A 54838-nucleotide genomic window follows, 5' to 3' on the forward strand; every position below is an offset into this window, starting at 1 on the left:
ACCGCCCACGATGAAGCCAAAAGCCACGACCAGGGGCGAGAACAACACGCTTTTGATCACATCGATGAACAAAAACCCGGCCAGCGCTGCTGGAAAAAACCCGATCAACACATTGGCCGTGAAGCGCCGCGCCTGCGGCTGCGTAGGCAAGCCCACCACCGTTTGCCACAAACGCTGCGCATACAGCGACACGATGGCCAAAATCGCCCCGGTCTGAATCACCACCTCAAACAGCTTGGTCTTCTCGCCCGGCATGTCCAGCAGCGAGGCCGCCAAAATCAAATGCCCCGTGGACGACACCGGTAAAAACTCGGTCAAACCCTCCACCACGCCCATCACGGCGGCTTTCAGCAATAACATCAGATCCACAAGCGTTCCCCAAAAATCTGGGGGGATTATCGTCGCTGAGCGGGTGGGGACTGTTCACCCCATCGATCGAAACTCACGCCAAGAGTTGGCGAAAGCGCCCCACAAAGCGCTTGTCAGCCTCGCCACTCGCGACCGCCCAAGGCCTTTCACGCGCCCCGCGTGCAGTTCGTCGCAAACCCGTTGATCCCGCCTGATGCAGCTGCCACAGTGCAGCCACCACAAGAAGTCAGGAGGAAAACCGTGCAACTCACACCCACCATCGCCGTCCACCTGAGCCTGGCGCTCAGCGCCGTCGCCATCGGCCCCTGGGTCCTCTGGGCCCGCATGGGCGCAACCCTTCGCCCACAACTGCACCGTGCCCTGGGCTACGCCTGGGTCACCTGCATGCTGGGGGTCGCGCTCACGGGCTTGTTCATCCGCGACTTCAGGCTGCCCAACCTCTGGGGCTACACGCCCATCCATTTGCTCATTCCGCTGAGCCTGTACAGCCTGTTCCGGGCCTTTAGGTTTTTGGCCCAAGGCAACATCACAGGCCACCGCAAAACCATGCAACAGCTTTATTTCTGGGCTTGCATCGTCACAGGCAGCCTCACCCTGCTGCCCGGGCGCTTTCTGGGCCAACTGATTTGGGGTCGATGGCTGGGTTGATTGAGCCAGGGACTTTGAGACGTGCACCACAAACATAGCCAACGCTCACCAAGCGCGAAGTTGGATGTTTTTGTCGGAGCACAACTCAACCACAACAAAACGCATGAAAGAAACGGCATGAATACACCTCTCCAAACCTTTACCCGCCTGGCTTGCGCCTTCGGCTTGCTGGCCGCCAGCGCCAGCCAGGCGCAAGTCACCTCCGTGGGCATGCGCCAAATCCAGTCGAACGGCATGCCCATCACCTTGGTCTACCCCACAGCGGCAGCGGCCCAAGACGTCACTTACGGCGCGTTCACCGTCCAAATCGCCAGCAACGCAGCGCTTTTGCCCGCCCCTTCATCGGCGGCAAAGGCGAAGCGGGCGCTGATCGTCTTGTCGCACGGCACCGCAGGCAGCGCCCTGCCCGACCACACCCTGGCCGCCACGCTGGCCCGCGCCGGTTTTGTGGTGGCCCAGCCCGAGCACCGGGGGGACAACTGGCAAGACTTCAGCCGCGCTGGCCCCGAGAGCTGGAAAACCCGCCCGCAAGACGTGAGCGAGACCATCGACGCCGTGGCGCGTGACCCGGCGCTGGCCGAGTTGGTGGACACCCGAAGCGTGGGCGTGCACGGCATGTCGGCGGGCGGCGTGACCGGCCTGGTGCTGGCCGGGGCGCAATGGCGCATGCTCGACTTGGTGCAGCACTGCGCACAGCACCAAAGCGAGGACATCGGCTTTTGTCTGAACGGTCTGGGTGGAAAGACCTGGCTCCAACTTCAGCGCAAAACGCAGTTTTTCATGGCGAAGGTTTTGACCGAAAACAACGCCCCCGACAACTTGAAAGTGGTGCACGGCGGCAATGCCAAGACAAACGGCCAAGGCCATGACCCGCGCCCCGACCCCCGTGTGGTAGCCGTCAGCCTGGCCGTACCCATCGGGGCCATCTTCACCCCAGAAAGCCTGGCGCGCATCCGCATCCCCGTCGCTTTGAGCACCGCAGGCAGTGACAGCGTACTGCTGCCCCGCTTTCACAGTCAGCATGTGCTGAAACATTGCACAAGCTGCACCACCCTGTCGGACCACCCGCAATCGGGCCACTTTGACTGGCTCTCGCCCTGGCCTGCCAGCGTGGCCCAAACCGTGGCCGCCACCCAAATGCGCGGGGGCATGCCCAAGCCCGAATTCACCGACGCAGACCGCCAACAAGCCTTCGACCAGATCGCGGTATTCTTCATACAAAAGCTCTGAATCAGCCATGAACACCAACACCCTGCTTGCTTGGCTCCCAGCCCATCACCGCCGCCCTTTGCTGCAGCGCTTGCTGATCGTCTGGGCCGTGGCATTTTTGATCGGCTTGAGCACCTGGATCAGCAGCCGGGCCAGCGGGCACCCCAGCGCCTTCGATGTGTCGCTGGTTTATTCCTACGCCATCTCAACCTTCATTTGGCTGCTGACCGATGTGCCGCGTTTTGCCTTCAAGCGCCTGTTGTGCTCACCCGCGCCCTACTACTGGCCGCCTGCCCTGCCCGCCACGCTCATGCTGTTGGTGGGCATTCCGCTGGGCTTTGTACTGGGCAGTCTGTTAGGCGATGCGTATTCGGGCAATTCCACTTGGGATTTACTTGAACACAACCAAAACCGCTTTTTGGGCCTGATGTTCATCTCACTGGCCATCAGCGTCGCCTTCGTCGCGTATTTCAGCCAACGCGGCAAAGCCGAATCGCTGGCCAACGAGGTTACTCAAGCGCAGCTCATGCTGCTGCAGTCGCAGCTGGAGCCGCACATGCTGTTCAACACCCTGGCGCATTTGCGGGCCTTGATCGGGCAAGACACCGCCCGTGCCCATGCCATGCTTGATCACCTGAACGACTACCTGCGAACCACGCTGCAGGCCACGCGACTGCCGGTGCACCAAGCGCTGCACCCGCTGGGCGACGAATTCTCTCGACTGGGCGATTACCTGAGCCTGATGGCGATCCGCATGGGGCCGCGCATGACGTTTGAGCTGGACTTGCCGCCCAAACTCGAAACCGCAACCGTTCCGCGCTTCATCCTGCAGCCGCTGTTAGAAAACGCCATTCACCACGGGTTGGAGCCCCAAGTCAGCGGCGGCCGCATCGAGGTGCTGGCCCGCGCCGAGGGTGCGCAGCTGCTGCTGACGGTGCGCGACAACGGCAGCGGCATCAGCGAACTGGCGCTGGCCGATGCAGCACGCCCGCTGCAGGCAGACGGCGCACAAGCCGGAACCTCTTGGGGCCTGAGCCATGTGCGCCAGCGCCTGCACACCCTTTATGGCCCACGCGCGGGCATGCACATCAGCCCCTTGCCCATGGGCGGCACCTGTGTGGTGCTGACATTGCCTTTCACAACACACAACCCATGAACATCCCCTACACCGCCCTGATTGCCGAAGACGAGCCCCTACTGGCGCAAACCCTGGCGAATGAACTGCGCGCCTTGTGGCCCAACATCCACATCGCGGCCACCGCAGGCGACGGCCTGAGCGCCGTGCAGCTCGCGCTGCAACACCGACCCGATGTGCTGTTTTTTGACATCCGCATGCCCGGCCAAAGCGGGCTCGAAGCCGCTGCCGAACTGGCAGAAGAGTGGCCCAGCGATACGCCCTTTCCGCTGCTGGTGTTTGTGACCGCCTACGACCAATACGCCATTCAGGCCTTTGAGGCGCAGGCCGTGGACTATGTGCTCAAACCCGTGCGAGCCGAACGACTGCGGCAAACCGTGTCGCGGCTGCAAAACGCCCTGCAGCAACGCGCCCAACACACCCCCACCGCTGACCTGCAACAAGACCCGGTTCTGGCACAACTGCGCGCCCTGCTGAACTTGCGCACCGAAACCACCCACCCCCAGCCCCCCGAGGCCATCTTGCCCCCGTTGCAACTGCTGCAAGCGAGTGTGGGCAAAGCGCTGCGCATGGTGCCTGTGGCAGAGGTGCTGCGCCTGGAAGCCGCCGACAAATACGTGCGCGTGTTCACGCTGGGCGGCAGCGAAGTGCTGCTGCGCACCCCACTCAAAGAACTCATGCAACGGCTCGATGCGCAAATATTCTGGCAAATCCACCGGGGCTCTGTGGTGCGCGCCAGCGCCATCGACAGCGTCACCCGCGACGACACGGGCCGCTTGAGCCTGCGCCTCAAAGGCCATGCCGACACCCTGGCCGTGAGCCGCCTGTACGCCCATTTGTTCAAAGCCATGTGAAGGTGCCGGAGCCCGTGGGCGAAAGGGCATCTGATAGGTCGCTGATCGCAGATCACCTCTGAACAGGTTACGCTCATGCTGTCTGAAAGAGCCTTCAGAAACAGCCATCAACCAACAAGCTCTCCCGCACCGCCCATGCCCACCCCTTCGATCCAAAAAACCGCCCGCCTCGGCGCACTCGCCATCGCCGCCGTGTGGCTGGCCGTGGCTGGGGTGTTGTACCTGGTGTTTGACCAGATCGAGCAAAAGCGCCAGGCCAGCCTCAAGCCCTATGCGCTCAGCTCGGGCGATCTGGTCATTCCGCGCCAGCGCGACGGGCATTTTCATGTCGAGGGCGAAGTCAACCGCCAGCCCGTGCGCTTTTTGGTGGACACCGGGGCCAGCCATGTGAGCGTGAGCCAGGCGCTGGCTACACAAGCTGGGCTGCCTGCGGGCCAGAGCATCACCTTGCACACCGCCAACGGCCAGCGCCCGGGGCAACTGGTGCGCAGCGTGCCCGTGCGGGCGGGGCACCTGGTGCTCAACGACACCAGCGTCACCGTGGGCCTGAGCGGCATGGCACCCGAACAAGCGCTGCTGGGCCAGGCGTTTTTGAAGCACTTTGACGTGGAAATCCGCCGCGACGAGATGGTGCTGCGCCAGCGGCCCTGAAAGCTGTGGAGCTGGGCGCAGGGCTGCGCCCGCTTGTTGATGCCGTCTATGGACAACGGCCTTTTACAACAGCGCCCTCAGGTCTGACCGCTTTCCCATCTCGGCAAATGCTTATGTCGCGGGCAAAGTCGCCAATCTGACCCCTTACCCACCTCGGTAAATGCTTATGCCCCGGGCAAAGCCGCCCAACTGTGAAACGCGGGCTTACTGGGGCGGGTTATGGCGGCGGCGGTGCCTGCGCAAATGCATCACCGCCAAGGCCAACGAAGCCACCTGCAACACCGCACAAAAGAAGAATGGCGCACCAATGCGCCAGTCGCCTTGCGGCAGGTGCGACACCATGGCCAGCAAAGGTGCGCCCATCATGGGGGCCAGCACCGCCATCAGGCTGCTGAGCGCGCTGACCGCACCCATGGTCTGGCCCTGGCTTTTGCTGTCAGCGGCCGAAGAAATCATGCTTTGCACCGAAGCGGTCACTGTGCCACCCAGCAAATTAAAGGCGATCACGGCGTACATCATCCAGCCCTCGGTGGCCGCACCCCACAAGGTGTAGGCGATGACCGAGGACACCAAACCCATGATGGCCAACTTGGGCGGGGCGTAGCGTTTGAGCAAACGGCCCATCAAAACGCCTTGCACCAGCACCGCCACAATGCCCACCACCGCCAAGGACCAGCCATTTTCTTGAGGCCCCCAGCCAAACTTGAAGCTGTTGTAGAGCACCCAAACCGTGTACAGCACAAACTGCGCCAAAGCACTGAAAGCGACCACGCCCACCAGCGGCCCCACCCCCTTCAACTGGCCCAGCTTGCGCAACGAAGTGGCCGGGTTGGCCGAGCGCCAGCTGAAGGCTTTGCGCTGCGCAGGCGGCAGCGACTCGGGCAGCACAAAGTAGCCGTACAAACAGTTCAGCAAAGTCAAACCGCCCGCCACATAAAAAGGCAAATGCAGGTCAATCGCACCCAGCAAACCGCCCATCACCGGCCCCACGATGAAGCCCAGCCCCATCATCGCGCCCAAAAGGCCAAAGCGCTTGGCGCGCTCTTCGGGGGCAGAAATATCGGCCACATAGGCATTGGCAATGGCCGCATTGGCCTGCATCACGCCGCCCAGCGTGCGCACCGCAATCAGGCCCCACAGCGAAGTGCTCAGGGCAGTGCCAAAGAAACTCACCCCCAAACCCATAAAGCCCAGCAGCAAAACGGGCCTGCGGCCATAACGGTCAGACAAAGCCCCCAGCACAGGGGCCGCCAAAAAGTTGGCCAAACCAAAGGCCACGGCCGCCACGCCATACCAATAGGCCTGATCGGCTTGGTTGTCTGAAAAACTGCCCACCAGCGCAGGCAGCACCGGAATGATCACCCCAATGGCCGCCATGTCCAGGAGCACGGCCAACATGATGAAAGGCATGGCAGCCTCTCGGGAACGAAACTTTTCACGCATGGGGTCACTCCGAATGGGATGCTTCACTGGGCTTCAAAGCAGCCCCTGCCAGTTGCTGCAAATGGGCCTGAATGTCGGTAGGCCAGGGCGCGATCAGCGCCTCAAACCGCGAGCGGTCTGCGGCAAACAAGGCGCGAGCCGCTTCTTCAAAACCATCCAGACTGCCCGCCATGGCCGACATGAAACGGTAACTGGCCTCTTGCGACAAACGCCGTTCGTCTTGCGTCTGGCTGTCTTTGCGGGCTTGATCAACCAGCTTGCGCAGCGCCACCGATGCCCCGCCCGGCTGGCCCGACAGCCAAGCCCAGTGGCGCGGCAGCAAAGTCACCTCTCGCGCCACCACACCCAATTTAGGGCGGCCCGGGCCCGACCTGGGTGGTGTGTCCTCTGGCGTGTCGTCTTGTGAGCGGGTGCCCACATCGGTAACCGGGGCCAAAGAATGCGCTTGGGCCAAGAGCTGCAAGACCTCCTCGGCGCTGCCCCGATGGTCAAAGTCAATGGCTTCGCTGGTCTGGGCGTTGAACACCAATATGCGGGCCAATGGCCGCGCTTCGGTGGCCGCCTTGACTTGTAAAGCCACCTCGGCCAATGGGCCTTGTGCCAAACAACGCGGCCCTTCAAAGGCGATGAATTGGCCACTCAACAGGGGCTTGGAAGGATCGGTCAAAAAAGGCTTTCGAAAAATAAGGCCTTATTTTACCCTGATTAAATAAAAATACCCGGATTAAATTAAACCTCAGCCGCTGGCGACAGAACGGCTTGGGGGCGGATGAAAGCGGGCCCAGCAAGAGCCCTGGTCTTGTGCACCGCCCACTTGACCCGCCCTCAGCGGTGGGCTTGGCCCCGCTCAACACGCTCAACACGCTCAACACGCTCCCCGCGTTCCCCGCGCTCGTCACGGTCCTTTCGACCATCCCGGCGGTCATCGCGTCGTTCATCGCGTCGGTCAGCATGGCTGTTTTCGCGGCGATCATGACCCCAACCGTGACGACTTTGTGGGCCAGAGCTCCAAACGGGTGCAGCGCGGTAAACCGGCGGGGCGTAAATCACGCGTGGCGGCGGTGGCGGGGCGTTGATGATCTGAGGATGGGCATGGATCACACGGGGCTGGTGCTGAAACACAGGCACCGGAAAGCCAATTTGCGCCTGCACTGGCCAATGGCCCATTTGCGAAGAAACCACCACCGAGGGCGACACCGCAACCGGATGGGCACAGCCCACCTGCGACAGACCCAACACCAGCCCCCCGAGCACCAAAGCCTTGTGACCCCAAGTTTTGAACATCCGCATTGACATGAGCTTTCCTCGTGAAAAAAGTGGCGAACCTCAGGCCCGCCTGCATCTGTAGCGCGCCAGCCCCATGTTTGGTGGACACACATTGCGTTACTGCTGCGTAAAGACGCAAGCCGACGCAGTCCAAAAAGCAAGCGCCCAACCCCTAAAATCAAACGCTATGAACGCCCCCACCCCCAAAGCCCCCGAATCCAACAACGCTGCTGACACCAAAGTCAGCAACTTCCTGCGCCAAATCATCGAAAAAGACATCGAGCAAGGCACCTACGCCAGCCGCCGCTGGGCGGGCAGCCCCGGCGACGCCGCGCACCACGCCAAGGGCGAGCCCGACCCGGCCAAGATCCGCACCCGCTTTCCGCCCGAGCCCAACGGCTACCTGCATGTGGGCCACGCCAAAAGCATCTGCATCAACTTTGGGCTGGCCAAGGAGTACGGCGGCGTGTGCCACCTGCGCTTTGACGACACCAACCCCGAAAAAGAAGACACCGAATACGTCAACAGCATCATCGACGCCGTGAAGTGGCTCGGCTTTGACTGGGCCCAGCTCGGCCAAGCCGCAGACTCTGCCGCACCCTACCAAGCCAGCGACTACTTCGACTTCATGTACCGCGCAGCCGAAGCGCTGATCGAAGCCGGCCACGCCTATTTGGACGAACAAAGCGCCGAAGACATGCGTGCCAACCGGGGCGACTTTGGCAAACCCGGCGTGGACAGCCTCTTCCGCAACCGCACCGTGGCAGAAAACCTGGCGCGATTCCGTGAGATGCGCGACGGCCAGCTGGCCGACGGTGCCGCCGTGCTGCGCGCCAAGATCGACATGGCATCGCCCAACATCAACCTGCGCGACCCGGCCATCTACCGCATCCGCCGCGCCACCCACCACCACACGGGCGACAAATGGTGCATCTACCCGATGTACACCTTTGCCCACCCCATCGAAGACGCGCTGGAGCAAATCACCCACAGCATCTGCACGCTGGAGTTTGAAGACCAGCGCCCGTTTTACGACTGGCTGATGGAGCGCCTGTGCGAGTGCAAGCTGCTGGCCGCGCCCAGCCCCAAACAATACGAATTTGCCCGCCTGAACCTGACCTATGTGATCACCAGCAAACGCAAGCTGGCGCAACTGGTCAATGAAGGCAAAGTCAGCGGCTGGGACGACCCGCGCATGCCAACCATCGTGGGCCTGCGCCGCCGGGGCTACACACCCGAGAGCCTGCGCCTGTTTGCCGACCGCATTGGCGTGACCAAGAGCGACAGTTGGATCGACTACAGCACGCTAGAGGGCTGCCTGCGCGAAGACCTGGAAAACAAAGCCCACCGCGGCATGGCCGTGCTCGACCCCGTCAAGCTCGTGCTGACCAACTGGGCCGAGGCCTTTGGCAGCGACGGCTACACAGAAGATTGCACCCAACCCGCCCTGCCCCACAGCGCGATTGCCGAAGGCCAAACGCCCCCAGCCGACCGCACGTTCCTGATCGGCAAAGAAGTATGGATCGAGCGCGAAGACTTTGAAGAAATGCCGCCCAAGGGCTACAAACGCTTGTTCCCCGGCAACGTGGTGCGCCTGAAAGGCGGCTACGTGATCGAATGCACCGGCTGCGCACGCGACGCGGTAGGCAACGTCACCGAGGTGCACGCCAAAGTGATCCCCGGCACCAAGAGCGGCACGCCCGGCGCCGACAGCGTCAAAGCCAAAGCCGCCATCACCTGGGTGAGCGTGGCCGACAGCGTGCAAGCCGAGGTTCGCCTGTACGACCGCCTGTTTGCCGAAGCACACCCCGATGCGGGCGGCAAAGACTTCTTGCAATCGCTGAACCCCGACAGCCTGAAGGTCGTCACCGCTTATGTGGAGCCATCATTGGCCGGGGCGCAGCCGGACCAGAAGTTTCAGTTTGAGCGCTTTGGGTACTTTGTGGCGGACCGCCTAGATCATGTGGCGGGAGCCAAGCCGGTGTTCAACCGGGTGACGGGGTTGAAGGACAGCTGGGGCAAGTGAGGCCACAGCCGGTGTTGGGCCAGATCACGGCTCAGCACCTGATAGGGTCAGGCCAGCGCGACGCCTGACCATCTCCAAAGAATCCAATAAGATATTTGTGGGTTAATTTTTATTCTTTAATGGTTTAAAAAAGTTAACAAAAGGTTAGTATTCTGCGCACACGACATCGCTAAACGGCGCTGCGCAATGGACCCGAACAATTGACTGCATCTCTCATACCTTGGGCGCTCAAGCCCCTTAGCCAGAACTCAGATCTGAGCCTGTTCGACCGTCTATTTGCAGAAACGCAACCTGACGCGAGCGGTAAAGACTTCTTTCAAATCCTCAACCCGAACAGCCTGAAAGTGGTGACGGCGTATGCGGAGCATTCACTGGCTCAGTCATAGCCGGGCCAAAATTTCAGTTTGAGCGGTTTGGGTACTTTGTGGCGGACCGCCTGGATCATGTGGCGGAAGGTAAGCCGGTGTTTAACCGGGTGACGGGGTTGAAGGATTCGTTGGGGAAGTAATTCGCATCCACATAGAAAAGGGAAGAATATGGAAATATCAGACAGTGAAGTTCGAACAACCATCGCAAACCTTGCAGATGTTGTGAGGGCCGAAAATATTCAATCAACCGGCTATCTTGACTTATATGTCGGGCATGACGCGCTAGACAGCTTAAATAATGTAAATAATCAAGTTGTTTATGGTCGCCGAGGCTCCGGAAAGACTCACCTGCTAAAAGCCCTCCAGGAAAGAGTAAATGGAGAATTCTCAGAATCACGACGAATTGCAGTCTATATCGACTCAAGAAAAATACTTCCACACTCAGAAGCCAACAGCCTCACCCCTGAGCAAACTGCACTTGTAGTATTTCGAAATATAATACAAAAATTAATCGACGCTTTTTCTGAAAATGTTCGCCCAATCTTCGGAAGAGCAGATGTTATATCTATTCGAACTGACCCTCTTGACGAAGATGCAAAGGAAAATCTTAACAGAATTCTAAAGATAATCAATTTAGAGCTTCAGGGTAAGTCCATACTGCGTCTTGCCGAAGTTCCAGTCACTCGAGAAGAGATATCCAAAACAAACAAAGGACTAACACTCTCATCCAGTCCTGGAGTCGCTTATGACAAGAAGAACGAATTCCGAAATCAAACGACAGTAAATGAGACCTCATTCATCAGCATCTTTGATATTGCAGAAAATCTTGAAAAATTAGTTGAATGGCTAGACCTAAATCGAGTTATTTGTCTTGTTGATGAATGGTCAGAGGTCCCTGTCTCTGCACAAAGACATTTGGCAGAAATGATAAAAAAGGCCTTCATAGCCAGCAAGTTTTCTTTCAAAGTTGCAGCGATTCCAAATAGAACCGATCTTGGAATTAAAACTGGGGAAAAGTTCTATGGCCTTGAAGATGGCGGCGACATTTTTGGGTATCAATTAGATAATCGTTATGTGTTTGAGATAGACAAAATCAAGACGCGGCATTTCTTCAATCAGCTTCTTCACAAACACATAGAAGCCACAACACCTGAATTAACCTCCAAACTGCTTGGAAAAAAGAGAACCGAAAACTTCATCAATCTATTTCTAACCAATAAGGCACTTGGCGAACTTCTTATAGCATCAGCAGGAATTCCAAGAGACTTCATCAACCTCTTTATACATTCTTACGAACAATTTAAAGACTCAAATGCAAAGCATATTTCGGTAAAAAATATCAGACTTGCAACTTCAGGATGGTACGAAACTGATAAAAAGAAACAGGTCGATGATAACCCCACTGAAAAAGCGCTACTTCAAGCGATAGTTCAAGAAATAGTGGTAAATAAAAACTCCAGCCACTTCATGATCGGTGAGCAATATTCCACAAATCCTCACATTCAATCGTTGATTGATTTTCGCGTGCTACACCTCAGAAAAAAAGGTTATTCACACAAAGACTTGGCTAAAGAGACCTTCAACGTCTACTCTATCGACTACGGTTGTTACAATCATCTAAACATAACAAGAACCAATTTAGATAACGATTTTCTTGCAAACATAGCGGTACATGAAGACATTCGAGATATCCGACGCATTTATTTAAATGATTCATTTATGCAAAAGTTTCAGCTTAATATTGGGGAAGCCTTTTACTGTCCTCTCTGCAAAAAAGCGGTTGATATCAATCACCCTGCATACGTTAAACAAAAAATCTGTAATCATTGCTACGAAAAGATTTAAGTAAAATAATTCTTTCGACCTACATAACCATAAGCTCCCCAAAACTGTGAACAAGTTGAAAATAGAGATTTCCATTTCTTTGAGGGTGAGAGATGGGGAAGCTCAGATTTACGGAAAGCCAGATTGTTGGAATCTTGCGTGAAGGTGAGGCGGGCCTATCCAATGGCCCCACCAACCCCCTTAAATTTCTCCACAAACGCAGCCACCTTTTGAAACACGGTCTGCTTTTTGGTCAGGTACAGCGGGTTCAGGGGGCTCATTTTGGGGAGCATGGCGTTGAGTTCGGTGCCGTTGTCGCTGGCGTATTCGCGTTTGAGTGAGTGGACGATGTAGCGCTTGGCGGCTTCGGCGTTCAGGTTTTCTGAGCTGATCAGCTCTTGCGCTTCGCGCAGCTGTTCGGCTTGCGCGAAGGTGAAGAAGGCTTCGATCACGCTGGCTTTGTCGTCGAACTGGCTCAGGTCCGTCTGGTTGATGAAGTCCACCAACAAACTCTCTTTGGCACGGTTGTCCAAGCTGGCGCGAATGGCGCGGCGCACCTCTTCCACCAAGGCGGCTTTGGTCTTGACCTTTTTGTTGTTGTCAAAAATCAGCTCAAGGATGTAGTCCAGGTTGATCTCTTGCGACTTGAGCAAGTCCACCTCAAACACCACATCGTCCCAATCGACGTTCGACTGCTCTGGTGCCCCGCCCTCACGCTGGCGGCGCAGCCAATCGCGAATGTCGTTGTAGGCCGATCGGTAGTCTTGTGCTGGAGTTTTAGCTAAAACAGAGTTCAGATAAAACGAACTTTACGAAATAAACCAATCAACCCAAAATAACGGGGCCAGCATGTTGTTTGCTGGCCCCGTTTCATTTGGAAATCCCATGATTGTTCTCAAATGCTCACAAGACAAATTGCTGTCTGTCTTGCAATCAATGTCAAACATCATTGAACGTCGATGGACACTACCATCGATAGTTGAGTGCTGCACCTCGTCGGATCAAATTGTGACAACGTCTGTGCCAATGCCCCCCGGGCTGATTGGGCTGCTAAGGCACTTGATAGCTTCAAAAACTTCAAATCTCAAATCGCACGGTCACAAGCCCACAACGGCTGAGGGGCCCAATCACCGCACGGGGTTTTTCAGCGCCCAAAAGCTGAACATGCGCAACGCGCCATGAGCGTGGACCTTTGCAGAAACACACCATGAACACCCTCACCTTCCCTCTCTCTGCCATCCCAGATTTGCCCCGTGACAAAGCCAGCCGCCAAGACCCTTACGCATCAGAAGCGCAAACCAATGCGCTGCTGCGCTTTGGCGCGCAGTACCGGCTGCAACGCATTCAGGCAGCTGACATGATCACCACCGACGAAGCTGCCACCCTGTCGGGCACTACCCGCGTGACCATGAACGCCTGGATCAAAAGCCGCCGCTGCATTGGCGTGTCGCACCTGCGCCGGGGCAACAAGCTGCCCCGCTGGCAGTTCGAGCCGTTCATCTTTCCGGTCATCGCGCCCATGGCTGCCGCTTTGGGTTCGACCGACGGCTGGCAATTGCTGGCTTTCCTGGAAAGCCCGCACCCGGCACTGGACGGCCAGTCACCCCGCACCGCGCTGGAGCAAGGCACACCCGCCCAGCGCGTGATCGATCTGGCGACGGCAGAGGGGCATTGAACGCCTATTTTCTTCAACTCCCGCAGCTTGCGTGCATTACGCTGCTGGACTTCCCAGACGCCGATTGAAACGACGTCAATCGTTAATTTTCCGAGTCGATGCAACCCCAATTCATACTCCACTTCTGGTTCACCGAACTCACCCCCAAGGACCACTTCGCCAAAGACGCTGCCTTGGACGAAGCCATCCGCACCCGCTTCGGGGCCACGCTGGCGGCGGCGGCGCAGTGTGAGTTGTTTGGCTGGCGCACCACGCCCGAGGAGTTGGCGTTTTGAGTGAGCCGGGGTCGGGCTTTTAGCCATGCCTAGCCTTGTGTTGTCATTCTTGACAACATTTAAATTATGTTGGCAAAATAGCCAACATGTCTGCCGAACTGATTACCCGCTTCAAGAACATCACACCCGATGGTGGCGTGATCGAGTTGGTGGTCTGGAAGGTGCCCACCCCGGTTCCACCCACCGAACACGGCTTCAAATACCGAGCGGTTTATGCCATGGATGGCGTGCGCATCGTTGGCTTTGACAACGAGCGGGGCAATGGCGACCACTGCCATTTGGACGGGCAAGAGCTGCCTTACACAATCACAGGCGTGGACCAACTGGTGGAAGACTTCATTGCCGCCGTAGCGGCCAGGAGAGCAACATGACTGAGCGATTTTTGACGATTACCCTGCAACCCGACTGGCAAGCCGGTTTGCGTGCCGCATCCCATGCGGCACAGCAAGACACTTACCAAGGCGAAGTGCTCAACTTTGAAAGCCCCGGCCACTTCTTTGGCCAGCTGACAGAAAAGCGCTGGGCGCTGGTGCGTACGGCGCAAGGCAAAGGCGAGCTTTCGGTGCGCGAGCTGGCACGATTGGTGGACCGCGATGTCAAGCGCGTGCACGAAGACGTGGTGGTGCTGGCCGAACTGGGACTGCTTGAGCGCACCGAGTCTGGCGGTGTGCTCTGCCCTTACTCCTCTATGCACATTGACATGTACCTCAAGGCGGCATGAGCCCAGCTGTCATGCAGCCTCCTTTTCTGGTTCAGCGAACTCACCCCCAAGGACCACTTCGCCAAAGACGCCGTCTTGGACGAAACCATCCGCACCCGCTTCGGGGACACGCTGGCGGCCGCGGCGCGGTGTGAGTTGTTTGCCTGACGCACCACGCCCGAGGGGCGTTTGGCCGAGGTCTAGGTGCTCGACCAGTTATCGCGGAAGGTTTATCGCGAAACCGCATCAACTGGAACCGACCATCAGCAACCATAAGGAGCGCCTGTTTAATGAAACCCGGTACTTGGCCGACCGCCACGACCCATTATTGAGGCGTTGCGAGACCCGGTTTATTTGTCGAGATGCTTTGTAGATACCGGTGCGCTCTGCTGGCCCAACGGGCTGGAACTTTCAGCCGCTCGACTGTATGAGCTGTCTCATGCCCTCAAAGCCGCTGCTTGATCAGAAACGATCTCAACAAGATAACGAAATTTACGAATTTTCCTAAAATCACGGGGTCAGTATCTTGGGTGCTGGCCCTGTTTCGTTGGTCAAGCGGGTACACCTGGAAGAACACCACGAACACCTGGATCAAATTGACCGCCGCATGGGCGTGTCGGAAGATCTTCGAGGCCTGCAACCGCCTCGATCAACATTCACCGACTCTGCCTGAGGGTCCGACTCAGCAAGATCACCGGGATCAAACCCACCAGCACCAGCGCCAGCGAGGGCAAAGCCGCCTCACCCAAGCGCTCGTCGCGCGCCAGCTGGTAGGCCACCACGGCCAGGGTATCGCTGTTGAAGGGGCGCAGCACCATGGTGGCGGGCAGCTCCTTCATCACGTCCACAAACACCAGCAAGGCGGCGGCGATGGTGGTGCGCTGCAACAGGGGCGCGTGCACACGGCGCATCAAGCCCCAGCCCGTCACGCCCAGCATGCGGGCCGAGTCGTCCAGGCTGGCCGGAATGCGCGCATAGCCGCTTTGTACCGACTGCAGCGCCACAGCGCAAAAACGCACCAAGTAGGCCCAAACCAGGCCGAGTGATGTGGCCGTGATCCAGGCCCCCGCCGACGAGGCGGGCCAGGTTTGTTGAATCCAGCCCACAGGCAAGAGCAAACCGACCACCACCACCGCACCGGGTATGGCATACCCCAAGCCCACCAGCTGGATCGCGCCCTGGCTGATGCGGTCGGCCCGGGTGCGCACGCTGAAAGCCAGCGCCAGCGCCACACCCACCGCCAGCACCGCCGTGATGGCGCCCAAGCGCAAGCTGGTCCAGGCCCACTGGCCAAAGCGCTCCCAAGGCATCTCCGTCGTTTCGCCCATAAAAGCCCGCAGCATGATCAGCACCGGCAGCACAAAGCCCAGCAGCACGGGCAAGCTGCAGACCGTCCACGCCAACACGCGGAGCGTGCCATGCAGCTGCACCGGCTGCGCTTCTGCCGATCCTTGGCGCGAACCACGCCCTTGGTTGAAGCGCATGCGCTTTTGGGCGCGTTGCTCCAGCTGCAGCAAGACCACCACCACGCCCAACAGCACCGTGGCCAGTTGGGCCGCCGCGATGCGGTTGTCCATGGACAGCCAGGCTTTGTAAATGCCGGCCGTGAAGGTCTGGATGCCGAAATAGCTCGACACACCAAAGTCAGCCAGGGTTTCCATGAGCGCCAGCGCCACCCCTGCCGCCACGGCGGGGCGTGCCAGCGGCAAGGCGATTTCACGGATGCGGCGGGACAAAGGGGCGCCCAGCAGGCGGGCCGCTTCCATCAAACCCGAAGCCCGCTCCACCAAAGCAGTGCGGGCCAGCAAATAAACGTAGGGGTACAAAGACAAAGTGAACACCAGCGCCGCGCCCCAGACGCTGCGCACATCGGGCCACAAACGGCCTTGCAAACCCAGCGCCTCACGCAGGGCCACCTGCAGCGGCCCGCTGAACTGCAAAAAGTCGGTGTAGGCGTAGGCCACCACATAGGCCGGCATGGCCAGCGGCAAGAGCAGCAGCCATTCAAAAACGCCGCGCCCCGGAAAATCAAACAAGGTCACCAGGGCGGCTGTGGCCAAGCCCAGCACCGTCACACCCACCGCCACCATCAGGCACAGGCCCAACGTGGTCAGCGCGTAATCGGGCAGCACGGTGGCCGCCATTTCGCGCAAGATGCTGGCGCTCTCGCCACTCCACTGCAGCCACGAGCCGAGCACGGCCAACACCGGCAAGGCCAAAGCCAGCGCCAGCAGCGCAAACAGCAAAGAGGGGAGACCCGATAAACGGCGGGCCAAGGTGGTCAGCATAGCCATCGATTGTAGGAGCGCCAAACAACCTGCCTACAATCCAGAGCATGTTTCTAGAACTGCGCCAACTCGACATCCAATACCCCGGCAGCACCACACCAGCCGTGCAGCGGGTGAACTTGGGCCTGCGCTCGGGTGACATTGGCGTGCTGATCGGCCCATCCGGTTGCGGCAAGACCACCTTACTGCGCGCGGTGGCAGGTCTGGAGCCGCTGTCGGGCGGGCAAATTTTGCTGTCCAACCGGGTCGTCAGTGAAAAAGGCCACACCGAACCGGCCGAGCGCCGACGCATTGGGATGGTGTTTCAGGACTACGCACTGTTTCCGCACATGGACGTGGGCCGCAACGTGGGCTTTGGGCTGGAACACCTGTCCAAAGCCGAACGCCAAAAACGGGTGACCGAGGTGCTGGAGCTGGTCGGGCTGGCCGGCTCGGACAAACGCTTCCCGCACGAACTCTCGGGCGGCCAGCAGCAACGCGTGGCCTTGGCCCGTGCGCTGGCGCCTAAACCCGACTTGCTGCTGCTCGATGAGCCGTTTTCCAACCTGGACATCGACCTGCGCGAGCGACTTGCGCACGAGGTGCGCAACATCCTCAAAGCCGCCCAGGCCACCGCGCTGCTGGTCACACACGACCAGCTCGAAGCCTTTGCGATTGGGGACGTGATCGGCGTGATGAACGAAGGCCAGTTGCACCAGTGGGACGACGCCTACAGCCTCTACCACCGCCCAGCCACCCGCTTTGTGGCCGACTTCATTGGCCACGGCGTCTTCACGCCCGCCACGCTGCGCGAGGTGGACGGGCACATTCTGGTCAGCACCCCGGTGGGCGAGCTGCGCGATGTGGCCGAATGCCCCCTGCCCTGCGCTTTTGAGGGCGGCGAGTGCGACGTGTTGCTGCGGGCCGACGACATCGTGCACGACGACGATGCCCCAGTGAAGGCTGAAATCATCCGAAAGGCTTTTCGCGGCTCGGAATTTCTCTACACACTGCGCCTGGCCAGCGGCGATCTGCTGATGGCCCATGTGCCCAGCCACCACGACCACAAGCTGGGCGAATGGATCGGTATCCGGGCCGAAGTGGACCATGTGGTCACGTTCAACCGCGCTTGCCCCGTGAACGACCGCGACCTTTGCCAGATGCCCTGCGCCAAAGCAGATGCCTGTGAGCATACGGACCCCAAGTACCAAACGATCAAATTCACGTCGTTGTAAATTTTGATAGCGGCGACCTTGTCACAAGCTCAGGGTCTGTTGCTGACCCCATCCCTTCAACAGCCATGCAGCAGCCTGACGGCTCTTTCCATTTGATGTTTTTATGAATTTCAACATTTTTTAAAAGTTATTTGCAATATTTCTATAAATACATAAAATATGTCGAGTTTCTTGCAAAATTTTCTTATTAATGTTTTCAGAATCTTTTAACCGCAACGCAAACGCCTTAACACCAGACGCTGGTGAGCGAAGCAGCTTCTTCAATTTCAAACAGGTGGTGTTGTCCTCGCCCAAGCTCACCCCTGCTAACACATTATTTGGGCCACAAGATCGACTGGTCATCAAGACCAGGTCTGTCTTGGCCATCCGCCCATGCAGGCCCCGGGTACAAGCCAGTTGCCTTGAAAAATTGCTGCGTCAAGCCACGAAGCCATAAATTTCGGCCTGGAGCCGACAAGCCAGCACTCCTGATATGGCGCAATTGATACGCTGGCTTAGGCCTAGAGTGGCCTGGCTGCTGGCGCTTCTGGGCCATGGGCATGGATGAAGGACCGGTACAGCCCCTATCAGGACACCAAAGAGCGACTCAAGCCGCATCCCTCAAAGTCATGATGTCCTGGCGCAGGTCCTGCGCCCAAGCACGGCGATCCCGGCCGTTGGCGACTTGGGGCTCGCCAAAGTGAACCACCGCCTCGATGCGGCTGGATTTCAGGGTCCGCCACATGGACCCAATGAGGGTGTCGTCACCGATGTAACAAGGCGCAAAGCTGAGTTCACCCGTTTGGGCGTCGGTGAATTTCAGCGACATGGGCTGCACCGGGGCCTCGGCCTGGATGGCGGCCTGGATCAGGTTGGCGTGAAAGGGCAGCAACTCGCGCCCATCACTGGTCGTGCCTTCCGGAAACACCGCCACCACATCGCCATTGCGCATGGCATCGGCCATGTCATGGACCATGCGCAGCGCGTCTTTGCGGCTGGTGCGCTCGATGTAGAGCGTGCCTGCGCCCGTGGCCAGCATGCCCACCAGCGGCCAGTCACGGATATCGGATTTGGAGACGAAACGGCAGTGCCTGGCCGCGTGAATGACCAGAATGTCGAGCCAGGAGATGTGGTTGGCGACCATGAGCGCCGGACCATTGGCCACCGGCTGGCCCAGTACCCGCAAATGAACACCCCACAACGCCAGAAACTGCAGCGCCCAAGCTTGCACCCGCATCTCGCGCTGCTCGGGCGTGAGTTGGGGAAAGCGCGCATAAATCGTCCACATGCCCACCAGCACGTGCCACAAGCCGCGCAAAAATTTCCAGAGGGCTTTTAGAGAGCGCATACCGCTGCTGCGCCATGATGAGCCGCATTGACACCTTGCCCTGTACGGCAATGGCCAGTGCCCCATCGCGCCCCGCATCGCCCACAGAGGTGGGCTCCTACGTAGACTGGCATCTCGTGGGTTTTGCTCATTGCGCCTCGAAAGCCACTTGCCCGCCCACCACCGTGGCCAGCACGCGGCCGGGCAACTCGTAACCAGAAAACGGCGTGCTCTTGCCTTGGCTGCGCAATGCGGCGTCGCGCACCAACCAATGGCCTTCGGTGGACAGCACGCACACATCGGCCACACCACCCACAGCCAGATGACCGATCGAGTCTTGCAGGCTGCCCAGGGTTCTGCCCAGCACGCGAGAGGGGTCGGCGGTGATGCGCGAGAGCACTTGCGGCACGGGCAGACCGGCCTCTTGTCCCCACTTGAGGGCCAGGCTCCACAGCAGCTCCATGCCCGTGGCGCCGGGTTCGGCTTCGGCAAACGGCAAGTCTTTGGCGTCGGCATCGACCGGGGTGTGGTCGGACACCAGCACGTCCAGCGTGCCATCGGCCAGGCCCGCACGCAGCGCATCGCGGTCGCGCTGCTGGCGCAGCACCGGCGTCAGACGCGCACGGCTGTCAAAGTAGCCCATGTCGGCGTCGGTCAGGTGCAGCGAGTTGATGCTCACATCTGCGGTGATGGGCAGGCCCTCGGCCTTGGCCTGGCGGATCAGCTCCACCCCGGCGGCGCTGCTGATGCGGCACAGGTGCACGCGGGCCCGGGTGCTGCGCACCAGCTCAAAAATCGTGTGCAAGGCGATGGTTTCGGCCGACACCGGCACACCCGACAGGCCCATGCGCGTGGCCAGTGCCCCACTGGCGGCCACACCTTTGCCCAGATAAAAGTCTTGCGGACGCAGCCAGACAGCAAAGCCAAACGTGCTGGCGTATTGCAAAGCACGCTGCACCACCTGGGTGTTGGCCAGCGCCACTTCGGCCTGGCTAAAGCCCACGCAACCGGCTGCCGTCAACTGCCCCATTTCGGTCAGCACATCGCCTTTCAGGCCCACGGTCAGTGCGCCCAGCGGCAGCACGCGGGCTTGGTGCAGTTTTTCGGCGCGGTAACGCAGCATCTCGACCAGACCGGGTTCGTCCAGCACCGGCTCGGTGTCGGGCGGGCAAACCAGGCTGGTCACGCCACCGGCCACGGCGGCGGCCATTTCGCTCTCCAGCATGCCGGCGTGTTCTTGGCCGGGCTCGCGCAGGCGCGCTGCCAAATCGACCAAGCCCGGGGCCACGATGCAGCCTTGGGCATCGATCACGCGATCAGGGCCGAAGTCGGCAGGCGCTTGGCCCAGCGCCACGATGCGCCCCCCAGCCATCGCCAGATCGGCAATTTGGTCAAAGCCGCTGGCGGGGTCGATCACGTGGCCGTTTTGGATGAGAAGTTTCATCTGGTTTTCCTTGTCCGCTGGTGTTTACGCGACGTTGCCCGCGACGATGCTCATGACGGCCATGCGCACGGCGATGCCGAAGGTCACCTGCGGCAGGATCACGCTTTGCTGGCCGTCGACCACGGCGGAATCGATCTCCACGCCCCGATTGATCGGGCCGGGGTGCATGACGATGGCGTCGGGCTTGGCCAGTTGCAGTTTTTCGGGGGTGAGGCCAAAGCTCTCGAAATACTCCTGGCTAGAAGGCAGCAGCGCGCCGCTCATTCGCTCGTTTTGCAGGCGCAGCATGATCACCACGTCGCAGCCCTTGATGCCTTCTTCCAGGTTGTTGAACACGCGCACGCCCATCTGCGCCATGTCGGCGGGCACCAGGGTTTTGGGGCCGACCACACGCACTTCGGCGCAGCCCAATGTGGTGAGCGCGTGGATGTCAGACCGCGCCACGCGCGAGTGCAACACATCGCCCACGATGGCCACGGTGAGGTTGGTGAAGTCTTTTTTGTAGTGCCGGATGGTGTACATGTCCAGCAAGCCCTGGGTGGGGTGCGCATGGCGACCATCTCCTGCGTTGACCACATGCACATGGGGCGCGACGTGTTGGGCAATCAAATAGGGGGCGCCCGATTCGCTGTGGCGCACCACGAAGATGTCGGCGGCCATGGCGCTCAGGTTGGCAATGGTGTCGAGCAAGGACTCGCCTTTGCTGGCCGAAGAGCGCGCAATGTCGAGTGTGTACACATCTGCCGACAGGCGGGTCGCTGCGATGTCAAAGGTGGTGCGGGTGCGGGTGCTGTTTTCAAAAAACAGGTTGAACACGCTTTTGCCGCGCAAAAGGGGCACCTTTTTCACTTCGCGGTCGCTCACGCTGACGAAGCTGGCCGCCGTGTCCAGGATGTGGGTCAGGATGTCCTTGGACAGGCCTTCGGTGGAGAGCAGGTGGATCAGCTCGCCGTTTTTGTTGAGTTGGGGGTTGTTGCGTTTGTAAAGCATGGTGTCCTTGTCGGGTTCAGGCCTTGTTCTTCACTTCAAAACTGAATGCGCCAGCCGGGTCGCGGGCCAGCGCCAGCGATTGGGTCTCGGGCAGGGCCACGCGGGCCGCGGCAAAGTCGGCTTGCACCGGCAGTTGGCGGCCACCCCGGTCCACCAGCACCGCCAGCTGCACCCGGGAGGGGCGACCATAGTCAAAGATTTCGTTGAGCACGGCGCGAATGGTGCGCCCTGTGTAGAGCACATCGTCGAGCACCAGAATGTCGGCGCCATCGACCTCAAAAGGCAGGTGGGTCTGCCCGCCCGCCGACAAGCCGCGCTGGGCAAAGTCGTCCCGGTGCATGACCGAAGACACCTGGCCCGACTCGCCGCTCAGGCCCAGGTCGCGCTGCAGCCGCTCGGCCAGCCAGGCGCCGCCCGAGGTGATGCCCACCAGGCGGGTGTTGGCCGTGCACAGGCTGCGCACACCGCGCAGCAACTCCAGGTACAGGGCCTCGGCGTTCAGGGCCAGTGCGCTCATGGGATGCTCCTTAAAAATTGGTCCAGGATGATCGCCGCCGCCGCCGCATCGGCGTCTTTGGCCCCATAAGAATGGGCTTCGGTGGTGGTGTAGCGCTCGTCCACCTCGTACACCACCAAGCCAAACCTGCCGCGCAATTGGCGACCGAACTTGCGGGCGCGCAAGGTGTTTTCGTGTTCGCCGCCATCGGGGTGGGTGGGCACCCCGATCACCAGCGCGTCGGGCTGCCATTCCTTGATGCGTTTGGCAATGTGCTCAAACCGGGCATCGCCCTCTGCGGCGATGGTGCCTTGCGGGGTGGCCGACTTCATCAGGCGGTTGCCTACAGCCACGCCAGTGCGCTTGAGACCGTAGTCAAAGGCCAGAAAACTCTGGTGGTTGGCGGGAACGGTGTTCTCGGGGGCGCTGCTCATGCGTGCCCCGCGTCTGGCGAGAGCATCCAGCTTTTGAGACCCAGCAGGTCCAGGGCGCGGTCGTAGCGCTCGGCCATGGGCACCTCAAAAATCACATCGGCCGAGGCGGGCACGGTGAGCCAGGTGTTTTCGCCCAGCTCGGATTCGAGCTGACCTTCGCCCCAGGACGAATACCCCAGCGTGACCAACACGCGGCGCGGGCCAGCGCCAGAAGACAGGGCTTCAAGCACGTCGCGCGAAGTGGTCATCTCCAGCCCACCCGGCACGGTGAGGGTGGAGGCGTAGACCGAGCCTTCTTGTTCGGGTTTGTTCATGCGCAGCGGATCTTGCAAGGGGTCGTGCAAGACAAAGCCGCGCTCGGTTTGCACCGGGCCGCCGTGGCCCACCGGGTTTTGCATCAGATCTTCACGGCGCAGGGGCAACTCCACCTTGTCAAACAAGAGGCGCATGCTGATGTCAGAGGGTTTGTTGATGATCAGGCCCATGGCCCCGCGCGCGCTGTGCTCGCACATGTAGATGACGCTGCGGGCAAATGTCTCATCCTCCAACCCGGGCATGGCGATCAGGAAATGATGCTTGAGGTCAATGGAGGCAGAATCGGCGGTCATGCACCGATTTTAGCGGCCCCGTTTCTGCGAACGGGACCACAGGTGCATTGTTTGACTCAAACCGGCATACCCCGATGGAAACCCCTTTTTCTTGTGGCCTGGTCTGGCTGCGGCGCGACCTGCGCGTGAGTGACCACGCCGCTCTGCACCAGGCCCTGAAGCACTGCCAGCGGGTGCATGTGGTGTTTGTGTTCGACACCGAAATTTTGGACGCCTTGCCCCGCGCCGACCGCCGGGTCGAGTTCATCCGCGAGTCGCTGGTCGAGGTCGATGCCCGTTTGCGCGAACTCTCACGCCACCCCCAAGCCGGCCTGATCGTGCGCCACGGCGTGGCCAAAGACAAAATTGTCAAACTGGCCCAGCACCTGCAGGCGCAGGTGGTGTTTGCCAACCACGACGACGAGCCGCTGGCGCTGGCCCGTGACATCCAGGTGCGCGGCCACTTGGCCGACCACGGCATCGTGCTGCACACTTTCAGGGACCATGTGGTGTTTGAGCGCAACGAGGTGCTGACCCAGATGGCCAAGCCCTTCAGCGTGTTCACGCCCTACAAAAACGCCTGGCTGAAAAAAATCACGCAGGAGGACCTGCAGGCTTTCGATGTGGCCCCGCTGGTCCAACGTCTGGCCCCCCGCCCCGACGATCTGGCGCATCCGGTGCCCAGCCTGGCCGACATCGGCTTTGAGCCCACCAACCTAAAGGCCCTGAAAATCCCCACCGGCGAGTCGGGCGCGCAGGCCTTGCTGCAAGACTTTTTGACCCGCATTGACCAGTACGAAGACACACGCAACTTCCCCGCTGTCAAAGGCCCCAGTTATTTGAGTGTGCATTTGCGCTTTGGCACGGTGTCGATTCGCCAGCTGGCCCGCGAGGCGCACCCGCGCATGTTGGCCGGCAGCGTGGGGGCCAGCGTGTGGCTGTCGGAGCTGATTTGGCGCGACTTTTATGTGCAGGTGCTGCACAACTTTGCCCATGTGGGGCGCGGCCAAAGCTTCAAGCCCGAGTACGACGCGATTGAATGGGAGCAAGGCCCACACGCCCACAAGCTGTTTGACGCCTGGTGCGAGGCGCGCACCGGCTACCCGCTGGTGGACGCGGCCATGCGCCAGATCAACCAGACGGGCTACATGCACAACCGCCTGCGCATGGTGGTGGCGAGCTTTTTGGTCAAGGATTTGGGTATCGACTGGCGCTGGGGGGAAAAGTACTTCGCCACCCACCTGAACGACTTTGACCTGTCGGCCAACAACGGCGGCTGGCAATGGGCCAGCTCCAGCGGATGTGACGCGCAGCCCTACTTTCGCATCTTCAACCCGATCAGCCAAAGCGAAAAGTTCGACCCCGAGGGCAAGTTCATCCGCCGCTATGTGCCGGAATTGGCCGACTTGCCGACGGCCGCATTGCACGCGCCGTGGCTGGCCAAACCCATGGAATTGCAAGCGGCGGGGGTGGTGATTGGTAAAAACTACCCGGCCCCCATCGTGGACCACGCCCAAGCCCGAGAGAAAACGCTGGCCCGCTATGCGGTGGTCAAGAAAAAAGCAGACTGATCAGATGGCGACCATCTCGAAGTCTTCCTTGCGGGCCGCGCATTCGGGGCAAGTCCAGTTCATGGGCACATCTTCCCATTTGGTGCCGGGGGCAATGCCGTGCTCGGGGTCACCCGCGGCTTCGTCGTAAATCCAGCCGCAAATCAAGCACATCCAAGTTTTGTGTTCCATCACAGTGTCGCAATCAGAGAGTCGAATAGAATGATTTGATTGTATCGGCCCATTCCATCCATGCCCTGAGCGGCCTGTCTTGGCCCTGACATTTGACCTTCAATGACCGATCCCAAGCCCGCCATCACCGCCATCGAACAACTTCTGGATGACGAAGAGTCGGCCTCTTTGGCCTGTGTGCTGTCGTTTAACGCCAACGACCCCAGCGGCGCCGGCGGCTTGGGTTGCGATGCGGTGGCCATGGCTTCGGTCGGTGCGCATTGCATGCCCGTGTGCACAGGCACTTATGTGCGTGACACCAGCAGCATCACCGATTTTTACCCCCTCGACGACGAAGCGGTGCACGACCAGGCCCGCGCCGTGGCCGAAGACGTACCGGTTCAGGTCATCAAAGTGGGCTTTGTCGGCACGCCCGAGAGCCTGGCAGTGATTGCTGAGCTGTCGGACGACTACGACGGCGTGCCGGTTGTGGCCTACATGCCCAACCTGTCCTGGTGGGAAGACGACAAGATCGACGCTTATCTGGACGCATTCCGTGAATTGCTGTTGCCGCAAACCAGCGTCCTGGTCGGCCACCACAGCACGCTGCGCCGCTGGTTGTTGCCCGACTGGAGCGGTGAACGCAACCCCGGGCCCCGGGACATCGCCAAAGCCGCCGCCGAGCTGGGCGTGCCCTACACCCTGGTGACGGGGATGCCTTTGCCCGAGCAACACATCGACAACGTGCTGGCCTCGCCCGAAACCGTGTTGGCCCACGAAAAGTTTGAACGCATCGAAGCGGTGTTTGCCGGGGCAGGTGACACGCTCACCGCAGCTTTGGCCGCCTTGCTGGCCACTGGCATGGACCTGCCCGAAGCCACCCGCGAAGCCCTGCATTACTTGGACCGGTGCCTGGACGAAGGCTTTCGGCCCGGCATGGGCCAGGTCATCCCTGACCGCCTGTTCTGGGCACTGCCCGAAGGCGAAGAAACCGAAGACGATGGCCCCGAAGTGCACCCTGGGGCGGATTATTTTGAAGTGCCTTTCAACGAAACCAAACATTGAGACTCGACATGACCGACCGCAACCAAACCCTTTTTGACCGCGCAGCCCAAGTGATCCCCGGTGGGGTCAACTCCCCTGTGCGTGCTTTCCGCGCCGTGGGCGGCACACCCCGCTTTGTGCAGCGCGCACAAGGCGCTTATTTTTGGGACGCCAACGGCCAAAAATACATCGACTACATCGGCTCCTGGGGCCCGATGATCCTGGGCCATGGCCACCCCGCCGTGCTCGAAGCGGTGCAAAAAGCGGCTCTCGACGGCTTTTCATTTGGTGCACCCACCGAGCGTGAGATCGAGCTGGCCGAAGAAATCCTCAAGCATGTGCCGTCCATGGAAATGGTGCGCCTGGTCAGCTCGGGCACCGAAGCAGGCATGAGCGCCCTGCGCTTGGCACGCGGGGCCACTGGCCGCACCAAGTTCATCAAGTTCGAAGGCTGCTACCACGGCCATGCCGACGCCCTGCTGGTCAAGGCCGGCTCGGGCCTGGCCACCTTTGGCAACCCCACCAGCGCGGGCGTACCGCCTGAAGTGGTGCGCGACACCTTGGTGCTCGAATACAACAACATCCAGCAGCTCGAAGAAGCCTTTGCCCTGCACGGCAAGGAGTTGGCCTGCGTGATGATCGAGCCGATTGCGGGCAACATGAACTTTGTGCGCGCCAGCGTGCCCTTCATGACGCGCTGCCGCGAGCTGTGCTCCGAGCACGGTGCCTTGTTGGTGTTTGACGAAGTGATGTCGGGTTTTCGCGTGGCCCTGGGCAGTGCACAAAGCGTTTACGCCAAATTGATCCCCGGCTTCAAGCCAGACATGACGGTGCTGGGCAAAGTGATTGGCGGCGGCATGCCGCTGGCAGCCTTTGGCGGCCCGCGCGAGATCATGCGCCAATTGGCCCCGACCGGCCCGGTCTACCAGGCGGGCACCCTCAGCGGCAACCCGGTGGCCACGGCTTGCGGCTTGGCCACCCTGCGCGAGATCGCCAAACCCGGCTTCTGGGATGCTTTGAGTGCCCGCACCCAAAGCCTGGTCGACGGACTCAAAGGCGCAGCCGCCAACGCAGGCGTGCCTTTCAGCGCCGATTGCCAAGGCGGCATGTTTGGCTTCTTCTTGTTGCCCGAGTTGGCCCAAAACTACGCCCAAGTCATGACCAGTGACAGCCCCAAGTTCAACAAGCTGTTCCATGGTTTGCTGGGCGGCGGTGTCTACATCGCCCCCGCTTTGTACGAAGCTGGTTTTGTGAGTGCTGCGCACACCGAAGCCGACATTGCCGAGACGGTGCGGGTGGCCGGCGACGTGTTCAAAACCCTGTGACTTTGCAGGAGCCCACCCCGAGGGCGATGGGCGTGGCACACGCCCCAAAACATATCGCCCGCAGCGTGGGCTTCTTGGGAGTGACGCTTGTGAAATTCCCGGTTTCATCTGATCTGGTCTTGGGCTCTTCCCTCAAAGCCGTCAGCTTGGCTGTGCTGTGCACAATAGGCGGCGCAGCAAAAGCCGAGTTCGATGCCAGCCGCCTGTGGGTCAACGCCGGGTTTTATTCGGCGCACTTTGACACGAACAAAGGGCTGCGCAACGCCAACCCCGGCATCGGCGTCGAATACCGCATCGACGACACCTGGTCGGCCACAGCCGGGCGTTTTCTCAACAGCAACAACGCCCACTCCAACTATGTGGGTGCTTATTACCAGCCCTGGACTTGGGCTGGCGTGAAGATGGGCGTGGTGGCCGGGGCTTTCAACGGCTATCCCAACGCTTATGAGGGCGGCTGGTTTCCCGCCCTCATCCCCACCGCCAGCCTGGAAGGCCAGCACTGGGGCCTGAACGTGGCGCTGGTGCCGCCGCTCAAAGACCGGCTCTATGGTGCGGTCAGTTTTCAGCTGAAATTTCGGTTTCAGTCAGGTCACTGACTGGGCAGAACCCAGCAGCGTTCCAGTCCAAATCGCTCGAAGTCTCGATCAAAAGTGACCATGCGCAGGCCTGCGCTTTGGGCTGTGGCCGCCAGGCACATGTCGGTCCACAAGCGAATGGGCTGGGGCTCACCGCGACGCCCCAGCAACTGCGCAATGGCGTCATCCAAACCGGGCGGGTCGGCCAGCAAACCCACAGCCGGCGTTTCCAACCATTGGCGGTACATGGCCATGGCCTGCGTCAGACTCAAAACATTGGGGCCCATCGCCCGGGGCTGCGAGAGCAAGCGCACCAAACCCATCATGGTGCTGCGGCAAAACCACAAAGGCGTTTCTGCTTCGCATGCCGATTGCCAATAGCGCATGGCCTCAGCGTGAAACGGGTGAGCGGCACTGCACAGCCCCACCCACACATTGACATCGAGCAAATCGCCCGCTGCCAATCGCCAGTTGGCCGAGGCCTCAGCCACGCCCCAAGAGCTGGATGGTTCGCTCATCGTCTTCCTCGTTGATCAAGTCGTACAGGTCGGCGTTGGTCATTTGGCTCTCCGGCAGGGCCATGGGGCCTTGGCTTGGAATCACCGGCGGGCGCGCGAGAAATCGCTTTTGCGGGTCCACCACTTCGCGGGCGGTCAAGCCCCGCTCCACCAGCTCAATGACCAGGTCGCGCAGGGTCCGGCCCTCTTGGGCGGCCCGGGTTTTGAGGTGCTTGAACAGCGCGTCAGGAAAATCAAGTGAAGTACGCATGTCTGCATTTTTGCATGAACGCATAAAAATGCGCAAGACAGACCACCCAAGAGCCAAGGTGCACCCGGCAAAACGGCGATAATTCGCCCCTGCATTCACGTCCGGACCGGGCGCTTGCCCATCCCTCAGGACCCCCCATGAAAAAGAATTTCCCCCTGCAAGCCGAAGGCAAGCACCCCGACCGCGTGCTCGAAGCCGTCAAACACGAAATCCGCAAATACTTCAAGCGCGAGCGCAACCGCGCCCTGCCCAAGGGCGTGGACTTTTGGGACTTTGACTGCAAGGTGGGCCTGAGCGCCGACAGCGCGGAAGTGGTGCGTGTGGGTGCCGTGATCGAAGCGGTAGATGCTGCGGCCAAAACAGGCGCTTCATCGGTGTATGTGGAGATTTTGAGCAAGCACGGCGTGCGCGTGATCAAGGCACAAGGCCTTGATGATCTGGATCAACCGGTCGATGACCACGGATATTGAGTCGAAAAGCGACAGATCTTGCATGGGTGAACGTCAGGTCTGCCATACATCGCCTGCCATACATCGCCATTCACCCTTGAGAAATCGGCATCAAAACAGCGTTTGTTTGCACGTCAATTGCGCGTGAACAGCCGCTCGATCACGCCCCGCATCCACTGCTGATCCGAGTCCTGCTCGGTACTGCTGTGCCAAACCAGGTTGACCTCGTACACAGGCGCGTCTTCGATGGTCCACATCTGCAACTGAACGCGCTGGCTCAGTTCGCGGGCGTACATCTCGGGCACGATGCACAGCAAATCGGTGTTTTGCGCCAGCTCGGCGATCGCGCCAAAGTGGCGGGGACGCACCAGAATGCGGTCTTGCAGTTTCATGCCGGCCAGCATTTTTTCCACACTCCCATGGAAGGTCGCTGTGGGCGAGACCACCACAAAATTCGCTTGCGCCAATTGCGCAGGGCTGAGCGTGCGCCCGCGCCCCCGGGGTGTGGGTGACCAGTCTTTGGAAGAGATGGCCATGTAGCGTTCTTTGAACAGCAACTGGCTGCGTATGCCCCGGTGTTGCGGCTTGAGGATGCCGATGGCCATGTCGATGTCTCGCGACTCCAGGGAAGCCGCCACTTGGGATGCGTCCACCGACACATTGGACAAACTCGCATGCGGGGATTCGTGGCGCAGCGCCGAGGTCAGGCGCGGCAAAAACAAAATTTCACCCAAGTCGGACAAAGACAAACGCCAATGGCGCTGGCTGCTTTGGGCGTTGAAGGGCTGGTGGTTGAGCAGCAAGCTTTCCATGGCCAGCAATTGCGACTGCATGGCGGGCGCCAGTTGTTCACACAGCCGCGTGGGCTGCAAACCAGCGGGTGAGCGCACAAACAATTCATCGCCAAAAAATTCACGCAATCGGGCCAAAGCATTGCTGGTGGCAGGCTGAGACAAGGCCAGAGCCTTGCCCGCCGCCGTGACAGAGCTTGTGCGGTGGATGGCCACCAGCACCCGCAAAAGGTTCAGATCGAGTTGCCGAAAATTCATGCTGACCCCATGGCCCAAACAAATAAGGGTTGCCACTAATTATTCACAACATCAATGTACACCATTGGAAGAATCCATTTGCACAGCCCCTGCAGCTGGCCTACATTGAAATCCATTCAATGGGTCACTGAGGGGTTCCAAGCCCCGTGAAAGGTTGCGGGCATGGCTGAGCGCTCATTTGTTCAAGAAGTTCAAAAACTGCGCTTGGGCGATGGCGATGAGTTCCATGGCGAAGGCATTTTGGCCGTGACCAAGGCTTTGCTGCAGTCGGGCGTGTCGTATGTGGCGGGCTACCAGGGTGCACCGATCTCGCACCTGATGGATGTGCTGACCGACGCCAACGACATCCTGCAAGAGCTGGGCGTGCATTTTGAGCACAGCGCCTCAGAAGCCACGGCCGCCGCCACTTTGGCCGCCTCGGTCAATTACCCTTTGCGAGGCGCGGTCACCTTCAAATCCACCGTGGGCACCAATGTGGCGTCGGACGCGTTGGCCAATCTGGCTTCGGGTGGCGTCACCGGTGGGGCCATGCTGATCGTGGGCGAGGACTACGGCGAAGGCTCCAGCATCATGCAAGAGCGCTCGCACGCCTTTGCCATGAAGTCGCAGGTCTGGCTGATCGACCCACGCCCCAATTTGCCCAGCATCGTTCACGCGGTGGAAAAAGGCTTTGAGTTGTCCGAGGCCAGCAACACCCCCGTGATGCTGGAGTTGCGCATCCGAGCTTGCCATGTGCATGGCCGCTTTCCCACCCGTGACAACGTGCGGCCCCAGTTCACACTCAAGGATGCGATCGAGAACCCCAAACGCGATGTCAACCGCATCGTGCTGCCACCGGCCAGCTACCTGCATGAACAAGAAAAAACCCACAAGCGCTGGCCCGCGGCGGTCCAATTCATTCAGGAACACCAGCTCAACGAATTCTTTTCTGAAGGCGCGCAGGACTTTGGCATCGTGCTGCAAGGCGGCCTGTACAACGGCGTGGTGCGCGCCCTTCAGTTGCTGGGCCTGGCAGACGACTTCGGCCAAACCGACATCCCGCTGTACGTCCTCAACATCACCTACCCGTTGGTGGACGACGAATTCAAGCGCTTTTGCACAGGCAAGCGTGGCTTGCTGGTGGTCGAAGAAGGCCAGCCCGATTTCATCGAACAAAACATCCACAGCATCCTGCACAAAGCGGGCTTGAGCACCGAGGTGCACGGCAAGGATGTGTTGCCCATGGGCGGCGAATACACCGGTGGGGTGGTGCTGAAAGGCATCCGGGCGTTCATCGCGCAATACGCAGCGCACCTGCTGCCTGCAACGGTGCCCGCAGTTCAAGCAAGCAACCAACTGGCGATCAGCGAAGCCGTGGCCCAGGTGCACCCTCGCCCACCCTCGTTTTGCACCGGTTGCCCCGAACGGCCCATCTTCACGGCCATCAAGATGATCGAGAAAGAGCTGGGCCAGCACCATGTCAGCTGCGACATCGGCTGCCACCTGTTTTCGATCCTTCCGCCCTTCAACATCGGTGCCACCACCATGGGCTATGGCTTGGGCTGGGCAGGAGCATCGGCTTTCAACACCAACGAGACGAGCAAACGCACCGTCTCCATCATGGGCGACGGGGGCTTTTGGCACAACGGCCTGACCAGCGGTGTGGGCAACGCAGTGTTCAACCAGTCCGACAACTTGCTGCTGGTGGTGGACAACGGTTATTCGGCCGCCACCGGCGGGCAGGATGTGCTTTCCTCCAAAGCCATCAACCCGATTCGCAACACCAACAACCCGATAGAAAAAGCCGTGCGCGGCGTGGGTGTCGAGTGGGTCAAGACCGTGACCAACACCTACAGCCTGGACCAAATGCGCCAGGCTTTGCGTGACGCCCTGACCACCCAGCAGCAAGGCCCCAAGGTGATCGTGGCGCAAAGCGAGTGCATGCTCAACCGTCAGCGCCGCGTCAAGCCGCTGATTCGCCAGCGCATCCAAAAAGGCGAACGCGTGGTGCGCGAGCGCTTTGGCATCGACCCCGACACCTGCACCGGCGATCACTCGTGCATTCGCCTGTCGGGCTGCCCATCGCTGAGCATCAAGCCCAACCCCGATCCGCTGCGCCAAGACCCGGTGGCCGCTGTGGCCGACAGCTGCGTGGGCTGTGGCCTGTGCGGCGAGGTCGCGCACGCGGCGGTGCTTTGCCCTTCGTTTTACCGGGCCGAGATCATCAACAACCCCAGCGCCTGGGACCGCTTCAAACAAGGCCTGCGCCAGCGGGTCATTGGCTGGCTGCAAAACCGCATCGAGCGCCGTCTGGAAGGCATTGCCGCATGAACAAGAATGCAAGCCAACCCGGCATCATCAGCCTGGCCATTTTGGCCATGGGTGGTGAAGGCGGCGGTGTGCTGGCCGACTGGCTGGTGGACCTGGCCGAGCACAATGGCCACTGGGCACAAACCACCTCGGTGCCGGGTGTGGCGCAGCGTACCGGGGCCACGATTTACTACATCGAGATGTACCCGCAGTCGGCATCGCCGTCAGGCCAGATGCCCGTGATGGCACTCAGTCCCTTCCCTGGCGAGGTGGACATCGTGTTGGCCTCCGAATTGATGGAAGCCGGTCGCGCACTGCAACGCGGGCTGGTGGACCCCCACAAGACCACCTTCATCGCCTCCTCGCACCGCGTCTATTCCATGACCGAGCGCACCGCCATGGGCGATGGGCGAGTGGACGAGGCCAAGCTGCTCGCCGGTGCACAAGCGGCTGCCAAGTTGTTCATCAGCGCCGACTTTGCCAAGCTGGCCGAGCAAACCGGCAGCCTGATCGCGCCCGCCTTGTATGGGGCGCTGGCGGCCAGCGAGCGCCTGCCGTTTTCCAGGGCGCAATTCGAGGCCACGATTGAGCGCAGCGGCGTGGGTGTCAAAACCAGCCTGAAGGCATTTGCCGCAGGATTTGATGCCGCCATGCAGGCGCTGCACCCCAGCACAGCCAGCGTGGCCGATGCCACACCTGTTGCGCTGCCTTTGCACCGCCAAGTGGGCCCCAAGCTGCAGGCCTTGGCGCAAAGCCTCGAAGGCGCATTCGCCCCCTCGGCCCACGAAGTCATCGCCTCGGGTTTGACGCGACTGGCCGATTACCAAGATGTGGGATACGCCACGCTGTATGCACGGCGCTTGCAGGACATGGCGCAAGGGCTGGCTTCGGCATCGCTGGCACCGTCAATGGCCGCTGAAGTGTTGCGCGAAGGCGCTCGGCACTTGGCGCTGTGGATGTCTTACGAAGACACGGTGCGTGTGGCCGATTTGAAAACACGCCGCTCACGTTTTGCGCGCGTCAGCCAGGAAGTGAGTTTGAACGAGTCGCAATTGATCGACATCCACGAATTCATGCACCCGCGTCTGGAAGAAATTGCCGACACCTTGCCGGCAGGTTTGGGCCGCTGGTTGCTGGGCTCCACGGCTGGTCGCGCCGTGGTGGGCCGCTTCACGCAAAAAGGCCGCGTGGTGCAAACCAGCTCCTTGCGAGGATTTTTGTTGCTGTATTTTGTGGCCAGCCTGCGTCGCATCCGCCCCGTGTCGTTGCGTTACCAAACCGAGCAGCAACGCATCGAAGCCTGGTGGGCGCAAGCCCTGCAACTTTTGCCCCAGCATGCCGAGCTGGCCCTGGAGGTGCTGCGCGCGCAGCAACTGGTCAAAGGCTACGGCGACACCCATGCCCGTGGCTGGCGGCACTTTGAAAAACTCATGACCACCTTGCCGCGCCTGCAGCAACTGCCCGACGCAGCCAACCGCCTGAGCGCTTTGCGCAAAGCGGCCCTGGCCGACGACAGTGGCCAGGCCCTGGACCAAGCCGTGCATCAACTGGCCCCCGCATAACGACCGGACAGTGACCTGCTCAGCAAGCCTAAAAGTTCCCCACCGACCCCCAACCACAACAGGAGACAAGCCCATGAAACGACGTTTACTCACCCAGGCCACGGCACTGGTTTTGGCGCTCGGCGCCACCTCGGCCACGCTGGCGCAAGAGGTCACTTTGCGCCTGATCAGCGGATTTGCTGAAAACGGCATCTACGTGCAACGCCTGCAGCCCTGGATCAACAAGGTCAACGCCGAGGGCAAAGGGGTGCTGCAAATCAACTTCATTGGTGGCCCGCGCGCCATTCCTTCGTTTGAACTGGGCAACGCGGTCAAAACCGGCGTGGTCGACATGGCGCTCAACACCGGTGCGTTTTATACGAACGTGATGCCCGAAGCCGACTTCTTGAAGCTGACCCAAATCCCGGTGGCCGAGCAGCGCAAGAACGGGGCCTTTGATGCGATCAACAAGGTCTGGAACGAGAAGGGCAACATGCAGTATCTGGCCCGCATGGTCGAGAACCAGCCTTTTCACATCTACACCAACAAGAAGGTCGACAAGCCCGACCTGACGGGCCAAAAAATCCGCATCACGCCCGTCTACCGCGACTTCTTTCAAGCGCTGAATGCCAGCGTGATCACCACGCCACCCGGCGAGGTCTACACCGCGCTGGAGCGTGGTGTGGTGGACGGCTATGGCTGGCCCATTGGCGGCATTTTTGACTTCAACTGGCATGAAAAAACCAAGTTCCGCATCGACCCGGGCTTCTACGACGCCGAGGTCTCGCTGATCATGAACCTGCCGGCCTACAAAAAACTCACCGACACGCAGCGCAACTACCTGCAAAAACAGTTGCTGGCACTCGAAGCAGAAAACACGTTCTGGGCGCGTTACGGGGCTGAAGAAATCGCTCGCCAGTCCAAGGCTGGTATCCAGACCATCAGCTTTGATGCGGCCACCAGCAAGGCCTACCGCGACAAAGCTTACGAAGTGGGTTGGGCCGGCGCTGCCAAGCAAAGCCCTGAAGTGGCGGCCCGGTTCAAGGCCCTGTTCTCCAAATGATGCAAGCGCTGTCTGAGCGCTTTGGCCGGTGGCTGTCGGGTCTGGCCCTGCTGGGCTGCCTGCTGCTGCTGGCCATGATGCTCATCATCGTGGCCGATGTGGCCCTGCGCAACTTGGCCATTCCAGGCATGCCGCTGGGGCTGTCCTGGAGCAACGAGGTGTCTGAACTCATGCTCTACCTGATCACGATGTGCGTGGCCCCATGGCTGCTGCGCCAGGGCCAGCACATCCGGGTGGACATTGTTCTGCAGGCCATTCCTCTTCGAGCCGCCTGGGCGCTGGAGTGGGTGGGCGATGTGTTGGGTTTGTGCTGCTGCCTGGTGCTGGCCTGGTACGGCGCGCAAGCGACCTGGGCCAGTTATGCGGCAGGCTCGCTCAGCATCAAAACCCTGGTCACGCCCGAGTGGTGGTCTCTGGCCCCATTGCCTGTGGTGTTTGTGCTGTTGTCCATCGAGATGGTGTTTCGCATGCACCGCCTGCTGCAGGCCGAGCGCGGTCCGCGCCAAGATGCGGTGAGCGCGGCTTGAATCTGTTGCCCATGTTTTTATTGGTCCCGTCTGGAGTCTGCACATGAGCAGTTGGCAAATCGCAGCCTGGTTGATGTTGGGCGGCTCCACCCTGCTGCTGTTCATGGGCATGCCTGTGGCGCTGACTTTTTTGGGCATCAACATCATCGGGGCCGTGCTCTACATGGGGGGTGAGCCCGGTCTGGTGCAATTGGTGCGCAACAGCGTGGGTTCGGTCACGGCCTTTGCGCTCACGCCCATTCCGCTGTTCGTACTGATGGGCGAGATTTTGTTTCATACCGGTTTGGCTGTGAAGGTGATCGACGGCATTGAGCGTCTGATCGTGCGCGTGCCTGGACGCCTGGCGGTGGTAGCGGTGGTGGCGGGCACGGTGTTTTCGGCCATCTCAGGCTCCACCATTGCCACCACGGCCATGCTGGGGGCGCTGATGCTGCCCGTGATGCTGGCACGCGGTTACCACCCCACCATGGCAACAGGCCCGATCATGGCGATTGGCGCTGTGGACATGCTGATTCCGCCTTCGGCCTTGACGGTCTTGCTGGGCTCTTTGTCTGGGATTTCCATCTCCAAACTCTTGCTGGGCGGCATCATGCCAGGGCTGATCCTGTCGGTGGCCTGTGTGGTCTGGATTGTGGTGCGGGTGCGCCTGAGTCCCCATTTGGCCCCGGAAGACCCCAACGCAGAGCAACACCACGGCTGGGCACGCTGGCGTTTGTTTTTTGCCTATGTGTTGCCCACGCTCTCCATCTTTGCCGTGGTCGTGGGGGCCTTGGTCGCAGGCTGGGCGACGCCCACCGAGTGCGCGGCGCTCGGGGCCTTTGCCACCATGGTGTTGGCAGCGCTTTATGGCAAGCTGCGCTGGGAAGCCGTGCTCAAGGCGCTCAAGGGCACAGCGGGCATCTCCGGCATGATCTTGTTCATCATTTTGGGGGCCACCACCTTCGCGCAAATTCTGTCATTCTCCGGGGCCAGCTCGGGCTTGGTGCAGCTCATTACAGGGCAAGGCCTGTCCACAGAGCACATCCTGATCGGCATGATGCTGTTCCTGATCTTCTTGGGCATCTTCATCGATCAGGTCAGCATGATGATGATCACCCTGCCCATTTACATGCCCATCATCACCGCACTGGGTGTGGACCCGGTGTGGTTTGGTGTGCTGTTTTTGATCTGCATGCAACTGGGCTTGTTGTCGCCCCCGTTTGGTTTGCTGCTCATGACCATGCGCGGCGTGGCACCGCCCTCTGTGAGCATGGGACAAATTTTCTTGGCGGTCACGCCTTACTTGGCCATGAGCGTGTTGCTGTTGGTGGCGGTCTTCATGGTGCCGGGCATCGCTACCTGGTTACCCGGCTGGATGGCTTAAGGCCCCTTTTTTGCAGCCGCCGCTGCCCGCAACTTGTCTTTCTTGCTCGGTCGTGAACCCTTGATGCCGCCATTTCCGGGGGAAGGCGGTGGCGGGGTTTCGGTGGGCTCAAAGCCTGGCACTTGCTCCAAAGCGAGTTCCAGGCTTTCGCGTTTCTGGATCAGCTGCCAGTGCGCAAGCGCGGCCGCCGTGACAAAACTCACCGCATCACCATGCGCACCCGCCCTGCCTGTGCGGCCAATGCGGTGGGTGTAATCGGTAGCCGAGCGCGGCAGGTCGTAATTCACCACCACGGGCAGCATCGCAATGTCGATGCCGCGTGAGGCCAGGTCGGTGGTGACCACCACATCCCAGCGGCCCGCCTTGAACTCGCTCAAAACTTCCTGCCGTGCGCCTTGGCTCATCTCGCCATGAAAAGGCGTGGCAAACACACCCGCCTTGTAAAGCTTGTTCGCCACATGCTCGCAGGCGTAACGCGTGGCCACAAACACCAGCACCTGTTTCCAACCGTTTTCGGTGATCAAGTGGCGCAGCAAGGTGGTGCGGCTTTTTTCGTCCACGCGGATGGCGCGTTGCGTGATGTCCGGCTTATGGCCCTCAAAGGCTTCTACCGTGATGCGCACCGGATCGCGCAGCAGCTTGGCCGCCAAAGCCTCCACTTCGGGCGCAAACGTTGCCGAGAACAACAAGGTTTGCCGCTGTGCAGGCAGCAGCGCCAGCACACGCTGCAACTCGTCGGCAAAGCCCAAATCCAGCAAGCGGTCGGCTTCGTCCAGCACCAGGTGTTGCACATCGGCCAGGCGCACAGCATTCTGGTCAACAAGGTCCAGCAAACGACCCGGCGTGGCCACCACAATGTCGGCCCCGCCGCGCAGCGCCATCATTTGGGGGTTGACCGAAACGCCACCAAACACCGTGTTCACCTTGAGCGACTGGGGCAACTTGTACGCCAGATGGGCCAGCACATCGCCCACTTGCACCGCCAGTTCGCGCGTGGGCACCAGCACCAGCGTGCGCACGGGGCGGCGGAAATTGGTCTGGCGCGGTGAGGCCAGCAGGTGCTGCAACAGCGGCAGCGCAAAAGCCAGCGTCTTGCCCGAACCGGTGGGTGCGGTGGCCCACACATCGGCCAATTTCAGGGCAGCCGGCATCGCCTCGGCCTGGATGGGGGTGGGGGCGTACAAGCCCATGTCACCCACAGCGCGCAAAAGCGCGGGGGTCAGGCCGAGTTGGTCAAAACTCAAGCTCATGCCTGATCCTCAAAAAATGGCGACAGGGAAAGGATCAAGGTGACACGACTCATCGCTCATCACCCTCCAGCGGAGAACGGTCGGGCACCATCGCCAAAAAACTGGCCAAATCGCCCGGCTTGGCGGCACCAGCCCGCTCGGCAAAAAAAGCCGCTGCATTCAGGGCCGACACCTTTTCAGCAACGGCCACGGTGATGAACTGGTTGAGTGAGGCCTGATCTTGTTCCGCCAGCTTGCGCGCATGGGCGTACAAAGAGTCGGGCAAGCGAAGGGCAAAGGTACTCATAGGGCATCCTCCAAAAAGGCCAAAGCCTGGGCTGGCGTTTTGACGGCCAGGCTAAAACGAGGCGCGACCATCGAAAAATCTCTCACATTGCAGGTGACCAAGGCGTGAACCCGTGCGTTCACAGCGGCCTCCAGCACCATTTCATCACCCGGGTCTCGCAGCTGTGGCCGCCAGATGTAATGCAAGATCACAGGCTCCACCCACACGGCCAAGGCGGACAAAAACGCATCCACTTGGTCAACAGAAAAACCGTGCAAGGCACGTATCTCATCACGCTTGAGGACCGACTCGTATTCAAGCCACACAGCGGGCGACGCCACCATGCGCAAACGCGCCGAAGCGACCGCTTGGAGCAGTGCATAAGACGCGCCCCGAGCACTGCTCAAGGCGGCAACCAGCACATTGGTGTCCAGCAACATGGCTTTCATGATGTTGCCAATGATATCAGCGATATGGTCGCATGGATGGGTAAGCGACTTTCCACAACCCCTCACTCGGATGTCATGGGCAGTGCGATTTCCCGTGCCCCCAATCCTTGATGAGGGACTGATAGAAGAGATCCCTCACCTTGGATTAATCAATGACGGAAATGGCGAACACCGGTGAAGACCATCGCCACACCGCGCTCGTTCGCCGCGTCAATCACTTCCTGATCGCGCATGGAGCCACCGGGCTGGGCCACGCAGGTGGCGCCTGCATCCACCACCACGTCGAGGCCGTCGCGGAAGGGGAAAAAGGCGTCGCTGGCGACCACGGTGCCCTGCAGACTCAGCTTCGCCGCTTCGGCCTTGATGCTCGCGATGCGGGCGGAATCCAGGCGGCTCATTTGGCCTGCGCCCACGCCCATGGTCATGCCGTTTTTACAGAACACGATGGCGTTGGATTTGACGAACTTGGCCACTTTCCAGGCAAACAGCAGGTCGTGCAGTTCTTCAGGCGTGGGTTGTTTGACGGTGACGATTTTCATGTCGATCAAAGCCAGCTCGTGGTTGTCCGCACTTTGCAGCAACAGGCCTGAACCCACGCGCTTGGTTTCCAGCGCGTTGCGCACGTCGCCGTAGTTCGCGGGCAAGGCGATTTTCATCAAGCGCACATTGACTTTGCTCTTGAACACTTCGAGCGCTTCGGCGCTGAAGTCGGGGGCCATGAGCACTTCGACGAACTGCTTGCTCACCGCTTCGGCAGCGGCTTTGTCCACCGGGCGGTTGAAGGCGATGATGCCGCCAAACGCGCTGGTGGGATCGGTTTGGAAGGCCTTGCTGTAGGCCTCGAGTGCGCTGGCGCCCACGGCCACGCCGCAGGGGTTGGCGTGTTTGACGATCACGCAGGCGGTGGCCTCGAAGCTCTTGACACATTCCCACGCCGCGTCGGCGTCGGCGATGTTGTTGTAGCTCAGCTCTTTGCCTTGCAGCTGCACGCCAGTGGCCAGCGAGCCGTCCGCAGGCGCGAGGTCGCGGTACCAAGCGGCTTGCTGGTGGCTGTTTTCACCGTAGCGCAGGTCTTGCACCTTCACGTATTGCTCGTTGAATTGGCCACTGAACTGGGCGCGCTCGGGCACGTAGTTTTCGCTCAGCTTCTCGGCTTCAAAGTTCACGCTGGAGAGGTAGTTGCTGATCGCGCCGTCGTATTGGCTGATGCGGTTGAACGCGGCCACGGACAAGGCAAAACGCAGTTTGTCGCTCAGTTTGCCGTTAGCTTTGAGTTCAGCCATCACGTCCGCGTATTGGCTGGCGTCGGTGACCACGCCCACGTCTTTCCAGTTCTTGGCGGCGCTGCGCACCATGGCGGGGCCACCGATGTCGATGTTCTCGATCGCGTCGGCCAGCGTGCAGCCAGGCTTGGCCACAGTGGCTTCAAACGGATAGAGGTTGACGATGAGCAGGTCGATGGTGTCGATGCCGTGCGCCTCCAAAGCAGCCATGTGCTCGGGTGTGTCGCGGCGGGCCAGCAAGCCGCCGTGCACCTTGGGGTGCAGGGTTTTGACACGGCCGTCCAGCATTTCGGGGAAGCCGGTGACCTCGGCCACCTCGGTCACAGGCAGACCTTGGTCGGCCAAGAGCTTGGCGGTGCCGCCGGTGGAGATCAGGCCTACGCCCAAGGCGTGCAAATCACGCGCAAGTTCGACGATGCCGGTTTTGTCAGAGACGGAGATCAGGGCGCGCATGGGGACTTTCTTCAAAATTCAGAGGTATTCAAGGCGGAGCCGGGGTAAAGGGTTTCGGCAGGTATTCAAGTGAGCCGGGCGGCAGCAGGCGACGCCAGCTTCATTTCAACAAATCGTGTTCGAGCAGTTTCTTGCGCAAGGTGTTGCGGTTCAGGCCCAGCCATTCGGCCGCACGCGACTGGTTTTGGCCCGACTGGGTCATCACCACGTCCAGCAACGGCTTTTCGACCAGCTTGACCAGCATGTCATACAGGCCTGTGGGGTCGGTGCCGTCCAGGTCGCGAAAGTAAATGTCCAGGTTGTCCCGGATGCAGTTTTCAATGGATTGGGGTTCGCTCATGGCGTGGTCTCTAAATCGGTGCAGGCCTCTGGGCTCAAGGCCATGCGCTGGGGCAAACGCTCCATCTGATCGGCCAAGCCGTCCAGATAAGCGGCCACGGCAGCCAGTTGCCCGGCTGCTGTCTCCAAGGTGTTCATGTGTTCGCGAAAGGCGGCGCCACCGGGCAGCGTGCGCACATACCAGCCGATGTGTTTGCGCGCCGAGCGCACACCGGTGTATTCGCCATACAGGCTGTAATGGTCTTGCAGGTGCTCCAACAAGGCACGGCGCACCTCGGCCACCAAAGGCGCTGCCAGGTGTTCGCCCGTTGCCAAAAAGTGTCCGATTTCACGGAAGATCCAAGGGCTGCCTTGCGCGGCGCGGCCGATCATGACTGCGTCGGCCCCGGTGAACTTGAGCACATCGCGAGCTTTTTCGGGCGAATCGATGTCGCCATTGGCCACCACCGGGATGCGCAAAGCGGCCTTGACCGCGGCCACCGTGTCGTATTCAGCAAACCCTTTGTAGCCTTGCTCGCGGGTGCGGCCATGCACGGTGACCATCTGAACCCCAGCGCTTTGCGCGGCAAGGGCCAGGCTCAGGGCGTTTTTTTCGGTGTCGCACCAGCCGGTGCGCATTTTCAATGTCACGGGCACCCCGTGCGGCAAGGCGGCTTGCACCACGGCAGAAATGATCTCCAGTGCCAGCGGCTCGTCCTGCATCAGGGCAGATCCGGCCCATTTGTTGCAAACCTTTTTGGCTGGGCATCCCATGTTGATGTCGATGATCTGGGCGCCCCGGTCGATGTTGTAGCGGGCGGCGTCGGCCATCATCTGCGCCTCGGTGCCTGCGATCTGCACCGCAATGGGCCCCGGCTCCCCTTCGTGGTTGGCACGCCGCGAAGTTTTGAGCGATGCCCACAGATCTGGCCTCGAGGTCACCATCTCGCTCACCGCATAGCCCGCCCCGAACTGTCTGCACAGCTGACGAAACGGCCTGTCCGTCACCCCGGCCATGGGGGCGACAAACAAGTTGTTCGGCAATAGGTATTGGCCTATCTGCATGACTGGAGGTGCGTATTTGGGGGGGACTGAACGAAGAGGTACGATTGTAATTGCTTAATATTTCAGCAAATGAAAGCTGGGTGTGCTAGAAGCCTTCAAGAATGTTGTCAGCTGAAACTGCCGCAATCAACAGAAAGTCACAATGACCCCGCGACTGATGGCCATTGGCACCCCGCTACACTGAGTTCATGGAACTTTGGCTCAACGACTTAATGCAATGGCTGGCCTTGCCGCAATACGGTCTGAGCACCGTGTTTGTGATCGCCTTCATCTCGGCCACCCTGCTGCCCATGGGCTCGGAGCCTGCGGTGTTTGGCCTGGTCAAGCTCAACCCTGAACTGTTTTGGCCCGCGATTTTGGTGGCCACGGCAGGCAACACCTTGGGCGGCATGGTCAGCTGGTGGATGGGCTGGGGCACCCACCAAGCGGTCAACAAGTGGCGCGACTCCAGCACACACATCCGCGCCCTGGCCTGGCTGGAAAAGCTGGGGCCCAAAGCCTGTTTGCTCAGCTGGCTGCCCGGCGTGGGCGATCCGCTGTGTGCGGTGGCCGGTTGGCTCAAGATGCCCCTTTGGCCATGCACGCTCTACATGGCGATTGGCAAGTTTTTCCGCTACCTGCTCATGACCGGTGGCTTGGTTTGGCTTTTCCCCACCCACTGAGGTTCGCACGTGATCTCCCGCTTCTGGACTGTGTTGATCGCTTTGGGGCTGCCCTTGTTGGGCGCTTTGGCATGGACATGGGCACCAGATGTTCCGGTGGATGCCCTCAAGGCACGCTGGGCTGCACCGCCCTCACACTTTGTGAGCCTGCAAGGCATGCAAGTGCATGTGCGCGACGAGGGACCACGTGATGACCCGAACCCCTTGGTGTTGATCCATGGCACCTCGGCCAGCTTGCACACTTGGGACGGATGGGTGGCCGCTTTGAACCCACATCGGCGCGTGATTCGCATGGACTTGCCCGGCTTCGGTCTGACCGGCCCCGCTCCCGATGGCGACTACAGCATGGCGCGATATACCGGCTTCATAACGGATTTACTGGACTTACTGAACATTGACCAGGCCGTGTTGGCCGGTAACTCGCTGGGTGGTGGCATTGCTTGGCAAACCGCACTGACCCACCCAAAACGGGTGAGCCAGTTGGTGCTGGTCGATGCCACGGGCTACCCCTTGCAACCCCAATCCATGCCCATCGGTTTTCGACTGGCCCAAATTTCATGGCTGGCGCCGCTGACGCAGAACATTCTGCCCCGGTCCATGATTGAAGCCAGCGTGCGCAACGTCTATGGCCAGCCAGAAAAAGTCAGCCCAGCCCTGGTGGATCGTTATCACGACCTAACGCTGCGCGAAGGCAACCGAGCCAGCTTGGTGCAACGCTTTCAGTACCGCAGCAGTGATGCCGCATTGGCTGGGCAAATTTCTAAACTGCGTCTGCCCACTTTGATTCTGTGGGGCAGCGAAGACCGGCTGATTCCGCCCGAGCACGGTCAAAGTTTTCAGCGAGACATCACAGACAGCCAGCTGCAGGTCTTTGAAGGCTTGGGTCATGTGCCCCACGAAGAGGACCCCGAGGCGACGGTGCAGGCGGTGAAAAGGTTTTTAAGCCTGCCGCCTTGACGCCGAATCAGGAACTGAACAAGAAGTTCATCACATCGCCATCCTTGACGACGTAGTCCTTGCCTTCCGCACGCATCTTGCCCGCGTCTTTGGCGCCTTGCTCGCCCTTGAAGGCGATGAAGTCGTCAAACGCGATCGTTTGGGCACGGATGTAGCCCTTCTCGAAATCGGTGTGGATCACGCCCGCAGCTTGTGGGCCGGTGTCGCCCACACGAATGGTCCAGGCGCGCACTTCTTTCACACCCGCTGTGAAGTAAGTTTGCAAGCCCAGCAAGCTGTAGGCCGAGCGAATCAGGCGGTTCAGGCCCGGTTCGTCCTGGCCAATTTCCTTCAAGAACTCCAGGCGGTCAGAGTCGTCCATCTCGGACAACTCGGCTTCGATCTTGGCGCAGATGGCCACCACGGGCGCGTTTTGCTTGGCCGCAAAAGCCTTGAGGCGGTCGAGGAAAGGGTTGTTCTCGAAGCCGTCTTCCGACACGTTGGCCACGAACATGGCGGGCTTGGCGGTGATGAAGAAGAACTGCTTGAGTTCCGCACGTTCTTCTTTGCTGAAGTCGATGGTGCGCACCGGTTGGGTGTCATTCAGGGCGGCTTGGCACTTTTCCAGGATGGCCATTTGCTTGACCGCGTCCTTGTCACCAGAGCGGGCGATTTTGCTAACGCGGTGGATGGCTTTCTCGACAGCGGCCAAGTCGGCCAGGCACAGCTCGGTCTGGATGACCTCGATGTCGGCAATCGGGTCGACCTTGTTGGCGACGTGGATGACGTTGTCATCTTCAAAGCAGCGCACCACGTTGACGATGGCGTCGGTCTCGCGGATGTGGGCCAAAAATTTGTTGCCCAGGCCCTCGCCTGTACTGGCCCCAGCCACCAGACCCGCAATGTCAACAAATTCGACGATGGCCGGCACGATGCGCTCAGGCGTGATGATGTCCGCCAACTGCTGCAAGCGTGGATCGGGCACCTCGACAACACCCGTGTTGGGCTCGATGGTGCAGAAGGGGTAGTTTTCAGCGGCGATGCCAGCTTTGGTCAGGGCGTTGAAAAGGGTGGATTTGCCCACATTGGGCAGACCCACGATGCCGCATTTGAGGCTCATGGAAGGCTTTCGGTGATTCGGGGGGTAGATTCGGAAATCAGCCCGCGATTTTAACGGCTCAGCCCGGGGCTACCGGCCCAGCCCCAAAGTCCCCGGCGGCCCCGCGCGATAGGCCGCCTCCTTACAATGCGGGCATGGCTCTTCCCCCTGACATTTGCATCCGTGGCGCTGGCATCGTGGGCCGCACCCTGGCTTTGCTGCTGGCGCGCGAGCGGCTGAACGTGGCCTTGGTCGACGCCCCCGCCCCCTCCGCCACCCGTGACGTGCGTGCTTATTCACTCAACGGCGCCGCCAAGGCCTTGTTACAAGACCTGCGCTGCTGGCCCGAAGCGCCCGCCGTCACCCCCGTGCACCAGATGCAGGTGTGGGGCGACGATGGCGGCCTGCTCCACTTTGGCGCGGGAGACCATGGTGTGGGCGAGCTCAACTGGATGGTGGATGTGCCCGTGCTGCAAGCGCTGCTGACCCAGGCCGTGCAGTTCCAGCCGCAAATCCAAGTGGTGCAGGCCCCGGTGGCCGCACCGCTGACGGTGGTGTGTGAGGGCCGCGCCAGCCAGACGCGCGCCGAGCTGGGCGTGAGCTTTGACATCACCCATTACGAACAACACGCCTTGGCCACCCGGCTGGTGTGCGAGCGAGCGCACGAGGGCATCGCCCGGCAATGGTTTGGCTGGAGCCATGCACCCGGCTTGACACAGCCCCAAGCCGAAGTGCTGGCCCTGCTGCCCCTGGGGGGCGAAGGCGGGCGCGAAGTTGCGCTGGTCTGGTCGGTTCACCCGCAGCGGGCGCAAGAGCTTATGGGACTGAACGCCGAAGACTTTGCTGCAGCGCTGACCGGGGCCTGCGGCCAGGCTTTGGGCGGTATGCAGCTGTCGGCCGAGCGTGCCGTGTGGCCGCTGCAACTGGCCCGGGCAGAGCGCTGGATCGGCCCCATGCCTGGCCAAAACAAACAAGCCTTTGCCTTGGCCGGTGACGCGGCCCATACCCTGCACCCCTTGGCTGGTCAGGGCCTGAACGTGGGCCTGGCCGATGCGGCCGAGCTGGTGCAAGTCATCCGTGCCAAGGAATTTTGGCGGCCTCTCTACGACCCCAAACTGCTGCGCCGCTACGAGCGGGCACGCCAAGCCGACGTGCAGGCCATGGGCCTGGTCACCGATGGCCTGCAGCGCCTGTTTTCGCAGCCCGGCCCGTTGTGGCAAAACCTGCGCAACTGGGGCATGCGCGGCTTTGACCGCAGCGGCCCACTCAAACACTGGATGACGCAACGCGCCATGGGCCAAAGCACACCGCCCGCCCAAGCCCGCGCCAAGTCCGCAAGCTGATTTGTCCTTCTTTTTTTGAACCCGAAAGCCTCTCTCATGAAGTTCACCCTCTCCAAACTGGCCCTGATCGTGGCCACCACCGCCCTGTCGCTGGGCAGCGTGATGGCCCAGGAAGCGGCCATCCGCAAAAACCTGAGCGAGCGCCTGCCCAACTTGCCCAAAATCGACGAGGTGAGCAAAACGCCCATGAACGGCCTGTTCGAAATCCGCATGGGCAACGAAGTGATGTACAGCGATGCCACGGGCAACTTCCTGATCCAGGGCGCGCTGATTGACGTGCGGCAAAAGCGCAACTTGACCGAAGAGCGCATGGACAAACTCTCGGCCATTCCCTTTGACCAGTTGCCTCTGAAGAACGCCTTCACCCAGGTGCGGGGCGACGGCAAACGCAAACTGGCCGTGTTCGCCGACCCCAACTGCGGCTTTTGTAAACGCTTCGAAAAAGACCTGCAAAAGCTCGATGACGTGACGATCTACCATTTCCTCTACCCCATCCTGGGTGAAGACTCCAAGACCAAATCCAAGAACATCTGGTGCGCCAAAGACAAGGCCAAGGTCTGGAACGACTGGATGATCAACGGCACGACCCCGCCAACCGCCAACTGCGACGCCTCGGCGGTGGACTCGATCGTGGCCTTTGGCCAGAAAAATCGCATCACCGGCACACCGTTGCTCTTGTTTGCAGATGGCACCCGTGTCCCCGGTGCCGTGCCCATGGCCCAAGTTGAAAAAATGCTCGCCGAGGGCAAATGACGTCCCCCCTCTCCACCTCAAGTACGGAAGACCCGACCTGGCGGCTGATCCGCCGACTGGGCTATGCCGGGCTGATCCCCTTTGTATTTCTGGCCTTGTGCCTGTGGCTGGTTGGCCCTGAGCTGCACCCTTATGTGGCGCTGTCCATGCAAGGTTATGGCGCGGTGATCGTGTCGTTTTTAGGGGGTATCCATTGGGGTGTGGGCTTTCGCAACGCCTTGATCCACCCCAACGCACCGCGCATCCACTTCACTTGGGGCGTTATGCCTTCACTGCTCGCCTGGGTGGGCGTGATGATGCCCGCTTTTGCAGGTTTGCCGCTGCTGGGTTTTGTGCTGATCGGCTGCTATGTGATGGACCACCGAACCTGGCCCGCTGCCGGCCTGGCACCCTGGCTGCCGATGCGGTTGCAATTGACCACCGTGGCCAGCTTGAGTTGCTTTTTGGCCGCGGGCGCCACATGAGCCACCGCCACCAAGAACTCTAAAAACCGTCATCTCCACGCACGAAGCGAACTGAGATAAAACCATCATCGCGAAGCACAAAGCGCACCGAAAAGAATCCGTCATCGCGAAGCACAAAGCGCACCGAAAAAACCCATCATCGCGAAGCACAAAGCGCACCGAAAAGAATCCGTCATCGCGAGGCACAAAGCGAATCGAAAAAAACCCGTCATCGCGAGGCACGAAGCGATCCATGTCTGCTGTTTTGCTGCAACATGAACCCACCACCGCCCCACTCCACCCCTGACTTGCCCATGACCGCCATCCACTACACCGTTGAAGCCGCCGACCTGCATGCGCATCTGTTCAAGATCACGCTGACTGTTCCTCTACCAGCGGCGCAGCAAACCGTGTCGCTGCCAGTCTGGATTCCGGGCAGTTATCTGGTGCGCGAGTTCTCCAAAAACTTGCAAAACCTGAGTGCCAAACAAGGCCGCCACAGCGTGCCGACACAGCAGCAAGACAAATGCAGCTGGACCATCGCGTGCAAAAGTGATCAGCCCCTGGTGCTGAGCTACGAGGTCTATGCCTTTGACAACTCTGTGCGCACCGCTTGGCTGGACAGCCAACGCGGTTTCTTCAATGGCACGAGTGTGTGCCTGCGGGTGCACGGACAAGAACAAGCGCCGCACCAACTGCAGCTGCCTCCTGTCAAAAAACAGCCCAATTGGCAGGCTGCCACGGGCTTGACACCTGTCAAAACCGACAAAAAAGGCTTTGGGCTTTACCAAGCCGCCAACTACGACGAACTGGTGGACTGCCCGGTAGAGCTGGGTGCATTCTGGAGCGGTAGTTTCAACGCCTGCGGTGTGCCGCATCGCTTTGTGGTGGCGGGCGCTCTGCCCTCCTTTGACGGTAACCGCCTGCTGGCCGACACGCAAAAAATCTGCGAGGCAGCCATTCACTTTTGGCATGGATCGGGCAAGGCCGCGGGTAAAAAAGCGCCGCACAAAAACTACCTGTTCATGCTCAACGCCGTGCACGACGGCTATGGCGGGCTGGAGCACCGCAACAGCACCGCCCTGATCTGCAAGCGCGATGATTTGCCGCGCCACGCCGGCCTGTCTGGCAGCCCGCGCAAGCAAGAGGGTTACACCACGCTGCTGGGCCTGATCAGCCACGAGTACTTTCACACTTGGAACGTCAAGCAGCTGCGCCCCGACGCCTTTGCCCGCTACGACTACACGCAGGAAAACTACACCCAGCTTCTGTGGTTTTTTGAAGGCTTCACCAGCTATTACGACGACATCTTGCTGCGCCGCGCAGGGCTGATTGACGACGCCAATTACATCGGTCTGCTGGGCAAGACCCTCTTGCAGGTGCAGCAAACCCCCGGCCGCCATGTGCAAAGCGTGGCGCAGTCCAGCTTTGACGCGTGGGTCAAGTACTACCGTCAGGATGAAAACACCGCCAACGCCACCGTGAGTTACTACACCAAGGGCGCACTGGTGGCTTTGTGCCTGGACCTGACGCTGCGCCGCGAATTCAAAACCGAGGGCCACACGCTCGACACCGTGATGCGGGGCCTGTGGAAGCGCTGCAAAGCCGGCCCCATGCGCGAGCAAGACCTGCTCGATGAATTGCAGGCCGTGACCGGCCGCAGCTGGGCCCTCGAGATCCAGCGCTGGGCGCACAGCACACAAGAGTTGCCACTGCGCGAGCTGCTCACGGCGCATGGCATCGCCGTGGAAGCCGAGACCTCGGGCATGGCGCAGCGCCTGGGCGTGCGCGTGAGCGAAGCCGCTGGCAGCGTGCAGGTCAAAGTGGTGCTGCGCGGCAGCGCCGCCGAAGCAGCGGGCCTGGCTGCAGGCGACGAGTGGCTGGGCCTGGATGTGGGGGCCAAGGGACAAGGCGGCAGCTGGCGACTGGGCAAACTCGACGAACTGCCCGCCTTGCTGGGCCAAGAGCGCCAGTTGAGCGCTCTGGTCTCACGCGACAAACGCCTGCTGCGCTTGCCACTCACCGTGCCTGCACAGGCGAGCCACTGGCAGCTGAGCGTGCCCAAAGACCGCGCGGCCGATCAATGGCCTGCGGTCTGATTCACTTGCCGCGCAAGTCCACCACGCGCTTGGCCTTGCCTTGGCTGCGTTCGACGCCGCCTTCGGGCTTGAGCTCGATGGCCACGCTGGAGCCAATGTAGACCTTGATCTCGTGCTGCAGTTGCTTGGCCGCCGCACGGGCTTCAAGACTCTCGGGAGACACGCCGGGCTTGGTCTCGATCAGCACTTTGAGGTCGTCCATCGGGCCTTCGCGGGTGAGCACGCACTGGTAGTGCGGGGCCAACTCGGCACGCTTCAAGATCAGCTCTTCGATTTGGCTGGGAAACACGTTCACACCCCGGATGATCATCATGTCGTCGCTGCGGCCGGTGATCTTTTCCATGCGGCGCATGCTCGGGCGTGCCGTGCCCGGCAACAGGCGCGTCAGATCGCGGGTGCGGTAACGGATGATGGGCAGCGCTTCTTTGGTGAGGCTGGTGAACACCAACTCACCCATTTCGCCATCGGCCACAGGCTCACCGGTTTCGGGGTGGATGATCTCGGGGTAGAAATGGTCTTCCCAGATGGTCGGGCCGTCCTTGGTCTCGATGCACTCGCTGGCCACACCCGGACCCATGACTTCAGACAAACCGTAAATGTCGACCGCGTCGATGGCCATGCGTTTTTCGATGGCGGCGCGCATGTCGTTGGTCCAAGGCTCAGCGCCGAAGATGCCAATGCGCAGCGAGCTGCTCTTGGGGTCAATGCCCTGGCGCTCAAACTCATCGGCAATCGCCAGCATGTAGCTGGGCGTGACCATGATGATGTTGGACTTGAAATCCTGAATCAGCTGCACCTGGCGCTCGGTCTGGCCTCCGCCAAAAGGCACGACCGTGAGGCCCAGTTTTTCTGCGCCGTAATGCGCGCCCATGCCGCCGGTGAACAGGCCGTAGCCATAGCTCACATGCACCATGTCACCCGGCTTGGCACCGCCTGCGCGGATGCTGCGGGCCACCACGGTGGACCAGGTGTCGATGTCTTTGAGGGTGTAGCCCACCACGGTGGGTTTGCCCGTGGTGCCGCTTGAGGCGTGAATGCGGGCGCAGTTTTCGCGCGGCACGGCAAACATGCCAAAGGGGTAGCTGTCGCGCAGGTCGGATTTGGTGGTGAACGGGAACTTGGCGATGTCGGCCAAGGTTTTGCAGTCGCTCGGGTGCACGCCTGCGGCATCAAACTTGGCGCGGTACACGGGCGAGTTGGCATAGGCGTGCTGCAGCGTTTGCTGCAGGCGCTTGAGCTGCAAGCTGCGCATTTCGTCGATGCTGGCCTTTTCAATCGGCTCCAGGGGGAAGGCTTTTTGGCTCATGAAGGACTCCGGATTCAACAATCTTTGGGGGCGGTGTTCAATGGGGGGCGTGAAGGTGCTTTGGCGGTCTGCCATGGGACCTTGGGCTAGTGCATGTGGCCGTGCTCACTCCGGCACCACCGTGCCCGCAATCTGCGCACTCTTGCCACGGAACATGGCGATCACTTCACCGTTCTGGTTGGTGACTTTCATGTCGTAAATGCCATGGCGACCGCTCAGCGTTTGCTCCACGCCCTCGCAGGTCAGCACGTCGCCCAGCTTGCCGGGTTTCAGAAACTCGATGCTGCAACCTGCGGCCACCGCGTTCTTGTTGTAGCTGTTGCAAGCAAAGGCAAAGGTCGAATCGGCCAAGGTGAAGATGAAGCCGCCATGACAAATTTGGTGACCGTTCAGGTGCAGTTCTTTGACTGTCATCCGCATCAGGGCGCGGCCGAGCTCGCAGGCCAGCAGTTCCATGCCCATGGTGTCTTTGGACGCCACATCGACGGCGAACATGGTCTCGCCCACCAACTGAGCCAGTGCTTTAGGGTCGCTCATCATTCGCCTTTGAATTGGGGGCTGCGTTTTTCGAGGAAGGCTTGAACGCCCTCAAAATAATCGTGCGTGCGGCCCAGGGCCGACTGGGTGTCGCGCTCAGTGTCCAAGTGCTCGGACAGGGTTCGGGTGGTGGCCGACTGGAGCAAAGCGCGCGTGGCCACCAAAGCTTTGGTGGGCATGTTTGCCAATCGCTCGGCCAAGGCCAAAGCGCTGGCCAGCGGGTCCTCGGCCACGTCCCAGATCATGCCCCAGTCCTTGGCTTTTTCGGCGGTCAGTTTGTCGCCCGTCATGGCCAAGGCCATGGCGCGGGCCAGGCCCAGGCGCTCGACCAACAACCAGCTGCCGCCGGCATCGGGAATCAAACCGATCTTGCTGAAAGCCTGAATGAAGCTGGCGTTCGGCGCTGCGATCGCGATGTCGCAGGCCATGACCATCGAAGCACCTGCCCCGGCGGCCACGCCGTTGACGGCGGCAATGGTGGGCATGCGCAGCGACTGCAAACGGCGCGTGCTGGGGTTAAAGGCCTGGTCGATGATGGGGCCGGGGTCGGCTCGTTCAACCTGGTTGGAGCCGGGTGTGAAATCAAAGTCAGACAGATCGGCCCCGGCGCAAAAGCCGCGACCTGCGCCAGTGATGACGGCGGCACGGATGGCCGGATTGGCCTCGGCCTGATCGAGCGCGGACCACAGATCGTGGTGCATGGCGCGGGTGAAACTGTTGAGCGCTTGCGGGCGGTTGAGGGTGATGAGCGCCACGGCGCCTCGCGTTTCGTACAACACCGTTGCAGTCGATTCGGTCATCTTGTGTCTCCTGGACCGGAGACTGTACCATTAACCGACCGCACGGTTGGTGAATGTTTTCCCTAGTGTTTTGCCCAGGGTTAAAGCAGGCAGGCCCAGCGCCAGAGCGACAGCTTCGGTACACCGGGCGTGGTTATAGTCACCCTTTGATTTGACCCCACTGCTGGAGAAAACCTTGAGCTACGAAAACATCGAAGTCCGCACCGAAGGCGGCCAAGTTGGCATCATCACCCTGAACCGCCCCAAGGCACTGAACGCCCTGAACGGCGCCCTGATGGACGAACTGGGCCTGGCCCTGAAAGCCTTTGACGCCGATGAGGCCATTGGCTGCATCGTCATCACGGGCAGCGAAAAAGCATTTGCAGCGGGCGCCGACATCTCGGCCATGGCGAAATTCAATTTTCACGAGGTCTACAAAAACGACTTCATCACCCGCAACTGGGAAACCATTCGCAGCATCCGCAAGCCCGTGATCGCAGCCGTCAGCGGCTTTGCCCTGGGTGGCGGTTGCGAACTGGCCATGATGTGCGACTTCATCATCGCCGCCGACAACGCCAAATTCGGTCAACCCGAAATCAAAATCGGCATCATTCCTGGCGCAGGCGGAACGCAGCGCTTGCCGCGTGCCATGGGCAAGTCCAAGGCCATGGATTTGGTGCTGACGGGCCGCATGATGGATGCGGCGGAGGCCGAACGTGGCGGCTTGGTCAGCCGGGTGGTGCCGCTGGACAAACTGATGGACGAAACCCTGGGCGCCGCCCTGATGATTTGCGGCTATGGCCAACTGGCCACCATGGCGGCCAAGGAAAGCGTGAACCGCGCGTTTGAAAGCGGCCTGAGCGACGGCGTGATGTTCGAGCGCCGCCTCTTCCACGGCCTGTTTGCCACCGCCGACCAAAAAGAAGGCATGGACGCGTTTTTGAACAAGCGCGCGCCGAAGTTCATCAACGGCTGAAAGCCTGCATACCGCCCGGCCAGCTGGCGCTTGCGCTCAGCCGGGTGGTGTCAACAGCTCAGGTTGCCAGACGAGGCGCTCGGGCGCACTGAAGCACAAGAAGCGCTTGTGGGTGGCGCGGCCAATGGTGCACAAGCCCAAGCGTTTGGCGACATCGAGGCCCATTTGGGTGATGCCGCTGCGTGACACGACCACCGGCACGCCCATCTGCGCCGACTTGATGACCATCTCGCTGGTCAAACGACCGGTGGTGTAGAACACCTTGTCTTGGGCGCTCACGTCGTGCATCCACATCCAGCCGGCAATGGTGTCGACCGCGTTGTGTCGCCCCACATCTTCCACGAACATGAGCATCTTCTCGCCCTGAAACAGGGCGCAACCGTGCACTGAGCCGGATGATTTGTAGGTGGTTTCCTGCAAGCGGATCGCGTTGACCAAACCATAAAGCTGGCCTTGGGTGATTTGAGCGGGCGGCAGCACGATGTCGTCGATGTGGGCCATCCAGTCGCCAAACACACTGCCTTGGCCGCAACCGGTGGTCACCACACGCTCAGCGCTGCGCTCGATGACCACTTGGGCATTCGCGCGGGTTTTGACAGCCGCCACACCAGGCTCGCCCACTTCGCCTTCGCCAATCGTCCAATCCACCGTGATGGATTCGATTTGGTCCACCGAGTCGATCAGCCGCTGGTTGCGCAGAAAGCCGAGGACCAGCCACTCGGGCTCAGAGCCCAGTGTCATCAAGGTCACCAGCTCTTTTTTGTCCAGGTAAATGGTCAGCGCCCGCTCGGCGGGAATTGGTGTCTCGGAGGCTTGACCGAATTCGTTGCGCACAGCCACGCTGCGAATGAGGGGCGCACGCGCTTGGGTGATGTGGGGCTTGGGCGGGGCCGAAGGGCCTTCAGGAGTTTTCAAAAAAACTGACATGGCTGGAGCCTAACGTAAAAGCCACCGCTTTTTCAGCTCCAGCACCTTGGCGCTGGTTTCATGGAGGGCCCTGTTCCCGATGATGCACACGCAGTCGCCAACACGTTGATGAGCCAGTGGGAACATGGCATGAATGGCGCTCTGCCAAGAGCGCACATCCACCCACAGGGGCCGGTCTGGGCGAGAGACTGAGGCCGCGTGGCGCGGTCACTCAGTTTTGTCGTCTTTGCCCGAAGAAAAATAATCAAACACGGCCAAGCCCAGTCCGCCCAACAAGATGAAGGTGATGTCCAACTGAGGCAACTTGAAAATATAGGGCAGCAGGAAAGCCGCCATCAAGGCCAAGCCCACGAAGCCGGTGAAACGTTCAAGCGATTTCATGTCTGATTCCTTTTGACAAATTCAGACACCAGCCAACGCGCAGAGCGCAGCAAGCGGGCATCGTTTTGATGAGCACCAACGGCCTGTACACCCAAGGGCAAGCCATTGGACAGGTTCATCAGCGGCAAATTGAGACTGGGCAGACCGGCAAAGCTCCAGGCGGTTTGCATGATCGGGTTGCCCGTTGACTCCAGCCCTACCGGAGCTGTGCCCAAGGCGGCTGGACACAAAATGGCGTCATAAGTGGCGAAATACTCTTCGAAAGCATTCATGACATGGAACTGGCGATCTTTGGCCACCAGGTAATCGGTGACCGGAATGGTCATGGCTTTTTCGATGCGTGTTTGCAGTGGCTCGCTCAACTGCGCCCGGTTGTGGAGCCATTCCTTTTGCAGACAAAAAGCCAGCTCTGACTCGTTGATGGTCGCCAGCCAAGGCGCCACATTGCGCACGATGTCGGGCAAAGCCGCGTGGGTCACGCAGTCACCCAGATGGTCCACAAAAGCCTCGTAGGCTTCGCGGGCTTCGGGGTCGACTTGGTCCCACCAAGGGGTTTTGACAAAGCAAAATTTGGGCGGCAGTGGCGGCTCAGAAACCG

Annotated in this window: 58 protein-coding genes and 1 pseudogene (2 of these 59 running past the window's edge); 30 read left to right on the top strand and 29 right to left on the bottom strand. The window is 60.4% G+C overall.

Annotated elements, in window-relative coordinates; genetic code table 11:
- On the bottom strand, positions 1-369 hold the beginning of the coding sequence (locus tag B9Z50_RS02150) for an undecaprenyl-diphosphate phosphatase (RefSeq protein ID WP_108362033.1). It extends 462 nt beyond the left edge of the window; only the first 369 of its 831 coding nucleotides appear in the window; it begins with the start codon at positions 367-369; its stop codon lies beyond the left edge, outside the window.
- Between the two features lie 240 nt (positions 370-609).
- On the opposite strand from B9Z50_RS02150, the gene B9Z50_RS02155 reads away from it, so the two are divergent.
- The 5 genes from B9Z50_RS02155 (at position 610) to B9Z50_RS02175 (ending at position 4866) form a co-directional block, all read left to right on the top strand.
- Positions 610-1017, top strand: a complete 408-nt coding sequence (locus B9Z50_RS02155) for a DUF2306 domain-containing protein (protein WP_108362508.1) — start codon at positions 610-612, stop codon at positions 1015-1017.
- Positions 1018-1134: 117 nt separating this feature from the next.
- Positions 1135-2247 carry a prolyl oligopeptidase family serine peptidase gene (locus tag B9Z50_RS02160; protein ID WP_108362034.1) on the top strand — a complete coding sequence of 371 codons (1113 nt, stop codon included), beginning with the start codon at positions 1135-1137 and terminating at the stop codon, positions 2245-2247.
- Between the two features lie 7 nt (positions 2248-2254).
- A complete protein-coding gene (locus tag B9Z50_RS02165) occupies positions 2255-3382 on the top strand; it encodes a sensor histidine kinase (RefSeq protein WP_108362035.1) in 1128 nt (375 codons plus the stop codon).
- On the top strand, positions 3379-4215 hold the full coding sequence (locus B9Z50_RS02170) for a LytTR family DNA-binding domain-containing protein (RefSeq protein WP_108362036.1): 837 nt from the start codon (positions 3379-3381) through the stop codon (positions 4213-4215). The genes B9Z50_RS02165 and B9Z50_RS02170 overlap by 4 nt, the downstream gene beginning before the upstream one ends.
- A 135-nt stretch (positions 4216-4350) precedes the next feature.
- On the top strand, positions 4351-4866 hold the full coding sequence (locus B9Z50_RS02175; protein WP_158270614.1) for a TIGR02281 family clan AA aspartic protease: 516 nt from the start codon (positions 4351-4353) through the stop codon (positions 4864-4866).
- A 204-nt stretch (positions 4867-5070) separates the two neighbouring features.
- Here the strand turns inward: B9Z50_RS02175 and B9Z50_RS02180 are convergent, their stop codons facing one another.
- The 3 genes from B9Z50_RS02180 to B9Z50_RS02190 form a co-directional block, all read right to left on the bottom strand.
- Positions 5071-6309 (bottom strand): MFS transporter, encoded by a 1239-nt coding sequence (locus tag B9Z50_RS02180; RefSeq protein ID WP_233249717.1) that lies wholly within the window; start codon positions 6307-6309, stop codon positions 5071-5073.
- Positions 6310-6313: 4 nt separating this feature from the next.
- Positions 6314-6976, bottom strand: coding sequence for a DUF2239 family protein (locus B9Z50_RS02185; protein WP_233249718.1), 663 nt, complete (start codon positions 6974-6976; stop codon positions 6314-6316).
- Between the two features lie 158 nt (positions 6977-7134).
- Positions 7135-7605, bottom strand: a complete 471-nt coding sequence (locus B9Z50_RS02190; protein WP_146183142.1) for a hypothetical protein — start codon at positions 7603-7605, stop codon at positions 7135-7137.
- A gap of 157 nt (positions 7606-7762) precedes the next feature.
- Between B9Z50_RS02190 and B9Z50_RS02195 the strand changes: the two genes are divergently transcribed.
- The 3 genes and pseudogenes from B9Z50_RS02195 (at position 7763) to B9Z50_RS17380 (ending at position 11814) form a co-directional block, all read left to right on the top strand.
- A complete protein-coding gene (locus B9Z50_RS02195; protein WP_108362039.1) occupies positions 7763-9601 on the top strand; it encodes a glutamine--tRNA ligase/YqeY domain fusion protein in 1839 nt (612 codons plus the stop codon).
- Between the two features lie 260 nt (positions 9602-9861).
- Positions 9862-10109, top strand: a pseudogene (locus B9Z50_RS02200) (glutamine--tRNA ligase); the annotation flags it as partial.
- Positions 10110-10137: 28 nt separating this feature from the next.
- On the top strand, positions 10138-11814 hold the full coding sequence (locus B9Z50_RS17380; protein ID WP_146183143.1) for an ATP-binding protein: 1677 nt from the start codon (positions 10138-10140) through the stop codon (positions 11812-11814).
- Positions 11815-11969: 155 nt separating this feature from the next.
- On the opposite strand, the gene B9Z50_RS02210 is transcribed toward B9Z50_RS17380, so the two are convergent.
- Positions 11970-12590, bottom strand: coding sequence for a hypothetical protein (locus B9Z50_RS02210; protein WP_199221664.1), 621 nt, complete (start codon positions 12588-12590; stop codon positions 11970-11972).
- Positions 12591-13000: 410 nt separating this feature from the next.
- Here B9Z50_RS02210 and B9Z50_RS02215 point away from each other — a divergent pair, with 410 nt between their 5' ends.
- The 4 genes from B9Z50_RS02215 to B9Z50_RS02230 all read left to right on the top strand — a co-directional run bounded on the left by B9Z50_RS02215 (position 13001) and on the right by B9Z50_RS02230 (position 14464).
- The gene (locus tag B9Z50_RS02215) at positions 13001-13468 is read left to right on the top strand and encodes a hypothetical protein (RefSeq protein ID WP_108362041.1); all 468 of its coding nucleotides are present in this window, start codon (positions 13001-13003) and stop codon (positions 13466-13468) included.
- A 98-nt stretch (positions 13469-13566) separates the two neighbouring features.
- On the top strand, positions 13567-13743 hold the full coding sequence (locus tag B9Z50_RS02220; RefSeq protein ID WP_108362042.1) for a DUF924 family protein: 177 nt from the start codon (positions 13567-13569) through the stop codon (positions 13741-13743).
- Positions 13744-13829: 86 nt separating this feature from the next.
- The gene (locus tag B9Z50_RS02225; RefSeq protein WP_108362043.1) at positions 13830-14114 is read left to right on the top strand and encodes a DUF6516 family protein; all 285 of its coding nucleotides are present in this window, start codon (positions 13830-13832) and stop codon (positions 14112-14114) included.
- Positions 14111-14464: a hypothetical protein gene (locus B9Z50_RS02230; protein ID WP_108362044.1), complete on the top strand. Its 354-nt coding sequence runs from the start codon at positions 14111-14113 to the stop codon at positions 14462-14464. Before B9Z50_RS02225 ends, B9Z50_RS02230 begins: the two co-directional genes overlap by 4 nt.
- Positions 14465-15099: 635 nt before the next feature.
- Here B9Z50_RS02230 and B9Z50_RS02245 read toward each other — a convergent pair.
- Entirely contained in the window at positions 15100-16731 is a 1632-nt protein-coding gene (locus B9Z50_RS02245; RefSeq protein WP_108362046.1) for an iron ABC transporter permease, read from the bottom strand.
- A gap of 47 nt (positions 16732-16778) precedes the next feature.
- Between B9Z50_RS02245 and B9Z50_RS02250 the strand changes: the two genes are divergently transcribed.
- Positions 16779-17945 (top strand): ABC transporter ATP-binding protein, encoded by a 1167-nt coding sequence (locus B9Z50_RS02250; RefSeq protein ID WP_108362047.1) that lies wholly within the window; start codon positions 16779-16781, stop codon positions 17943-17945.
- 586 nt (positions 17946-18531) lie between these two features.
- Here the strand turns inward: B9Z50_RS02250 and B9Z50_RS02255 are convergent.
- From B9Z50_RS02255 to B9Z50_RS02280, 6 genes are all read right to left on the bottom strand, one after another.
- Positions 18532-19272: a 1-acyl-sn-glycerol-3-phosphate acyltransferase gene (locus B9Z50_RS02255; protein ID WP_108362048.1), complete on the bottom strand. Its 741-nt coding sequence runs from the start codon at positions 19270-19272 to the stop codon at positions 18532-18534.
- A 127-nt stretch (positions 19273-19399) separates the two neighbouring features.
- Positions 19400-20695, bottom strand: a complete 1296-nt coding sequence (locus tag B9Z50_RS02260) for a dihydroorotase (RefSeq protein ID WP_108362049.1) — start codon at positions 20693-20695, stop codon at positions 19400-19402.
- A 24-nt stretch (positions 20696-20719) separates the two neighbouring features.
- Complete coding sequence (locus B9Z50_RS02265; protein WP_108362050.1) at positions 20720-21685, bottom strand: aspartate carbamoyltransferase catalytic subunit; 966 nt, start codon at positions 21683-21685, stop codon at positions 20720-20722.
- Positions 21686-21701: 16 nt separating this feature from the next.
- Complete coding sequence (gene pyrR, locus B9Z50_RS02270; protein WP_108362051.1) at positions 21702-22202, bottom strand: bifunctional pyr operon transcriptional regulator/uracil phosphoribosyltransferase PyrR; 501 nt, start codon at positions 22200-22202, stop codon at positions 21702-21704.
- Complete coding sequence (ruvX, locus tag B9Z50_RS02275) at positions 22199-22615, bottom strand: Holliday junction resolvase RuvX (protein WP_108362052.1); 417 nt, start codon at positions 22613-22615, stop codon at positions 22199-22201. Before ruvX ends, pyrR begins: the two co-directional genes overlap by 4 nt.
- Positions 22612-23223 carry a YqgE/AlgH family protein gene (locus B9Z50_RS02280; protein ID WP_108362053.1) on the bottom strand — a complete coding sequence of 204 codons (612 nt, stop codon included), beginning with the start codon at positions 23221-23223 and terminating at the stop codon, positions 22612-22614. The genes ruvX and B9Z50_RS02280 overlap by 4 nt, the downstream gene beginning before the upstream one ends.
- A 74-nt stretch (positions 23224-23297) precedes the next feature.
- Here B9Z50_RS02280 and B9Z50_RS02285 point away from each other — a divergent pair, with 74 nt between their 5' ends.
- Positions 23298-24773, top strand: a complete 1476-nt coding sequence (locus tag B9Z50_RS02285; protein WP_108362054.1) for a deoxyribodipyrimidine photo-lyase — start codon at positions 23298-23300, stop codon at positions 24771-24773.
- On the opposite strand, the gene B9Z50_RS02290 is transcribed toward B9Z50_RS02285, so the two are convergent.
- Positions 24774-24944, bottom strand: a complete 171-nt coding sequence (locus B9Z50_RS02290) for a rubredoxin (RefSeq protein WP_090045047.1) — start codon at positions 24942-24944, stop codon at positions 24774-24776.
- Between the two features lie 102 nt (positions 24945-25046).
- On the opposite strand from B9Z50_RS02290, the gene B9Z50_RS02295 reads away from it, so the two are divergent.
- The 3 genes from B9Z50_RS02295 to B9Z50_RS02305 all read left to right on the top strand — a co-directional run bounded on the left by B9Z50_RS02295 (position 25047) and on the right by B9Z50_RS02305 (position 27888).
- Complete coding sequence (locus B9Z50_RS02295; protein ID WP_108362055.1) at positions 25047-25988, top strand: bifunctional hydroxymethylpyrimidine kinase/phosphomethylpyrimidine kinase; 942 nt, start codon at positions 25047-25049, stop codon at positions 25986-25988.
- A gap of 8 nt (positions 25989-25996) precedes the next feature.
- Positions 25997-27292 carry a glutamate-1-semialdehyde 2,1-aminomutase gene (gene hemL / locus B9Z50_RS02300; RefSeq protein ID WP_108362056.1) on the top strand — a complete coding sequence of 432 codons (1296 nt, stop codon included), beginning with the start codon at positions 25997-25999 and terminating at the stop codon, positions 27290-27292.
- Positions 27293-27381: 89 nt separating this feature from the next.
- Complete coding sequence (locus B9Z50_RS02305; protein ID WP_233249719.1) at positions 27382-27888, top strand: hypothetical protein; 507 nt, start codon at positions 27382-27384, stop codon at positions 27886-27888.
- Here the strand turns inward: B9Z50_RS02305 and B9Z50_RS02310 are convergent.
- Entirely contained in the window at positions 27882-28385 is a 504-nt protein-coding gene (locus B9Z50_RS02310) for a TA system VapC family ribonuclease toxin (RefSeq protein ID WP_108362057.1), read from the bottom strand. The genes B9Z50_RS02305 and B9Z50_RS02310 overlap by 7 nt on opposite strands.
- Positions 28351-28635 carry a hypothetical protein gene (locus B9Z50_RS02315; RefSeq protein ID WP_146183144.1) on the bottom strand — a complete coding sequence of 95 codons (285 nt, stop codon included), beginning with the start codon at positions 28633-28635 and terminating at the stop codon, positions 28351-28353. Before B9Z50_RS02315 ends, B9Z50_RS02310 begins: the two co-directional genes overlap by 35 nt.
- 137 nt (positions 28636-28772) lie before the next feature.
- On the opposite strand from B9Z50_RS02315, the gene B9Z50_RS02320 reads away from it, so the two are divergent.
- Positions 28773-29105: a DUF6172 family protein gene (locus B9Z50_RS02320; protein WP_108362059.1), complete on the top strand. Its 333-nt coding sequence runs from the start codon at positions 28773-28775 to the stop codon at positions 29103-29105.
- 113 nt (positions 29106-29218) lie between these two features.
- On the opposite strand, the gene B9Z50_RS02325 is transcribed toward B9Z50_RS02320, so the two are convergent.
- The gene (locus tag B9Z50_RS02325) at positions 29219-30133 is read right to left on the bottom strand and encodes a LysR family transcriptional regulator (protein WP_108362060.1); all 915 of its coding nucleotides are present in this window, start codon (positions 30131-30133) and stop codon (positions 29219-29221) included.
- 162 nt (positions 30134-30295) lie between these two features.
- Here B9Z50_RS02325 and B9Z50_RS02330 point away from each other — a divergent pair, with 162 nt between their 5' ends.
- The 5 genes from B9Z50_RS02330 (at position 30296) to B9Z50_RS02350 (ending at position 36916) form a co-directional block, all read left to right on the top strand.
- Positions 30296-32443 (top strand): indolepyruvate ferredoxin oxidoreductase subunit alpha, encoded by a 2148-nt coding sequence (locus B9Z50_RS02330; RefSeq protein ID WP_108362061.1) that lies wholly within the window; start codon positions 30296-30298, stop codon positions 32441-32443.
- Positions 32440-33984 carry an indolepyruvate oxidoreductase subunit beta family protein gene (locus tag B9Z50_RS02335; RefSeq protein WP_108362062.1) on the top strand — a complete coding sequence of 515 codons (1545 nt, stop codon included), beginning with the start codon at positions 32440-32442 and terminating at the stop codon, positions 33982-33984. The genes B9Z50_RS02330 and B9Z50_RS02335 overlap by 4 nt, the downstream gene beginning before the upstream one ends.
- Positions 33985-34057: 73 nt before the next feature.
- Positions 34058-35026 carry a TRAP transporter substrate-binding protein DctP gene (gene dctP, locus B9Z50_RS02340; protein WP_108362063.1) on the top strand — a complete coding sequence of 323 codons (969 nt, stop codon included), beginning with the start codon at positions 34058-34060 and terminating at the stop codon, positions 35024-35026.
- Positions 35026-35553: a TRAP transporter small permease gene (locus B9Z50_RS02345; protein WP_233249720.1), complete on the top strand. Its 528-nt coding sequence runs from the start codon at positions 35026-35028 to the stop codon at positions 35551-35553. The genes dctP and B9Z50_RS02345 overlap by 1 nt, the downstream gene beginning before the upstream one ends.
- 43 nt (positions 35554-35596) lie before the next feature.
- Positions 35597-36916, top strand: a complete 1320-nt coding sequence (locus B9Z50_RS02350) for a TRAP transporter large permease subunit (RefSeq protein WP_108362064.1) — start codon at positions 35597-35599, stop codon at positions 36914-36916.
- Here B9Z50_RS02350 and B9Z50_RS02355 read toward each other — a convergent pair.
- The 6 genes from B9Z50_RS02355 to dusB all read right to left on the bottom strand — a co-directional run bounded on the left by B9Z50_RS02355 (position 36913) and on the right by dusB (position 41999).
- Positions 36913-38160: a DEAD/DEAH box helicase gene (locus B9Z50_RS02355; protein WP_108362513.1), complete on the bottom strand. Its 1248-nt coding sequence runs from the start codon at positions 38158-38160 to the stop codon at positions 36913-36915. The two genes, B9Z50_RS02350 and B9Z50_RS02355, sit on opposite strands and share 4 nt — an antisense overlap.
- Before the next feature lie 55 nt (positions 38161-38215).
- Positions 38216-38452, bottom strand: a complete 237-nt coding sequence (locus tag B9Z50_RS02360) for a toxin-antitoxin system HicB family antitoxin (RefSeq protein ID WP_108362065.1) — start codon at positions 38450-38452, stop codon at positions 38216-38218.
- Complete coding sequence (locus tag B9Z50_RS02365) at positions 38449-38880, bottom strand: putative toxin-antitoxin system toxin component, PIN family (protein ID WP_108362066.1); 432 nt, start codon at positions 38878-38880, stop codon at positions 38449-38451. Before B9Z50_RS02365 ends, B9Z50_RS02360 begins: the two co-directional genes overlap by 4 nt.
- Before the next feature lie 149 nt (positions 38881-39029).
- Positions 39030-40616 carry a bifunctional phosphoribosylaminoimidazolecarboxamide formyltransferase/IMP cyclohydrolase gene (gene purH / locus B9Z50_RS02370; RefSeq protein WP_108362067.1) on the bottom strand — a complete coding sequence of 529 codons (1587 nt, stop codon included), beginning with the start codon at positions 40614-40616 and terminating at the stop codon, positions 39030-39032.
- Between the two features lie 100 nt (positions 40617-40716).
- The gene (locus B9Z50_RS02375) at positions 40717-40956 is read right to left on the bottom strand and encodes a Fis family transcriptional regulator (RefSeq protein WP_053171959.1); all 240 of its coding nucleotides are present in this window, start codon (positions 40954-40956) and stop codon (positions 40717-40719) included.
- On the bottom strand, positions 40953-41999 hold the full coding sequence (gene dusB / locus B9Z50_RS02380; RefSeq protein ID WP_108362068.1) for a tRNA dihydrouridine synthase DusB: 1047 nt from the start codon (positions 41997-41999) through the stop codon (positions 40953-40955). Before dusB ends, B9Z50_RS02375 begins: the two co-directional genes overlap by 4 nt.
- 188 nt (positions 42000-42187) lie before the next feature.
- On the opposite strand from dusB, the gene B9Z50_RS02385 reads away from it, so the two are divergent.
- Both B9Z50_RS02385 and B9Z50_RS02390 read left to right on the top strand, forming a co-directional pair.
- The gene (locus B9Z50_RS02385; protein ID WP_108362069.1) at positions 42188-42661 is read left to right on the top strand and encodes a YqaA family protein; all 474 of its coding nucleotides are present in this window, start codon (positions 42188-42190) and stop codon (positions 42659-42661) included.
- A 9-nt stretch (positions 42662-42670) separates the two neighbouring features.
- Positions 42671-43618, top strand: coding sequence for an alpha/beta fold hydrolase (locus B9Z50_RS02390; protein WP_233249721.1), 948 nt, complete (start codon positions 42671-42673; stop codon positions 43616-43618).
- Positions 43619-43625: 7 nt separating this feature from the next.
- Here the strand turns inward: B9Z50_RS02390 and ychF are convergent, their stop codons facing one another.
- Complete coding sequence (gene ychF, locus B9Z50_RS02395) at positions 43626-44717, bottom strand: redox-regulated ATPase YchF (protein WP_108362070.1); 1092 nt, start codon at positions 44715-44717, stop codon at positions 43626-43628.
- A gap of 134 nt (positions 44718-44851) precedes the next feature.
- On the opposite strand from ychF, the gene B9Z50_RS02400 reads away from it, so the two are divergent.
- The 4 genes from B9Z50_RS02400 (at position 44852) to B9Z50_RS02415 (ending at position 49334) form a co-directional block, all read left to right on the top strand.
- Positions 44852-46039 (top strand): FAD-dependent monooxygenase, encoded by a 1188-nt coding sequence (locus B9Z50_RS02400; protein WP_108362071.1) that lies wholly within the window; start codon positions 44852-44854, stop codon positions 46037-46039.
- Between the two features lie 36 nt (positions 46040-46075).
- Positions 46076-46792 carry a DsbC family protein gene (locus tag B9Z50_RS02405; RefSeq protein ID WP_108362072.1) on the top strand — a complete coding sequence of 239 codons (717 nt, stop codon included), beginning with the start codon at positions 46076-46078 and terminating at the stop codon, positions 46790-46792.
- Positions 46789-47256 (top strand): DUF3429 domain-containing protein, encoded by a 468-nt coding sequence (locus tag B9Z50_RS02410; protein ID WP_108362073.1) that lies wholly within the window; start codon positions 46789-46791, stop codon positions 47254-47256. The genes B9Z50_RS02405 and B9Z50_RS02410 overlap by 4 nt, the downstream gene beginning before the upstream one ends.
- A 254-nt stretch (positions 47257-47510) precedes the next feature.
- Positions 47511-49334: a M61 family metallopeptidase gene (locus B9Z50_RS02415; protein WP_370463048.1), complete on the top strand. Its 1824-nt coding sequence runs from the start codon at positions 47511-47513 to the stop codon at positions 49332-49334.
- Position 49335: 1 nt separating this feature from the next.
- Here the strand turns inward: B9Z50_RS02415 and paaK are convergent, their stop codons facing one another.
- The 3 genes from paaK to B9Z50_RS02430 form a co-directional block, all read right to left on the bottom strand.
- A complete protein-coding gene (gene paaK / locus B9Z50_RS02420; protein ID WP_108362516.1) occupies positions 49336-50640 on the bottom strand; it encodes a phenylacetate--CoA ligase PaaK in 1305 nt (434 codons plus the stop codon).
- A gap of 105 nt (positions 50641-50745) precedes the next feature.
- Positions 50746-51180 (bottom strand): hydroxyphenylacetyl-CoA thioesterase PaaI, encoded by a 435-nt coding sequence (paaI, locus tag B9Z50_RS02425; protein ID WP_108362074.1) that lies wholly within the window; start codon positions 51178-51180, stop codon positions 50746-50748.
- Positions 51177-51977, bottom strand: coding sequence for an enoyl-CoA hydratase-related protein (locus B9Z50_RS02430; protein ID WP_108362075.1), 801 nt, complete (start codon positions 51975-51977; stop codon positions 51177-51179). The genes paaI and B9Z50_RS02430 overlap by 4 nt, the downstream gene beginning before the upstream one ends.
- A 175-nt stretch (positions 51978-52152) precedes the next feature.
- Between B9Z50_RS02430 and B9Z50_RS02435 the strand changes: the two genes are divergently transcribed.
- Positions 52153-52932: an enoyl-CoA hydratase gene (locus B9Z50_RS02435; RefSeq protein WP_108362517.1), complete on the top strand. Its 780-nt coding sequence runs from the start codon at positions 52153-52155 to the stop codon at positions 52930-52932.
- A gap of 36 nt (positions 52933-52968) precedes the next feature.
- On the opposite strand, the gene B9Z50_RS02440 is transcribed toward B9Z50_RS02435, so the two are convergent.
- The 3 genes from B9Z50_RS02440 to B9Z50_RS02445 form a co-directional block, all read right to left on the bottom strand.
- Entirely contained in the window at positions 52969-53859 is an 891-nt protein-coding gene (locus tag B9Z50_RS02440; protein ID WP_108362076.1) for a formate dehydrogenase accessory sulfurtransferase FdhD, read from the bottom strand.
- Positions 53860-54066: 207 nt separating this feature from the next.
- A complete protein-coding gene (locus tag B9Z50_RS17535; protein WP_158270615.1) occupies positions 54067-54240 on the bottom strand; it encodes a hypothetical protein in 174 nt (57 codons plus the stop codon).
- Positions 54237-54838 carry the end of an amidase gene (locus tag B9Z50_RS02445; protein ID WP_108362077.1) on the bottom strand. It continues 751 nt past the right edge of the window, so only the last 602 of its 1353 coding nucleotides appear in the window; its start codon lies off the right edge, out of view — the gene reads right to left on this strand; the stop codon is at positions 54237-54239. The genes B9Z50_RS17535 and B9Z50_RS02445 overlap by 4 nt, the downstream gene beginning before the upstream one ends.

The organism is Limnohabitans sp. Bal53 (assembly GCF_003063355.1).
GTDB lineage: Bacteria > Pseudomonadota > Gammaproteobacteria > Burkholderiales > Burkholderiaceae_C > Limnohabitans_A.

Excerpts from the sequence above, each read along its gene's own strand:
- B9Z50_RS02190 (WP_146183142.1), bottom strand. The coding sequence starts at position 7,605 with ATGTCAATGCGGATGTTCAAAACTTGGGGTCACAAGGCTTTGGTGCTC.
- B9Z50_RS02175 (WP_158270614.1), top strand. The coding sequence starts at position 4,351 with ATGCCCACCCCTTCGATCCAAAAAACCGCCCGCCTCGGCGCACTCGCC.
- B9Z50_RS02250 (WP_108362047.1), top strand. The coding sequence starts at position 16,779 with ATGTTTCTAGAACTGCGCCAACTCGACATCCAATACCCCGGCAGCACC.
- dctP (WP_108362063.1), top strand. The coding sequence starts at position 34,058 with ATGAAACGACGTTTACTCACCCAGGCCACGGCACTGGTTTTGGCGCTC.
- B9Z50_RS02265 (WP_108362050.1), bottom strand. The coding sequence starts at position 21,685 with ATGCTTTACAAACGCAACAACCCCCAACTCAACAAAAACGGCGAGCTG.
- B9Z50_RS02345 (WP_233249720.1), top strand. The coding sequence starts at position 35,026 with ATGCAAGCGCTGTCTGAGCGCTTTGGCCGGTGGCTGTCGGGTCTGGCC.
- B9Z50_RS02375 (WP_053171959.1), bottom strand. The coding sequence starts at position 40,956 with ATGAGCGAACCCCAATCCATTGAAAACTGCATCCGGGACAACCTGGAC.
- B9Z50_RS17380 (WP_146183143.1), top strand. The coding sequence starts at position 10,138 with ATGGAAATATCAGACAGTGAAGTTCGAACAACCATCGCAAACCTTGCA.
- B9Z50_RS02285 (WP_108362054.1), top strand. The coding sequence starts at position 23,298 with ATGGAAACCCCTTTTTCTTGTGGCCTGGTCTGGCTGCGGCGCGACCTG.
- B9Z50_RS02225 (WP_108362043.1), top strand. The coding sequence starts at position 13,830 with ATGTCTGCCGAACTGATTACCCGCTTCAAGAACATCACACCCGATGGT.
- B9Z50_RS02195 (WP_108362039.1), top strand. The coding sequence starts at position 7,763 with ATGAACGCCCCCACCCCCAAAGCCCCCGAATCCAACAACGCTGCTGAC.
- hemL (WP_108362056.1), top strand. The coding sequence starts at position 25,997 with ATGACCGACCGCAACCAAACCCTTTTTGACCGCGCAGCCCAAGTGATC.
- B9Z50_RS02385 (WP_108362069.1), top strand. The coding sequence starts at position 42,188 with ATGGAACTTTGGCTCAACGACTTAATGCAATGGCTGGCCTTGCCGCAA.
- B9Z50_RS02220 (WP_108362042.1), top strand. The coding sequence starts at position 13,567 with ATGCAACCCCAATTCATACTCCACTTCTGGTTCACCGAACTCACCCCC.
- B9Z50_RS02310 (WP_108362057.1), bottom strand. The coding sequence starts at position 28,385 with ATGAGCGAACCATCCAGCTCTTGGGGCGTGGCTGAGGCCTCGGCCAAC.
- B9Z50_RS02315 (WP_146183144.1), bottom strand. The coding sequence starts at position 28,635 with ATGCGTACTTCACTTGATTTTCCTGACGCGCTGTTCAAGCACCTCAAA.
- B9Z50_RS02440 (WP_108362076.1), bottom strand. The coding sequence starts at position 53,859 with ATGTCAGTTTTTTTGAAAACTCCTGAAGGCCCTTCGGCCCCGCCCAAG.
- B9Z50_RS02430 (WP_108362075.1), bottom strand. The coding sequence starts at position 51,977 with ATGACCGAATCGACTGCAACGGTGTTGTACGAAACGCGAGGCGCCGTG.
- B9Z50_RS02245 (WP_108362046.1), bottom strand. The coding sequence starts at position 16,731 with ATGCTGACCACCTTGGCCCGCCGTTTATCGGGTCTCCCCTCTTTGCTG.
- B9Z50_RS02320 (WP_108362059.1), top strand. The coding sequence starts at position 28,773 with ATGAAAAAGAATTTCCCCCTGCAAGCCGAAGGCAAGCACCCCGACCGC.
- B9Z50_RS02160 (WP_108362034.1), top strand. The coding sequence starts at position 1,135 with ATGAATACACCTCTCCAAACCTTTACCCGCCTGGCTTGCGCCTTCGGC.
- pyrR (WP_108362051.1), bottom strand. The coding sequence starts at position 22,202 with ATGAGCGCACTGGCCCTGAACGCCGAGGCCCTGTACCTGGAGTTGCTG.
- B9Z50_RS02330 (WP_108362061.1), top strand. The coding sequence starts at position 30,296 with ATGGCTGAGCGCTCATTTGTTCAAGAAGTTCAAAAACTGCGCTTGGGC.
- B9Z50_RS02255 (WP_108362048.1), bottom strand. The coding sequence starts at position 19,272 with ATGCGCTCTCTAAAAGCCCTCTGGAAATTTTTGCGCGGCTTGTGGCAC.
- B9Z50_RS02165 (WP_108362035.1), top strand. The coding sequence starts at position 2,255 with ATGAACACCAACACCCTGCTTGCTTGGCTCCCAGCCCATCACCGCCGC.
- B9Z50_RS02215 (WP_108362041.1), top strand. The coding sequence starts at position 13,001 with ATGAACACCCTCACCTTCCCTCTCTCTGCCATCCCAGATTTGCCCCGT.
- paaK (WP_108362516.1), bottom strand. The coding sequence starts at position 50,640 with ATGAGCCAAAAAGCCTTCCCCCTGGAGCCGATTGAAAAGGCCAGCATC.
- B9Z50_RS02170 (WP_108362036.1), top strand. The coding sequence starts at position 3,379 with ATGAACATCCCCTACACCGCCCTGATTGCCGAAGACGAGCCCCTACTG.
- B9Z50_RS02400 (WP_108362071.1), top strand. The coding sequence starts at position 44,852 with ATGGCTCTTCCCCCTGACATTTGCATCCGTGGCGCTGGCATCGTGGGC.
- B9Z50_RS02415 (WP_370463048.1), top strand. The coding sequence starts at position 47,511 with ATGAACCCACCACCGCCCCACTCCACCCCTGACTTGCCCATGACCGCC.
- B9Z50_RS02405 (WP_108362072.1), top strand. The coding sequence starts at position 46,076 with ATGAAGTTCACCCTCTCCAAACTGGCCCTGATCGTGGCCACCACCGCC.
- B9Z50_RS02180 (WP_233249717.1), bottom strand. The coding sequence starts at position 6,309 with ATGCGTGAAAAGTTTCGTTCCCGAGAGGCTGCCATGCCTTTCATCATG.
- B9Z50_RS02280 (WP_108362053.1), bottom strand. The coding sequence starts at position 23,223 with ATGACCGCCGATTCTGCCTCCATTGACCTCAAGCATCATTTCCTGATC.
- ychF (WP_108362070.1), bottom strand. The coding sequence starts at position 44,717 with ATGAGCCTCAAATGCGGCATCGTGGGTCTGCCCAATGTGGGCAAATCC.
- B9Z50_RS02335 (WP_108362062.1), top strand. The coding sequence starts at position 32,440 with ATGAACAAGAATGCAAGCCAACCCGGCATCATCAGCCTGGCCATTTTG.
- B9Z50_RS02325 (WP_108362060.1), bottom strand. The coding sequence starts at position 30,133 with ATGAATTTTCGGCAACTCGATCTGAACCTTTTGCGGGTGCTGGTGGCC.
- B9Z50_RS02365 (WP_108362066.1), bottom strand. The coding sequence starts at position 38,880 with ATGAAAGCCATGTTGCTGGACACCAATGTGCTGGTTGCCGCCTTGAGC.
- ruvX (WP_108362052.1), bottom strand. The coding sequence starts at position 22,615 with ATGAGCAGCGCCCCCGAGAACACCGTTCCCGCCAACCACCAGAGTTTT.
- B9Z50_RS02410 (WP_108362073.1), top strand. The coding sequence starts at position 46,789 with ATGACGTCCCCCCTCTCCACCTCAAGTACGGAAGACCCGACCTGGCGG.
- B9Z50_RS02290 (WP_090045047.1), bottom strand. The coding sequence starts at position 24,944 with ATGGAACACAAAACTTGGATGTGCTTGATTTGCGGCTGGATTTACGAC.
- dusB (WP_108362068.1), bottom strand. The coding sequence starts at position 41,999 with ATGCAGATAGGCCAATACCTATTGCCGAACAACTTGTTTGTCGCCCCC.
- B9Z50_RS02350 (WP_108362064.1), top strand. The coding sequence starts at position 35,597 with ATGAGCAGTTGGCAAATCGCAGCCTGGTTGATGTTGGGCGGCTCCACC.
- B9Z50_RS02260 (WP_108362049.1), bottom strand. The coding sequence starts at position 20,695 with ATGAAACTTCTCATCCAAAACGGCCACGTGATCGACCCCGCCAGCGGC.
- paaI (WP_108362074.1), bottom strand. The coding sequence starts at position 51,180 with ATGATGAGCGACCCTAAAGCACTGGCTCAGTTGGTGGGCGAGACCATG.
- purH (WP_108362067.1), bottom strand. The coding sequence starts at position 40,616 with ATGCGCGCCCTGATCTCCGTCTCTGACAAAACCGGCATCGTCGAACTT.
- B9Z50_RS02230 (WP_108362044.1), top strand. The coding sequence starts at position 14,111 with ATGACTGAGCGATTTTTGACGATTACCCTGCAACCCGACTGGCAAGCC.
- B9Z50_RS02295 (WP_108362055.1), top strand. The coding sequence starts at position 25,047 with ATGACCGATCCCAAGCCCGCCATCACCGCCATCGAACAACTTCTGGAT.
- B9Z50_RS02360 (WP_108362065.1), bottom strand. The coding sequence starts at position 38,452 with ATGAGTACCTTTGCCCTTCGCTTGCCCGACTCTTTGTACGCCCATGCG.
- B9Z50_RS17535 (WP_158270615.1), bottom strand. The coding sequence starts at position 54,240 with ATGAAATCGCTTGAACGTTTCACCGGCTTCGTGGGCTTGGCCTTGATG.